The sequence below is a fragment of the Bacillus sp. FSL R9-9410 genome, from assembly GCF_038050385.1.
GTDB classification, from domain to species: domain Bacteria; phylum Bacillota; class Bacilli; order Bacillales; family Bacillaceae_G; genus Bacillus_A; species Bacillus_A cereus_U.
Genome location: NZ_JBBOTV010000003.1, coordinates 57,672 through 115,342, shown reverse-complemented (window position 1 = coordinate 115,342; position 57,671 = coordinate 57,672). Strand labels below are relative to the sequence as shown.

Sequence of the window (57,671 nt, the reverse complement as noted above, 5' to 3'; positions counted from 1 at the left end):
CTTCTGTTTTATAATCTGCACTGAAATCGTAATTGATATGTGTGTCCCCGACTTTGTTATATGCTACAATGCTTAATTGTACATTTTTTTCTTTATTCTGTAGTAAAATGCTTTTAACTACATTTACAGTAGGTGGCTCCACTTCTAGTATATCGAACATATAACCAAACTTGATTTCTAATTTCTCGACATCAATTTGTTGACGGAGTGACACTTCAGAAATGAAAGTCTGAAAGTCTTGTTGTTCAACTGCTTGTTTTAATGTTTCTTGCACCTCATTTTGTGTCATGTAACGACCGTTTGTAATATTATACATATTATCTTCCTCCTATGAACTAATTTGTGATTCTCTTATATAAGAGGGATTGGTAATTGAAAGTTCAAAAAGATAATTAAATTTTATTAGAAAATTAAAGTTTAAATCTATGCTAGTGAGGGGGCTTTTAAAATTAATAGTAATTGAGTTTGAAAAGTGAAAAGAATAAAAAACCCCCATGCTATTTATAGCGTGGGGTGGTTATTTTATAAAAACATGAGAAATAATTTCGACACTTTATTATTGCTTTTCTATAAAATCAAAAAAAGTGGGTGCGGACATCTCTTGTAAGAATGGAATCTTTTCGTAAATTTTTATTTTTAGTTCTTGCTCTAAATTTTCTCGTTCTTGTATAGAAGTATTTTGTAAACTTCTCTTTATTTTTGGCGAGAACATTATAATTATTTCTTCAAAATTGACTGTAGTCACATCCCTCATTGTTATCTCACTCCAATTTAAAATTCATTGCTTGCTTCAATTTTTTAATCGCGCTTTTGTGATTATATGAAATAGTTTGTTCGGATTCACCTAGTAATTGAGCAATTTCTCTATTTGTGTACGCTTCTATGTAAAACAGATTTAATATTTTAATCTGTTTTTCGGATAACTTTTTAAATTCGATATATAATTCTTCATTACTTAAATGCTCCCTTAAATCACCTTCTACTTCTATAATATTATTATATATTGTGTCTTCATTTTCTGATGTTAATACATCATACCTTGATGCTTGATTACCATGGTTATCTTCGATTGGAGTATCTAGGTTTAATATATTTCTGCTGTTATTAAGATTAATTTTTTTATCAAAATCGATAGAATAAAAATGTATTAGCTTACTTACATAATTAATAATTTTCACTCGTTTGTAATGTGATTTGAAAGCATTGTCTAAAAGTTGTCTATTTTTATCTGTAGGATTAATGATTGCGTTTTCAAATAGACCATAATATTCCGTTTCTTGTAAAAACATACGTACTATAGGTTCGTTCATCTTTTTTTTTATGTTTTTTTATATAGGACTTAACTTTCTCACTTGACATAAAATACCCTCCTTGTTATTGAAAGAGAAAATATAACCAGAAAAATCAAAAAAAAGAAAAAATTTACGAAAAGAACGAACGTAAGTTCTATTCAATATTATCATATTTTCAATTAGCGGAAAATCAGATAGTTTTCTTCTATATAATTCCATATTAGCATGTTGATAATTAATAAAAATCTAAATATTAAAAATTTAATATAGGTGAGCTATTAGTTTTTTTATAATAGAATTTGATTTTTGATTGCCTATTTTCTCTTTTAAAAATGAATACCAATTAAGGGGGATTATTATGAATAAGCAAATTACGTTATACGGGCATGATGGCTGCAGTTTTTGTATGAAAGCTAAAAAGTGGTTTAAAGAACATAGGATAGAGTATATTAATAAAAATATTATGGAAGACAAGGTAAGAGAAGAGTTTGAAGCTTATAATGCTGATGGAATCCCATTATTTATTATTAAAGACATCGAAAAACAGACAGAAGAAAAAATAATTGGTTTTACAGATACTAAGTTGATTAGTGCTCTAAGTAGATAATACTTTTGGCTAAAGGAAGTGAAAAAATAGTTTTTAAAAAAATTTGAATTGATCTTATCCTCGTCAAATAGACAGTAAAAAGAAGTCATTTATTAAGCAGCCTTAGTTCCAATTTCAACGGAATTAAAGCTGCTTTAAAATGGATTCTAAATTACCAGTATTAAACTTCAGTTTTATAAAATATTGTAATCATTTTCTGACATGAAGCTTGACGTTTGTCGAACGTTAAATATATGGCGATGATAGTTATTAAAAAGAGATTCTAGTTGTCAAATTAGTGTATTAGTAGTGGTTTTATTATAAAGATTTTTTAATTTCCTTTTTATAGATGCTCTTTATAACATAAGCCAATCCTTGGAGGGGGAGAAATGATTGTTATTAAAGAAAGTCCAGTAATTGTAAATGAGATTTCAAGTGAGACAAATGTTAAATCTTATGGAATTGATTTAATTAGAGCAAAAGAAGTTTGGAATCCTAGTAATAGGGGGGAAGGTATTGTAATTGCTGTTATAGATACCGGATGTGATGTAACACACCCTTATTTAAAGGATAACATTATTGGTGGATATAACTTTACCAAAGATGATTACGGTGATCCAAGTATTTTTGAGGATTATCGTGGTCATGGTACACATGTGTCGGGAATTATTGCAGCTAAAGAAAATGGGAGTACTATTGTAGGTGTTGCTCCAAAAAGTAAATTACTAATATTAAAGACGATTGATGGACATGGTAAGGGCAGTTATAGCAATGTAATAAAAGCAATAGAATATGCAATGAGTTGGAAAGGAACGAATGGTGAAAAAGTGGCGATTATTAACATGTCATTAGGTGGTATTGTACATCGAGAAGAACTATATCTGGTTATAAAAAAAGCTAGAGATATTGGAATATTGATTGTTGTAGCAGCTGGTAATGAAGGGGATGGGAATCCGGAATCTATAGAGATTTCTTATCCAGGATTTTACAAGGAAGTTATTCAAGTAGGGGCCGTAGATCGGTATAAAAAAATAACACCGTATTCAAATACAAATATAAACTTAGATTTTGTTGCTCCTGGAAGTGAAATAACTTCGACATTTTTTGGGGGGGGATTTGCAAAACTTACTGGTACATCTATGGCTGCTCCCTTTGTATCAGGAGCACTTGCGCTTGCCTTAAACATGATTTCTTCTCAAATGAATAACAAAATAGTTTCATCTCACTTGGCACACTTTTACTTAATAAAACATGCAGAAAAATTAGGCTTTTCATATCTTGAAGAAGGTAATGGTCTAATACAACTTTTATAGAATGGGGGATTAGCAACATGGAACCTACTCATTTGGAGCCTTGGTTTTCGGCTATTGGTAATTTTGGCTTCCCTGTAGTATTAGCTGTTTATTTGCTGATTAGATTTGAAAAAAAACTTGAAAGATTAACAGAAGCTATCGAGACATTAAAAGATGCAATTCGTTCAAAGTAATTTTGAGTTATTTTAATGGAATTAGAATTTTTTTAATAGGAGTGTGAGATATATTAATAGGAGGGACATACTTGATGGATATTGAAAAAGAACTCAAAAGATACAACGATTTAAAAAAAGATTTAATGATTGTTGCTAAATATATAGATTGTTGTCAAGCAGATGATATTTGTTTTTATCAGGATTTAGCAATGGTTTATACAAATAAACTACAAAGTTTTCATAATTTTATTGAAAAAGAGTACGGTATTAGCATTTACTGTAAACCCCAAAAGAGCTAATCAAGGAGTAACAAGTATTGAATTTATATAGAAATGAGTTGTATTTTGATAATTTAAATTAGGAGTTCTCTTTTATTTATTAAAAGAGAACGCGTGGCGGCATAGCCAAGTGGTAAGGCAAAGGTCTGCAAAACCTTTAGCATCGGTTCGAATCCGATTGTCGCCTTCAAATAGAGTGAAATATCCAATAGGATAGACGAAAAGTGCGGCTAGATTCTGAATACAACTCTTATTTAGAAAAAGAAAACTAGAAAACTAGAAAACTAGAAAACTAGAAAACTAGAAAACTAGAAAACTAGAAAACTAGAAAACTAGTTTTCTTTTTCAATATATTCAAAGAAACCAGGCGCTTCTTTAGTGGCTTCATCTTCAATTTTTTTCAGTTCTTCTTTTAATAGTTCCTCTATCGTTTTTTTACACTCATTATCATTATTAAACATATTCATCACCCTTTATTTTATGTAAAAATGAATGATCATTGTAAACCTGTAAGAATAGTTTTCAGTTTTATACTGAAAATATCTAAATTTATTTAAGGAAAATTAAAATTAGTTTTTAATATTCTAAATTGTATTTCACTTTTATAAATATGAAGGATACAAAAATTAATTCATTTATTATTTTTTCTCAGATGTGGGGATTAGAAGGATAAGCATCAGTTTTTATTAAATCAATTTATTTATAAGGAAGGAGTTGCAAATTATGAAGAAAGAAAACACTGAAATTAAAGAAATGGAACATCCAAATCCAGGTGGTGCGGACTTGTGTGGTTCAACTAGATACTGTACTACACGGGAGACTTGTTGTTTAAAAAGTAAGTATTGTCAAGCTTGTAAGAATATTGGATATCTAGGCTATGAATGTGTTACTGTTTGCTAACAAAAAATAAAATTATATTTAATTAGACTTTAATATAATCTTTACAGTCTTGTTATCCTTCGTAAATGCATGGATAAAATGTGTATTCTTCAAAAGGTTCAAAGGCTATTTGCTTTTGAATCTTTTTTATAACTTATGACAGTAATATTCAATTTTAATTCTAAAAATTCCTTTATATATAAGTATGTTATATTAAAATGAATATAGAAAGTAGATGTTTGTTTGCTTTTTTCTTTAATCTTTTTGTGAAATCTCTATTAATTATGGGAGAAATTTCAGATATTTTTACAGGAATTCCATGGATGTATGGAACAATACATTTAAGTGATAAAAGTAACGTATTTCACACTTATTTTAAAGAAATGGTGGATGAAGAAAGTACATTTGACTTTGAAAGTATATATACAGAATTCCTAAATGATGAAAACTGGTCTATATTTGATGAAAATGAGGGTAAGTTGATATTCCAGCTATACATATTGAAGATGAAACAATAGCATGACGTTGGAGAGGAATGTGATTTTAATTTTATACTGAGTTTGACTATCTAAAAACAACTATAAGTGTGGGAGTGCAATTTGTGGTAAGTATTAATAAAAATAGTAAGCGGATTAATTTGTACCCTTTGTAAAGGACATTTTGAAAAACAGTTAGGCAACATTAAGAAGATAATTTCTGTATCCTGATATGATCCCCTTATAGTAGACAGTTGAAAGAAAGTTCCTTTACTGTTTATTATGGAGGGGATTTTTTATGAGGAAAATCAGAAGAACTTTTTCAATCGATTTTAAAATGAAAGCTATTGAATTGTACTTACATAGAGGAATTGGAAGTGAATTAATTGGAAAGGAATTGGGGGTTATATATTAAGTTATAGAAATAGTGGCATATACAAGATGAAATAATCTAAAAAAGGGAAGAAATTTTTCTTCCCTTTTCATAATGCTATAGCTATTCTAGATTAATTAAATTAAAATCTTAACCACCATGATTTCCGTGTGCGTATTGAACAACATCAATAGCTTTCTGTGTTTCTGTAGGGGATTGGGCACCAAACATTAAAGTAAAAATAGTAATTACACCAACTAAACCGAAAAATGTTTTTTTCATTTCAATGCCTCCTTCTCAAAAGCTTTTTTTCCTGCTTGAGAACTCGAATAAAAATAATGACTTGCTTTAACATGGTTATTTTCTTTATAGAATGCAGTAGCAAGATTTTCTTCGTATTCCTTAATGTATTCAAAAAGTTCTTGCTCTTTAAAATATAATACGCCTTCTAGCACTGTTCTTTCAAGCGCCTCGGCAGGAAAATTTGCATTCATTGCTTCTAAGATTTTGAAGTGGTGAAGATACTCTTTATTATCAACCCCTTCGCATATGGAATACCCTTTTGCTATGAGATCTTTTGCAACGGAATGATTACCTTCCTTCATATGCTCTCTTGCCTCAATAAAAAGAGCCTTATAATTGTTAGGCATTTTTTGATTAACCTCTGAAAGATATCTAATAGCTAATGGCGAAAGATTTTGAGTAGCATACATTAATCCTAAATTTTGACGCACCATTAAAATGAATTGCTCTTCGTTTATCTTTTGGAACATATCCATAGCTTTCGTGAAATATTCTTCGGCTAGTTCCCATTCTCTCAAATGAGTGCAAGCTAAGCCTATAAGATTATCACAAAAAGCTACATTAATCTCATAGCCTGTATGTTGAGCGAAAATTTCTCTAGCCTCTGTAACTTTTTTATAAGATAGGAGTCCTTGATATATATCATAATGAAAAGCTCCGACTTTATAATAAAATTCAGCTTTTTCTAATTCATCAGGAATGTAGTCTAAAAGTGTTTCAGCTTTTTCATAACTTTCTTTTGCTATTTTATATTCACCAATAGTAGAGGCATGAATTCCTTTAAAAAAGTGATAATAATAGGCTAAGAAATTATCTGTAGGCATATCAAAAGCCTCAACTTTGTCAAAACTGCTTTTTGAAACACTTAAATTATCAATTACAAATTGATATCTAAAATCTAAAAGCGAGTAGTAAAGCAATAAGTTTTGATCTTCTTCAATGTTATGAATCTTAGAATCAATTATTTCTTTCAATCGATGAGCATTACCTATACGTCTTGAGCGGATTTCAATATACCACTCATTTAAAAGTTTTGTAATTTCTTTGTTCCCCTTTGCTAAAACATTCATTAGCTATTCCTCCATCCTATAGAAGTATCCTAATCCTATTTATTACCATCATAACAAAATAGCAGCATTATTTGAGTGATTTCGATTTATTTCTCAATAAAATTCAGAAAAAACAGTTATTTTACATCTATTTTCTTTATATTAACACTTTAATCTGTAATAATTCACGCAAACGTGATAAGGTTAATTTAATTAATTCACGTTTGCGTGAAAGGAGAGTGTTTAGAGATGAAAGCACAACGAATTTTTGAGGGTACTAGTGAAGATGGAGTATGGAATAAGGCTATATTTAAGGTGAAAGAAGGCATCTATTATTATGTATCTGAGAATAGTACGATTGAGGTAACTGGCCATGAATTTCTAGATGTAAGTACATTAGAAGAAGTACATCAGGGAGATGATCATAATTTGTTTGCTGTAAAAGGGGATGAAAGGGACATTTTAGAGCAGTTAGAGATGGACAGTTTTGATTATGAAAATGTCGAATGGGATACCCTTAATCTGTTGAATAATGAAATTCTAAGTAGTACGGATGCAATAGAAGAATGGGGAATTAATGCATCAACATTACGTAAAAGAATTAATGATTTTCCAAAAGGTTCAATTCGTAAAATTGGAACGACGTATGCTGTTACCCGATTTGGGATGCGCTGCGTCTTCGGTTCAAATAAACAATGAGTAAAATACTATAGGGGGTGAGGACATCAATGAAGAATCATATTAGGAGTTCTAAAGGACAATTACTGCAAACGAATAAGAAAATGGTCACACCTAAAGCAAAAACAGCGTGAAACCATATCAAATTGGCTGAGAGAGGCCTATATAGAGAAGATTAATGTTCATAACCGTAGATTGAAACCGAGAGAACATGAGGATGTTTTAGAAAGAGTAATGAGTAAAATCTATGATCGTGAAATTTGGATTCCGGATTACGAAGTCGAAAAGTATTACAAAGGAAAAATAAATAAATGGTATAACAAACACATTTCATTAAATCTAAAAAATGATAATGGAGGAATAATGTGAAATTATACTAGGGGGTGATTAAATCTTTTAAAAACTAAATTAGTTGTATAATAAAAGTAAGAATACGCCCATAGTCCCATTAGTTGAAACAATTGAAAAAATCCCAATGATTATTTTACAGTTTTTTCACCAAAACCATTAAAGAAACGAAAATAACATATAAAAAAAGAGGTGTTTTTATGGTATCAGTTACTCAGAGGATTTCTAAAATTAAACAGCCCAGAGGTGGATATGTTAAACCTAAAGATTTTAATGTTATAGAATTAAATGATGGTATTGTTTTGTATGAAGAAGAGAATATACATAGTGCTTTAACTGGACTTGCCGTTGATTATCTTACTCGTTTTACTATGGGAACTTCCTTAGAAAAAGCTTTTAAAATTTCTCTTATAGGTGCATCAAGGGTTAATGAGGACGATTATGCAGAAGAATTATTAAGCGGAATTAATGGTCTTGATGATAATTCGATAGAAAATGCGTGCAAATTGGTAGGATTTGATACTGCTCTTAGAGCTGGTATTGCAAGTTATAAGCCAGTACATACCATTCAGCCAGATTTAGCTACTATTTCTAATATAAGAAACATGGTAAAGCGTAGTATGACCTTTAACGATAATTTTGGACCGATTGTAAAAGATGGTTTCACTTTTGAAGGGGGGTATACCCAGCTTATATCAAGTGGAGATGGTGATTTTTTAACTGAAACGACTTTATGGGATTTTAAAGTTTCAAAGAAAGATCCGACTAATAAAAACACTTTACAGCTGCTTATATATTATTTAATGGGTGTTCATTCTATTCATTCTGAATTTGAACAAATTGAAAAGCTAGGGATATTTAATCCTCGACTAAATAAAGTTTATTTATTAGCGATAAGTGCGATATCTAATGAAATTATCAATGATGTTAAAACTACTGTTATAGGATATTGACGAATTATTCTTGAGAGATTGTAGATTCGAAATGAAGCTCTGTTGTTACTTGATTTGAGATGTGCTACGTCTTCGGTTCGAATAGACAATAAGTAGAAATACGATATATGGTAGGGAAAACAATGAAGAATTAGACCATAAGTTCTAACGGATATCTCATCAAAATAAGTCACAAATACTTTAATTTATTATAAATGTACTAGGGAATCAGAAACAAGGGTTACGTGACTTCTCTAATGACTTATAAATTAAAATTATATACAAGAAGTCACTATCTAAACGTCTTTTTAAGTTGTTATATTCAAGGTTGATTAATGCAAAAGATATATATTCACATAATACAAAAAAGATAAGAGGTATTTTTATGTTAATTTCTGAACTTCATGTAAGTAATTTTAGATCGTTTGGATATGAATCACAATTGATAGAAACTGAAAATTTAACAGCACTTATTGGTGCCAATAGTTCTGGTAAAACAAGTTTAATCATGGCCTTATTAAGATTATTTGGACAAAAAAATATAGATAGAACTTTAGTAAAAACAGATTTTCATATTCCAGAGAGCGCTGACGTATCTAAGATTAAGGAAATAGATCTTATGATAGAAGCGAAGATAATATTTCCAGAATTAAAATTACATTCACCTGCTGAGGTGAAAACTATTCCAGAATACATTAAGCATTTAACTATTGAAGAAACAGGTGTGGATCCTTATTTACGAATTAGATTAAGAGGTAAGTGGGTACAAGGTTCAACCCCCGAGGGTAATATCGAACAAGAACTTGTTTATGTAAAAACCCCCTATGGTCATGAAGAAAAAGAAGAAGATTTAACTAGAGTACCAATACACCACCAAAAATTAATTCAAATGATGTATATACCTGCAATGAGGGATCCAGCAAAGCAATTAAAAAATGCTTCCGGTACTTTATTATGGCGCATATTTGATGGTATTGACTGGCCAGTGAATTTAAATGAAGATATAAAATCTTTAACGTCTCCAATTGAAACGTTATTTAAAGAGATTCCAAGTATAAAAGGTATTCAGGGGATTTTAAATAATCAATGGAATAAATATCATAAAGATGAAAGATACTCCAACAGTCAATTCAAATTTAATGGTAATAGTTTAGATGAGTTTTTGAAAAATGTGGAAATCTTATTCAATCCTACTGTTGATGGGAACTCTGTTAAGGTTGATAGTTTAGGTGATGGTTTAAAATCTTTATTTTATATAACTTTAGTATCTACTTTACTTGAAATAGAAAATAAACAAGAAAAAGATGATAAGCCTTTATTAAACATCTTTGCGATTGAAGAACCCGAAAACCATATTTCACAGCATTTACTAGGAAGAATTGTTAGAAACTTAAAAGAAATATCTAATAAAGATAATGCACAAGTTATCTTATCATCACATAATTCATCTATAGTTGGAAAAATAGAGCCAGAATATATTAGACATTTACAAATACAGAACTCAGGATCGATTGTAAATAATATTAGCCTTCCTGAAAAAATTGATGACGCACATACTTATATTAAAGAGGCTGTAAAAGCATATCCAGATTTATATTTTTCGAAGTTAGTAATTTTAGGTGAAGGTGATAGTGAAGAAATAGTATTACCCAAACTATTACTTGCAGACAATATATATTTAGATGATTTCAATATTTCAATAGTTCCTTTAGGTGGTAGATATGTAAATCATATGTGGAAGCTTTTAAATGATTTATCAATACCACATATTACACTATTAGACTTAGATAGAGAAAGAGGTGGAGGCGATTGGGGCAGAATTAAATATGTGTTAAAACAGCTTAATGAAAATAATAGATGCTCAGAAGAACTTCGTTCAGTTAAAGCAATTAAAAAGGGGACAGAAGGAACAATACGTACTTATAGTATGAAAGAGATAGAAAAATTTCATACAAGGAATAGTGAGAAGGTAGAGTCACATAATACTTGGATAAAAAAACTAGAGAAAGAAGATATTTTCTTTTCATACCCTCTTGATCTTGATTTTTCTATGTTAATGAGTTTTGAACAAGAATATAAAAATACTATGATAAATGGACCGCAAATTCCAAAAGATATAAAATCACCGGAATATGAAGAGAAATTAGAAAAGTCTATACAAGCAACTTTAAAAAATGTAAAAGCTACTGCAGCAACATATTCTGATGAACAACAAAAATTAATGATTTGGTATAATTCTTTATTTTTGGTAGGTAGAGGAAAACCAAGTACACATATAGCGGCTCTAAAAGATATTGAGGATACTGAAATAATAAAAAGCGCTCCTAAAGAACTCTTAAGGCTTGTGCAACGTGTGAAAGAAAAAGTTGGGTTAATTGGAGATGGTGCAAATGAATGAAAAGGTATTGGAGCAAGATTGGAAAACTTCAAATGATGTAACACTTGAAGTTTCAGCTTTACTCGCTATAAGAGCTTCAAATCATGTAGCGATTGCCGCTGGACCAGGTGCTGGAAAAACAGAATTGCTAGCACATAAAGCCGGCTATCTTATTCAAACTGGGATTTGTCCAAATCCCAAAAAAATATTAGCTATTAGCTTTAAAACAGACGCTGCAAGAAATTTACAAGAACGTGTCGAATTAAGATACGGTAAAAATGTAGAAAACAGATTTGAATCAAAAACCTTTGATGCCTTTGCTAAGGGAATATTGGATCAATTTATATACGCATTACCTAAAGATTATCAACCCAAAAGAGATTACGAGATTATTTTAAACGAAAAATCATTAAACGATATAATAAAAGGATATATTACAAAATCTAATCCTTATCATCCTAATTGGCAATATGAATATCATCTTAATAAAGTGTTGGGAACCATGAAAGAAACGGAATTACCAATAGTGGTTTTTGAAAGTGATTTATATTCTTGGATAAACGAAAGACTGTGGATGGTTTTATTGAATGGTAAGGGGAATTTAACAAGTTCACTTACTTTTTCAATGATATCAATTTTAGTTGAGTATTTATTAAAAGAAAATCCATTAATAGTTAAGGCATTACAAGCGACATATAGCCATGTTTTTTTGGATGAATTTCAAGATACAACATATAATCAATATAGTCTTCTGAAAACAATTTTTTTGAACTCAGATACTGTTATTACTGCTGTTGGAGATAATAAACAACGTATTATGGGCTGGGCTGGGGCTTTACACAATGCATTTGGAATATTTAAATCTGATTTTAATGCAACTCAGCATACACTTTTCAATAATTTTAGATCTGCGCCTAATTTAGTTTCTATACAAAATATTTTTTCTAAATCTCTTAATGACACTTCCATAGAAGTCCTCCCAGTTGGAGAGTGGAACGAAAATGATGGGGTTTGTGAAATATGGAATTTTAAAAATCATAATACGGAAGCGATCCTATTAGCGTCTTATATAAATGAATGGATGAAAATAGAAAATTTAAATCCTAGAGATTTTTGTATCCTCGTTAAACAACAAGAACATATCTATGCAGCTGAAATAATGAAGGAACTTTCCAAAATTAATATAAAAAGTAGAATAGAAAAAGATTATCAAGACCTTTTATCTGAGGAATTAGTTCTGCTTATTATTAAGTTTTTAAAGTTAAGTTATGAAGAAAAATCTCCTGAATTATGGATGAATGTCATTGATGAAATCATAGATATGAAGTACAGAGACGTTGATCCAGAAAATATAAAATATCTAATTATAGAAAACGAATTGGTAAAAATGCTAGATGAGGTTAGAAAACTTTATTCAGATATTGATGTTACAAACTTCAATTCACAATTCACAGAAATATTACAAGAAATTGTAGTTTTTTTAGGTGAAGATAGTATCAAGGCAACTTATCCGAAATACAATCAAGCTAATTATTTTAATGAAGTAATACAAAAAATGATAGATAAACTAAAATATCAAAATCGTATTTCAATGAGGGAATTATTACAAGAGTTTTGTGGTGAATTTAGTATACCTATTATGACAATTCATAAAAGCAAAGGACTAGAGTATCACACTGTGATTTTTATTGGAGTTGAAGATGCTGCATTTTGGAGTTTTTCTACTCAAAAAGAAGCAGATAAAAATGCATTTTTTGTAGCATTATCTAGGGCGAGACAAAAAATGATATTTACCATAAGTAAAAAAAGAAACATTTTAAAGTTTGGTGAGGAGAAAAATATAATGCAAGAGACTGAAAATGTATCTGAGCTTATACAAACATTAATGGATGCAGGTGTCTCTTTAATTGAAGAAAGTGATTTGGAAAAAATATTATAATACATTTTTTTTAACATCATTTGTAGATTTGAAATAAAGTTATGATGTTTCTAATATAAACGTAAAATTAACTTGTGATAAAACAAAATGAAAAATACAAGAAAACCATCGTATTTTTCTTTACGATGGTTTTCTAAACGGATGAAAGCCCCAGTTAATTAAGGATGAAGAGGTTATTGTAACATACGTTTTGTATTACGTAAAATATGCGAGTTTGATTAATAAAATTGGATGAGTTGATACTATTCAAATCATTTTCTGTATTTTAAGACAAGGATTTGATGAGGGATTTTAAAGCAGAAAAAGTTGTTAATCGCTTTTGTCCCGATACCTTCTCCTTGTAAATATATTTCAAAGCGCCTAAATCATATAGCAGCAAAGATTTTAGCGTTACAATTGGGACATCACATATATTAGTAACCAACCTATGACCAACAACAGCTAACTTTTTTTGATAATCCGTTTTAGTAAGGTTTCATATTTTGTTATGTATTAATACAGAGTAGCGGGAGATAGAGGAGTGAGTAGGTTCTTGTCATTGTGATTTTAAGTAAGTTTAAAGGATTGGAAACTAACATATTAATCTTAATAATGCTACATTATGATTAAATGATAAATAAATGTAAGTAAGGAGAGGTTATATGATTAATATTAAAGAATATATACCATTCATAATTCCTATAGTGGCAGCTACAGTAGGCTATATATTTGGACAAAGAACAACTAAGGTCAATCGCTTTTACACTCAAAATGAAAATAATTTAAAAACTGTAATTGAACCATTATTTTTAAGCATTAAAGTTATAATGAGAGAAACTAGTGGATTTAAAAGAGAGAAGTTACTCGATGACCTATTTGAATTGCATATTCTGGAAGGAAAAGGTTTGTATCAAATTGGAAATAAAGACCTAATAGATAAGTTTTTCTATGTCGAGGAATTATATAATGACTTTAAAAAGGATAAGAGCGTAGAAAAATGGAAAGAATTTTGGATTGCATTAAGCTGTTATTATAAGTCTATTAAGAAAGAATATTGGTCAAACTTTTACACTTTATATAGGAACTATCGATGGTATTTACATAGCTTAAATAAAAATATATTTGTGAGGATTTTTTTTGAGACGATTAGATTTTTAAAAGATACTGTTAATTTCTTAACATCATTATCAGCTGGATTTCTTGCGTTCAGTTTATACGATAAATTGTTAAAGGTGATCTTAGATAAAGGGATTATGCCAGGTGGTTCTATTGTATTGAGTATTCAACTGTTGGTATTTTGTATAGCGATGTATGGATTTGTTACTATATTTGATGCGTGTAGTCCGAATTCTTCACAGCAGAAAAGCTATATAGATAAATTAACAAAAAAGTACACCAAGGAAAATAAAAATTATGAAAAAAAGATTACGATACCTAAAATGTACGAATGAATATATGAATTGATATAATTGAAGATTTATTAATTTCCTATATGCTTAAAATGAAAAAAATTTATAGAAACATATTAACTGGACCTATTTAATGATATATATTATTTTCAAAAATACAGTAGGTATATACTTGCTGTATTTTTATTATGAATTATAGGAATTAAACCACTATATTTTGATTGATAGTAATTAAAATACAAGTAGGGGAGAATATGTACATGGAAAACAATAATATTTGAAAAAGAATTGGGTCCGCACTTAATTTTACATTAAATCCGTGTTTAATTGATACTTCTATTTGGACATATATCCTTTTATGCTAATATTCAGTACACTTTATTGTATAATGATATAAATATGCCAACTTGATTTTATAATGAAGTTAGTTGCGTCATTATATATTTATTTTAAATTATTATATTGGAGATGGTGAACTGACGAAAGTTTATACTAGAAATAGTAAATAAGACTAGCTACCTCAGAAACTCGAAGGCCAGGACCTAAAATGAGGTTTATGATGGCTATATCTGGTTCTGGTGCAAAAATAAAACAAAAGAGAATAAAGCACATATATTCCTAACGGAATCGTATCTTATGTTGCAAGTCCAAACAATTGATGGATGAATTTTTTTTATTTTGGACAGACTGGTTCCGTAAAGCAATCTGTTCTTTTTTAATCATATGCATGGCTTCTACTCCAGAAAGAATGGATGTAGCTGTGTCAAAAGATTTAAGACCTAGCATAGAACGGATTCGCTTCTTTATAAAGCGATGATCTTGTTCTACTATGTTATTCAAGTACTTTTGTTGTCTAAGTCGTATACCGTTAGGTATACTTTTTTCTTTTTTCAACTGTTCAATTGCTATAGGATAAGCTGGATTCTTATCGACTGTTATCACACGTGGCTTTGAAACATGAAAAGACCGCAAAGCTTTCTTGAAAAAGCGCTTTGCAGCCTTATGATCTCTTGTTTTGCTTAGGCAAAAATCGATTGTGTTTCCGTTCGAATCAACAGCACGATACAGGTACATCCATTGACCTTTTACTTTGATATATGTTTCATCGACTCTCCAAGAGTCATTTATTTGTTTGAGGTAACGTCGGATCCGTTTGTCCAATTCAGGACCATACTGATGAACCCAACGCATAATCGTTGTATGAGAAATGGATAAACCCCGTTCCGCCATCATTTCCACCAAATCACGAAAACTTAGGTTGTACCGTAGGTACCATCTTACCGTTAATAAGATAATATCAGGCTGATAGTGCTTCCATTTGAACCAATTTTTCTTTTCCATACCGATCACACACCTTTTTAGAGTAATAGTATCAGTATGTCCAAATTTTAGAGATTACTTATAATTACCTTGAAGTTTTTGCACCAGAACCCAACTTTCCATGGTTACCCCTCCTTTCTAGTAAACTACTACAGTATATGAATTGAATATGAATATGTAATAGTTAAATTGATGGATTTAATAGAATTGATAGATTTACCTTGTTCTAACAAAATAAACTCAACACAAACCAAATATTGTAAAAATGATTCAGAAAACATCTAATGGGTTCTGGTGCAAAGATTGCATTTATTTGAAAGAGGTATATAGATTCCTAATGAAATCTATTCTTATGCAGCCATTCCGAATAGTTGATGAATAAACTTCATTTCATTTTGGACAGACTTTTCCCGTAAAATAAGTTGGCCTTTTTTAATGATATGCATGGCTTCTACTCCAGAAAGAATGGATGTAGCTGTGGAGAAAGATTTAAGATCTAGCATAGAACGGATTCGCTTCTTTATAAAGCGATGATCTTGTTCTACAATGTTATTAAGGTATTTTACCTGCCTTATTTGGATGCCCACAGGCATCTTTTTCTCTTTCTTCAATTCTTCAGTCGCTATAGGGTAGGCTGGGTTTTTGTCTACTGTAATCACACGGGGCTTTGAAACATGAAAAGACTGCAAAGCTTTCTTGAAAAAACGCTTTGCAGCCCTATGATCTCTTGTTTTGCTTAAAGGAAAATCAATTGTATTTCCTTTTGAATCAACAGCACGATATAGGTACATCCATTGACCTTTGACTTTCACATACGTCTCATCGACTCGCCAAGAATCATTGGTTGACTTAAGATGACGTCGTACGCGCTTATCTAATTCGGGACCATATTGATGAACCCATTGCATGATAGTTGTATGAGCAAGGGATAGCCCGCGTTCTTCCATCATTTCGACTAAATCACGAAAACTGAGGTTGTACCGTAGATACCATCTCACGGTTAATAAAATAATATCCGGTTGATAATGTTTCCATTTAAATAGATTTTGCTTTTCCATACCAATCACATCCTTTTTTAGAGTACTAGTATCAGTATGTCCAAGTTTAGGAGGTTGCTTACAAGCGTTTTGGAGTGTTTGCACCAGAAATGTTTTTCATATAAAAGTCATATCTGTTCCGCCTTTCACGCCTCGTAATATTTTTATCCTATACAATGAAACTCTCTTTTTCCTTACCCATTCCTTACAAATTTCTTACGTTCAAAATAGATTCTATTTATTAATATTATTTAAAATCTGCGATACGATTTAATCTTAATTTAGTTGTTTTATAGAAATATTTCTGGTTTTTAGAAAATAATAATCGGAATATTCATTATTTTCTATATTATTTTTAGAAAATAATCCCATTAATAGGAGTGTTATGATTTAATTGTTAGTCAATATCTCACTTTTAGAGCGTTAGTGTCTTTGAGAAAGTCTAAGCAAGCTATTGATTTCATTACCATCACAAACGAACTGCAAAAAAAGAATAGGATTGAAGAGGCGGGAGAAGTCTCGTATCCCACTCAATTAGTTTCTATCGTCCCTATTTAGTAAACTTAAGGAGCTCGTTTTTATGAAAACTACCGAATCAAAAAGTCTATGGGGAAATACAATTTATTTACAAGTTTTCTCTGCGTATTCACTGCTTATGCTCGGAGTATTTATTGACATGTTAGCCATTATGACCATTGTTAGTTTTGAATGGGAAGTAGACCCCACCATGATTGGATTAATTCCCGTTGCGTATGCACTTCCTGGGATTATATTTAGTTCATGGGCAGGCGTGATTGCTGATCGCTTTAGAAAAATTCCAATTATGATGTTTTGTAATCTAATGGTTGGTTTATTAACAATTGTTCTTTTATTTGTCCAAAATATTCATTGGCTTTTGTTAGCATTAATGGTTCGTTCCATTTTCACCGTTTTTTACTATCCTGCACAGCAAACACTAACACGACAGATTGTTTCTCCTGATCTGCTTACCAAAGCGGTAAGTATCAATGGGATAGTTGAGCAAGGAACCAAGATACTGGGCCCACTTATAGGAGGAATGTTACTGAGCTGGTTTCAGCCAGAGTTTTGTTTGATTATAAGGGCAATATGCTGTTTACTAGCTGCTTTGGTTCTGTTGCCCACAATAAGGTTACAGGAATCTCTGTCAAGAGAACATATAGAAAAGAAACAGCAAAGTACTTGGACTGCTTGGTTACAAGGTTGGGGTTATGTATTATCCAATCGGATGATATTATCAACCATGATTTTCTTTACAATAGCTATGGCAGTATTACAATTAGTAGACTCGCAGTTCCCTACTTTATTTAAGAGCTTGTTCCCAAATGATAAGAGTAAAATGGGATACATCATTTCTATTATTGGTCTTGGGGGAATAATTGGCGCATTCTTAACTCAGAAATTAAAACATTTTCAATATGGTTGGGTAATATGTGGAGGCATTGCTTTAATGGGAATTGGCTTTGGGGGTATTAGTCTGATAACTCTGATAAGTCCTGGTTCATCCCTCATTTTTGCCTATCTGATTAGTTTTATAGCTGGTATTGGAAGTGGACTTATGTTTGTATCCAATCAAGTTATTCTACAAATAGAATCTCATCAAGAACAGGTCGGAAGAGTATTTGGAATTCAAAGCAGTTTAGCAAATGCAGTCCTCATTATTTCTCCTGCTATGAGCGGTCCACTGGTTCACTTTTTCGGAGTAATTGAACTCTATTTTTATGTGGGTATTGGGCTCATCATCATTGGAGTAATTGGGATTTCACTACAGAAATATTTATGGGTTACAGATAAACAAGAACCTATAAGAGTAAATAATTTTTGAAGGGAAGATTTTTTATGGCCAATGAGGAATGTTATCCGTTAAGTCATCCACAGAGGAGAATATGGTATACAGAAGTTATTCATTCCGGTAAAGGGATATGTAATTTAAGATTTTTGTTTAAACTTCATAGAAAAATGGATTATTCAAAATTAAACCGAGTTGTGAATCGTGTTATTAGTGAAAATGATGGCCTTTGCATCAGATTAAAAGAAAATGGGCATCAGGAACCTGAACAATATTTTGTTAAACATGAAGAACAAGAATTTGAGTTTTTCGATTTCAGTTCCGTGGAAGATCCAGATTTGCTGGAGAAATGGATCGAGCAGAAAACACAAGAAACGTTTACATTATTTAATTCTGATTTATACTATTTTGCTTTAATAAAATTAAACGATAATGAATGTGCAGTCTTTGGGAATGTTCATCACATTATCATGGATGGTTTATCAATCCAAATTTTTACTAGTCAGATTGCTAAATATTATTATGAGATTCATAGCGAGACTGATGAAGGCGTACTTAGAAATTCATATGTTAAATTTCTGATCAATGAACAAGCATACTTGAATGGTAGTCGCTTTCAAAAAGATCAAAAATTCTGGTTAGAGGAATTCAAAACACTTCCATCTGTGACGGGGTTGAAGTCCTATAATGCGTATCAAGTTAGTACGAGAGCATCACGCGAGACGTTTATATTATCAGAGTATTTGAAGAGACAGATAGAAGAATTTTCTGAAGATTATAAAATTGGTGTATATACTCTTTTTGTTGCTGCGTTTTCGTTGTCGATGTATCGGTGGACCTCGTCGCTTGATATTGCATTAGGAATGGCTTATGGCAATCGTATGACTAAAATGGAGCGGGAATTAATTGGAATGATGGTGAGTACGGTTCCTCTAAGAATGGATATCGACCCTGAAGAAGAAGTACTTTCATTTATTGGTCGAGTGTCCAGAAAACAAAGTAAATCATTACGACATCAGAAATTTCCATTTGATTTGTTATTAAATCAGATTAATAAAGAGAACAACAGCAATGTTAGACTTTTCGGAACTACGATTGATTATAGAGATCGTGATGAAAGTGGTGACTCACTTTGGATTCCAAATGGTGAAGAAATGCAAGATTTTGCAGTACATATTGAGAATTTGACTGATATAGACTCTTTACAAGTGCATATTGACTATCGTAAAGAGTTATTTTCTAAAGAAGAGATAAACCGATTTTTTAAAACCATGTTAGCAATAATAGAAAATACATTTAAAAACCCAAAGCAAAAGGTTTCTGAGATTGAAATTCTTTCAGAAGAAGATAAAAGAAAAAGTTTAGTAGAGTTCAATGAACCGAAGCTTGACTTTCCATATCTAGCAACCATTCATGAATTGTTTGAACAGCAAGCGATGATCTATCCAAATGCTATTGCAGTTATGTATGAAAAGGAGAGGGTAACCTATAGAGAGCTAAATGAACGTACAAATCAGTTAGCTCATTATCTACAGAAAAAAGGAATAGGGCCCGATTCTTTGGTGGGTCTTTGTGTTGAACGTTCTCTGGAAATGATTGTAGGTATTTTGGGGATTTTGAAGGCTGGTGGAGCTTATGTTCCACTTGATCCAACATACCCAGAGCAGCGACTTCAGTATATTTTAGAGGATGCTAGCATTCAATTAGTTGTAACGCAAGAAAATTTAAAAGGATTGAAATGGTTACCAGAAAATACAAAATCGATTTGTCTTGATCGTAATCGAGATGAAATAGAGCAAGAAAGTAAGACTTTACCGATTTCTAATGTAAGTCCTCAACACCTAGCTTACGTAATCTACACTTCGGGATCAACAGGGAATCCGAAGGGCGTCATGGTAGAGCATCACAATGTAATTCGTTTATTTAAATCAACGGAATGTTGGTATCAGTTTAATGAAAAAGATACTTGGACGCTTTTTCATTCTTATGCATTTGATTTCTCAGTATGGGAAATTTGGGGAGCATTATTGTATGGCGGAAAACTGGTTGTTGTTCCTTACTGGATTAGCCGATCGCCTAAGGATTTCTATCAACTATTGGTAGAGGAAGAAGTCACAGTTCTAAATCAGACGCCTTCCGCATTTCGACAATTAATACAGGTGTGTGAACAAGAAGATGAGAATAAAAACTTGCATCTACGTTATGTAATATTTGGTGGGGAAGCGTTAGATCCTAGTAAATTGTTACCGTGGTTTCAAAGATATGGAGATAAGGACCCACAGTTAATTAATATGTATGGAATTACAGAAACTACCGTTCATGTTACTTATTCTCCAATTACTCAAGATGAGGTCCGGCACTCTTCACGAAGTAATATCGGAAAACGGCTTCCAGATTTAGAAGTGTATGTGCTAGATGCCCGTCAACAGCCTGTGCCTATTGGTGTAGCTGGTGAACTATATATTGGTGGAGCAGGACTTGCACGTGGGTATTTAAATAGACAGGAATTAACTGCAGAGCGCTTCATTCCTCATCCATTTAATAGTGAACCGGAAGCAAGGTTATATCGGACAGGAGACTTAGCGAGATTCTTGCCAGATGGGAATCTGGATTATCGTGGACGAATTGATCACCAGGTGAAAATCCGTGGCTTCCGAATTGAGATAGGGGAAATTGAATCTACTTTAAACGTACATGCATCTATAAAAGAAGCTGTTGTGATTGTTCGAGAAGATCAGCCGGGTGATAAACGATTGGTGGCATATGTTGTAGGGAATGGGGATGTAGGTGCGTGGAGAGAGTATCTTAAAGCAAAACTACCGAGCTATATGGTCCCTTCAGGATTTGTAATGATGGAAGCTATTCCACTAACTGCTAACGGTAAAGTTGATCGTGAGGCCTTACCTATGCCGGAGGAAAAGCAGATTAACAGTGAAGCTGTTGCCCCTCGGAATAGTAACGAAAAGATACTGGCTACCATCTGGAAGCAAGTATTAGGTGTTAAAAATGTGGGAATCTATGATAATTTCTTTGAAATTGGTGGCGACTCAATTCTCAGTATTCAAATCATATCTCAAGCAAGTCAAGTGGGATTAAAACTTACTCCAAAGCAAATGTTTGAATGCCCAACCATTGCCGAGTTGGCACAAGTGGCTATAGAAACTCAGGGAGTACAAGCGGAGCAGGGAATTGTGACAGGAGAAGTGCCCCTTACTCCAATTCAGTACTGGTTCTTCGAGCAAGAACATTCACGTCCGGAGCATTGGAATCAATCGATGCTTTTAAGAGTAAAAGAGAGATTGGACGTGAAGTTACTAGAAGGAGCGATCTTATACTTACTAAAACATCATGATGCTTTACGTTTCCGGTACGAACAGTTACCAAATGGAACGTGGAGGCAGAGAAATGAAGGGACTGATGAGCATTCTGTACTTCATGTGGTAAAACGGAACAAAGCTAATGAACAAGCGTGGAATAAAGTAATACAAGAAGAGATGAACATTACTCAAACTAGTTTCAATTTAGTTACAGGTCCGTTAATGAGAGTAGTTTACTTTGAGGACACCTTGTCTGGAAATGATCGAATATTCTGGGCGATTCATCATTTAGTAGTAGATGGAGTATCGTGGAGAATTCTATTGGAAGATTTACAGGCGGTATATAACCAGATGAAACAAGGTCAAGGAGTTCGCTTACCTGCGAAAAGTACATCTTTTAAAGAGTGGTCGGAACGACTGCAGGCATACAGTGATTCGGGTATTTCAAAAGAAGTACAAGATTATTGGAATGAACGGGTAGAAAAAGAAACGATGAAAATTCCAATGGACTATCCAATGCAAGAAACAACAGAAGAATCGATTGATCAAGTGACGAGGACTTTAGGAGTAGAAGAAACACATGCATTGTTACAAGAAGTTCCAGTGACTCATAAGACAAGGATTAATGAGGTACTATTGGCGGCATTAGGACAAGCTATCGTCGATTTTACAAATCAGCAAACGGTTTCTATTCATCTAGAAGGACACGGGAGAGAAGAGATGATTGAAGGTATGGATCTATCACGGACAGTGGGCTGGTTCACGAGTATTTATCCTGTTCATCTGAATTTTCAAGGAACTAAAACACCTATTGAAGGATTAAAGGCTGTAAAAGATCAATTGCGTCAAATTCCGAATCGTGGAGTTGATTATGGTATTTTACGTTACTTGAAAAAAGAATTACTTCCGTTTTATCAGCAAAAGCCTTCAATAAGCTTTAACTATTTGGGCCAATTTGATCAAGTTTTTTCAAAGGAATCTTTGTTTATGCAAGAGACAGGGTTTACATTTTTAGATCATGCTCCAGATTCCAAGCCATCGCATCTAATTGAGGTTATCGGTATGGTAAAAGATGAGAAGTTACATTTTGTTTGGATATATAGTAGAGAACAATTTTCTAGATTAACAATTCAAGCGATAGCAGATGGTATGTTGAGGCATCTTCGTCAACTTATAAATAAACCAACAACAGAGTCAGCTTTTACAGTATCAGATTTTGCTGATGCTGAGGATCTTACGGAAGAAAGCTTGAGCAAAGTATTACTTAAATTAACAAAGAAGAGGGTGTAAAGATGGGAGACGTTATAGATATATATGGATTATCACCTTTGCAAAAAGGAATACTGTTTCATACTTTATACGATCAAGATGATGAACATTCTTTTTCCTACATTGTACAAGTAGGCTTCTTGCTCGGTGGGCAATTGGATGTTGCTACTTTTGAAAAGGCTTGGGAATATGTTATTCATCGACATGAGGTTTTACGTTCAGTATTTGTGTGGGAGGAAGTAGAAAAACCTCTGCAAGCAGTTTACCAACGTCTTCCTTTTACTATTCATCAAGAGGATTGGAGTGCCCATTCATATGAGGAGAGGGAGAAGAAATTACACCAGTTTTTGACTGCAGATCGTAGAAAAGGATTTTTATTGGATGAAGCACCATTGATGAGAGTCACTGCGATTAAAGAAGCAGAAGAGGAAACGAGAATCATTTGGACACATCATCATATTTTGCTAGATGGGTGGAGTTTGTCATTGGTCTTTAGTGAAGTGATGGAAGTTTATCTCAAGATGATAAAGGGAGAATTGTTGAATCTTCCTAAATCTCTTCCTTACAAAAAATATATCCAGTGGATAAATAAGCAAGATCAAAGTAAAGCAGAGGAATTTTGGAAAGAAGAATTAAAGGGATTTTATGCACCTACACCATTAGAGATGGAAAGAAAGGATCAAGGAGAGGATAAGGGCTATGGAGAGTGTACTTATCAAATATCTGAGGAACTTACTAAGAATTTACAAGAGTGGGTACGAAATAGTCGATTAACATTGAATACATTAGTACAAGGCGCATGGGCTTACTTGATGAGTAGGTATAGCGGTGAAAGTGACATCGTGTTTGGCGTAACTAGCTCTGGACGTCCTACTGATTTGATAGGAGCAGAGAATATGGTGGGTCTATTTATTAACACATTACCTACTAGAATTCGATTAACGGATGATACATCAGTAGTAGATTGGCTTCGTAAAATACAGATGAAAGAAATGGAACGAAGACAATATGAGTATAATTCGTTGGTTGATATTCAAGGGTGGAGTGAGGTTCCGCGGAATAGTTCCCTATTTCATACCTTGTATGTATTTGAAAATTATCCAATTCAAGGTGAGAGAAATGATGATTTAAGATTACTAGAGGTTCAAAGCGTAGAACAAACAAATTATCCTTTAACACTCATTGTAATGCCTGGTAAGGAAATTACTTTAAAGTTGATGTATGACCGAAGCTATTTCAATGAAGAAACAATAAATCGTATTCAGGGTCACTTATTGCAAACATTAATTCAGATGACGAAGAGCCTAGATTCAAAGCTCTCCGAAATTACTCATTTAACAATGGAAGAGCAGACACAGTTACTAGAGGAATGGAATAATACTAAAGTAAAATATTCAGCTGAAGGCATGATTCATACGATATTTGAGGAGCAAGTTAAGAAAACGCCAGAAGCAATCGCGGCTATTTACGAAAATGAACAAATTACCTATAAAGAGTTAGATGAACGCGCTAATCAGCTAGCTCATTATTTACAAAAGCGTGGTGTAGGTCCAGAGTCTCTAGTTGGGGTATATATGGAACGCTCATTACAAATGATGATAGCGTTATTAGGGATTCTAAAATCAGGAGGAGCGTATGTTCCACTTGACCCTACTTATCCAGAGAGTCGGCTTCGTTATATATTAGAGGATGCTGGAATTGAAGTACTAGTGACGGGGGGGAATTCTAAAAATTTATATATATCTGAACAGATTGAAACGATTTATATGAATCAAGATTATACTGCAATTGAAGAAGAAGAATCAACCCCATGTATAAGTGGAGTAACAGGAAGAGGTTTAGCGTATGTTATGTATACTTCAGGATCTACAGGGAATCCAAAGGGAGTGATGATTGAGCATCATTCAGTGATTAATTATCTTGAATGGATGCAACATCAATATCCACTTTCTGAAAAGGATGTTATCTTGCAGAAAACACCATTTTCATTTGATGTATCTGTTTGGGAGTTATTTTGGGGTATTAGCGTAGGCGCTTGTGTATCTTTCTTACCTCCAGGTGGAGAGAAAGATCCTACCATTATAGCTGAAGTGATAGAAAAACATCAGGTTACTATTACTCAATTTGTTCCTTCGATGTTATCTGTTTTCATAGATCATTTCACTCATATTGAGTTAAAAATAAAATGTTCGTCCGTGCGTCATGTATTTTCTGGTGGGGAAGAGCTAAGTTCAGGATTGGTTAGACGGTTTCAACAGCAATGGAATCAGAGCGGGCAAGTAAAATTAACCAACTTTTATGGACCAACTGAAGCAACTATTTACGTAAATGCATTTGACATTCAACCTAATCAAGAATTTGTTTCTATTGGGCAGCCGATACAGAACACGCAATTATATGTATTAGACCAAAATCAACGCTTGCAATCAATAGGGATAGAGGGTGAGTTATATATTGGTGGTGCCGGTTTAGCTCGTGGATACTTAAATCGTCCGAATCTCACTGCCGAAAAATTCGTTTCGCATCCATTTCGATTGGGAGAACAACTATATCGAACAGGAGATTCAGTAAGATATCTAACTGATGGGAATTTAGAATTTATAGGGAGAATGGACCATCAAGTTAAGATGCGTGGCTTTCGGATTGAGCTTGGAGAAATTGAAGCGACTTTAGAAAAGTATTCGTTTATTAAAGAGGCTGTCGTATTAGTTAGGGAAGATCGCCCGGGTGATCAGCGATTGGTTGCATATGTAATAAGCGACGGAAATACTCAAAAGTGGCGAGAGTATCTACAAAATCAATTGCCGAATCATATGATTCCAGCGCATCTTGTAGAGTTAGAACAGTTTCCGCTTACTCCGAATGGAAAAATTGATCGAAAAGCTTTGCCAGCACCTGATGAGCAACCTATGGGAGATTTTAATGTTTTACCTCGGACGCCTTCGGAAGAGCTTATTGCCTCTGTTTGGAGTCAAGTGTTAGGAATAGAAAATATCGGTATTCAGGATTCCTTCTTTGAACGGGGTGGACACTCACTGCTCGCTACTCAAATCGTCTCTCGATTACAAGAATTGTTCCAGATTAAAATCCCACTACGTGAACTGTTCAAGCACGATACAGTGGAATCATTAGCGAAACGAGTAGATCAGTTGCGCAAAGAAGATAAAAAGCGAGAGGTTCCACCCCTTGTACCTATGAAGCGGGAAGAATCTATTCCACTTTCCTATGCACAGAAACGCCTATGGTTTATTGACCAATTAATGCCAAATAATGCGATGTACAATATTCATGCAGCGTGTCGCTTAACAGGAAAGTGGTCAATTGAAGCATTGGAGGCCGGATGGAATCAGTTGTTGGAACGTCATGAATCATTAAGGACGATAATTCTAGAACAAGAGGGTGAACCTTTTCAACAGGTTCAATCTCATGTATTCAGACATATCCCTCAAACAGATCTAACAGACCTTTCTTTGGAAGATAGGAAAAGGGAAATGAAACGGCTCATTCAAAACGAAGCGGAGGAAACATTTCATTTTGGGCAAGGTCCTCTGATTCGAACACGAATATTGAAAGTGGACAGGGAAGAATGGGTTCTCCTTTGTACGATGCATCATATTATTTCAGATGGGTGGTCAATGGGAATCTTACTTGAAGAATGGATGGCTTTTTATGAAGGAGCACTAAGCGAAAAACCGCCGGAATTAAAGGAGTTATCTATTCAATATGCAGACTTTGTCATGTGGCAGAAGGAATGGCAAAAAGAAGAGAATTTGGATCAGCACCTCCAATATTGGAAGGAAGAATTGTCTGGGGAGCTACCGGTTTTACAATTACCGATGGATCGTCCTCGACCTGCGGTTCAAACCCACCGTGGTGCGAGTCAGTCCTTAATGGTGGCGAATTCCCTACAGGAAAAGCTCAAAGGTTTAAGTCTGCAAGAAGGATCCACTTTATTTATGACATTGATGGCAGCGTATCAAAGCTTCCTTTCTCGTTATTCAGGACAAGACGACATCTTGGTTGGGAGCCCAATTGCAAATCGAAATGTTAAAGAGGTTGAAGGATTAATAGGTTTCTTTGCAAATACGTTGGTTTATCGAGCTGATTTCAGTGGAAATCCGACGTTCCAAGAACTTTTGTCGCAGATACGAAAAAAAGCACTAAAAGCATACGAGTATCAGGACATTCCATTTGAGAAAGTGGTAGAATCCGTAAAACCGGAACGGAATACAAGTCATTCACCGATATTTCAAACCATGTTTACTTTACAGAATACGAAACAAGAGTTTCCTCAGCTATCTGAAAGACACATGGAACTCATGGAAAGTCATACTTCTGTGGCAAAATTTGATTTGAGTTTATTTGCTTCTGAGACGGAAGAAGGATTATCGCTAACCTTTGAATATAATACTGATTTGTTTAATGATACAACCATTGAACGTATGGCAAGTCATTTTGAACATTGGTTATATCAAATTGTATCTCATCCAAAAGAGTTATTATCGGAAATGAATATGTTATCGAAAGTGGAATATAAGCAACTACTAGAGGAATGGAATGAAACAGGTGTTGTAGATATACGAGAAAGCACAATTCATACATTATTTGAAGAACAAGTGGAAAAAACACCAGAAGCAATTGCAGTAGTGTGCGAAGATGAAGAACTAACATATCGAGAGTTGGACGAACGCTCGAATCAACTGGCACATTATCTACAGAAGCATGGTGTAGGATGCGAATCAATGGTTGGGATTTGCGTTACACGTTCATCCGAGATGATTGTCGGCCTCTTAGGAATCATGAAGGCAGGAGGAGCATATGTCCCAATTGATCCAGCGTATCCGGAAAGTCGACTGCAATATATTTTAGAGGATGCTCATATAAAGGTATTGGTGACACAGGAAAAGTTACAGCAAAAAATGGTTTTACCTAAATCCGTTGACGTGATTTCTATTGATTGTGATCGAGCAGAAATAGAACAAGAAGTAACTACGGTGTGTACGAGTGAAGTGACGAGCAATAACTTAGCCTATATCATCTATACTTCAGGTTCCACAGGAAATCCAAAGGGAGTAATGATTGAGCACAGGAATACAGTAACAATGATTCATTGGGCGCATCACACATATTCCCGAAAGGATTTAGCAGGAGTGTTGGCTTCAACTTCGCTATCCTTTGATTTATCCGTTTTTGAATTGTTTGTTCCCTTGACGATGGGTGGTAAGGTGATTGTCGCTGAAAATGCTCTACATCTAGACAAGTTGTCTACCAAGGGTGTGACTTTGGTCAATACTGTGCCATCGGCAGCGAAGGAACTGGTTCGAGCAAAAACCATCCCTTCTTCGGTAAAGGTGATGAATTTGGCTGGAGAACCATTGTCATATTCACTTGTTCAAGACTTATACGAGAGAAGTACGATTGAGAAGGTGTACAACCTATATGGACCGTCCGAAGATACTACGTATTCCACATATATGGAATTAGAAAAGGGTGCCATGTATAGGGTACCACCAATTGGTAAACCAGTCTTCAATACAGAAGTATATGTACTGAGCGCGGAACAAAAAATGGTTCCAATTGGTGTAGTTGGTGAGCTTTACATTAGTGGATCAGGATTAGCACGTGGATACTTAAATCGCCCTGACTTAACAAAAGAGCGTTTTATACCGCATCCGTTTAAAGAAGGAGAGCGAGTATACCGGACTGGAGATCTAGTAAGATATCTGCCGGATGGGAATTTGGAGTATATTGGCCGAATCGATCATCAGGTAAAAATTCGTGGGTTCCGGATTGAACTAGGAGAAATTGAAGCGACATTACAAAAGCATACATTAGTTAACGAAGTCATTGTGATGGTGCGGGAAGATTATCCTGGTAATCCATGTTTGGTTGCCTATGTTGTGGGAGATGGGGATGCTCATAAGTGGCGTGATTATCTCAAGGTCCAGTTGCCAAATTACATGGTTCCAGCCTATTTTGTCGGATTGAACGCATTTCCACTCACCCCAAATGGGAAAATTGATAGGAAGGCCTTACCATCACCAGAGAGACAGGAGAGAGCGAGTGGTTATATTTCTCCTCGTACACCTACGGAAAAAACAATCGTTTCAATATGGCATCAAGTTTTAGGTGTGGAAAATATTGGAACCAAAGATTCGTTTTTTGAAATAGGTGGCCATTCATTACTTGCTACACAAGCTGTCTCCGATCTTAAAGAGGCTTTTGGAATTGAGTTACCATTGCATGAGTTATTTACGTTTCATACGGTGCAGGAATTGGCAGAACGAATTAATCAATTGCTCTATAGCGAAAATAAAGAAATGCAGAATGATAGTAAGGAGAATGTAAGTCTTCAAGACTATATTCAAAAAGAAGCAGAAGTGAGTAATGATGAAGAATTACTTGAACTTCTTAAGCAATTGGAAGAGTTATCAGAGGAAGAAGCACAAGGGATATTCGAGAGTAATTTGGCTGAGGAAGGGGTAAAAAAATGAGAAGTGATTTACTTGCAAAACTGAGTTCACTTTCTCCTGAGAAGAGAGCTTGGCTTCAGGAGCAAATGCAAAAAAAGGAGAATAAAGAAGCACTTCCGTTGTCTTATGCACAACAACGTTTGTGGTTTATGGATAGATTTAATCCAAACAGTTCATTATATAATATTCCAACAGTATGGCGTCTAAAAGGAAATTGGATTCCTAAAGCATTAGAAAAGGGATTCAATCGACTCATTGAACGTCATGAATCATTACGTACCGTTTTTAAGGAAGTAGGAGAGCAACCTGTACAACATATTATCGAATTCCTTCCTAGTACATTACCTGTAAGGGATTACTCTCACCTTCCTCTAGAAGTAAAAGAAAAAGAGGTAGATAGTTTAATTGTGAGAGAAGCGCAAGAACCATTTGATTTAATGAATGGCCCTTTAATTCGTAATCAGCTTGTTCAATTAGGAAAGGATGAATGGTTATTACTGTGTACGATGCATCATATTATTTCTGATGCTTGGTCCATCGGTATATTCATGAATGAATTACTTGCTTTCTATGAAGAAGAAACGGGCGGGAGTCCTGCTAAATTAAGTTCACTATCCATTCAATATGCAGACTTTGCGAAGTGGCAAAAGGAGTGGTTGCAAGGTGATGTGCTAAATCGTCAACTCGCGTATTGGCAAGAAGAATTGTCTGGGGAGCTTCCTATGTTACAACTGCCAGTGGACCGACCTCGACCGGTTACGCAAACTTACACTGGGGATACGCATCACGTGATTTTTCCTTATAAATTACTCAGTCAATTGAAGGATATAAGTCGACAAGAAGGGTCTACCTTATTTATGACTTTAATGGCTGCATACCAGAGCTTTCTTGCCCGTTATACGGGGCAAAAAGATATTCTCGTCGGAAGCCCGATTGCAAATCGGAATCATAAGGGAGTAGAAGGATTAATCGGTTTCTTTGTTAATACGTTAGTTTATCGAGCGGATTTGAGTGGAACCCCTACCTTTCGGGAGATTTTGTTCCAAACAAAGAAAAAAGCGTTAAAAGCGTACGAATATCAAGATATACCGTTTGAAAAAGTGGTAGAAGCCGTGCAACCTGAGAGAAGTATGAGTCATTCTCCTATCTTTCAGACCATGTTTACACTACAGAATATAAAACAAGAACGACTAGAACTGCCTGGCAGAAGTATCGAAATGGTAGAAAGTAATATGTCTATTGCAAAATTTGATTTAAGTTTAACTGCCTACGAAGTGGAAGAGGGTCTATTTGTCTCTTTTGAATACAACACGGATTTATTTGATAGTAGTACCATTTCACGTATGGCAGATCATTTTGAGAACTGGTTAAATGAAATCGCGTATCATCCAGATGAATCATATACAAAGCTGTCAATGTTATCGGACACAGAGCAGAAACAGCTCCTAGAAGAATGGAATGATACTGAAGTAGTTTATGGTCATGAGTGTATGATTCATGAGCTATTTGAGCAGCAAGTTGCACGTACACCTGATGCAGTGGCGGTAGTTTATGAAGGTGGAAAGCTAACGTATCAAGAACTCAATGAAAAATCGAACCAATTGGCACATTATCTACAAAAACGGGGTATAGGACCTGAATCATTGGTCGGTATATGTGTTGAACGTTCTCCTGATATGATTATTGGTCTCTTTGGGATTTTGAAAGCAGGTGGGGCTTATGTCCCACTGGACCCAAGTTATCCCGAAAACCGCTTGAGATACATTTTAGAGAATTCACAAATTCAAGTGCTGTTAACAAAAGAGGCACTACAGGACTGGTTACCTAAAGATATTCAAGCAATTTGTTTAGACCGGGATCAAGTAATGATTTCTAAAGAGAGTAATTTGGCTCCGGTGAGTGGAGTAACAGCACATAACTTAGCGTATATCATATACACTTCGGGTTCGACGGGAAATCCGAAGGGAGTAATGATTGAACATCATTCGGTTATCAACCGCCTACAGTGGATGCAGAAAAAATATCCATTATCTGAGGAGGATACAATCCTACAAAAGACACCGTTTTCGTTTGATGTTTCTGTCTGGGAATTATTTTGGTGGTCATTTGTAGGAGCACGTGTTTGTTTACTTCTACCCGGAGGTGAGAAAGATCCTGGGGTGATTGAGGAGTATATCGAACGATATCGTGTGACCACCATGCACTTTGTTCCGTCGATGTTATCTACTTTCTTAGATTACATGGAACAATATAACTCGAAAAGGAATGTTTCGTCTTTAAGTCAGGTTTTTACTAGTGGAGAAGCATTAAACACTGAACAAGTTCGCAGGTTTAAGGGGGTATTTTACGATGTTCAGCAAACAAAGTTAATTAACTTGTATGGCCCTACCGAAGCGACTGTGGATGTGACTTATTATGATTGTGATTTAGAAAAAGAACCAATGACTATTCCAATTGGGCGTCCAATTGATAATACAGAGTTGTATGTGTTGGATCAACATCAACAGGTGGTACCGATTGGTGTGGCGGGGGAACTTTACCTTGGTGGAGTAGGCTTGGCACGTGGCTACTTCAATCGACCAGAGTTAACTACTGAACGTTTTATTCCGCATCCTTTTAAGGAAGGGGAACGATTATATCGAACGGGTGACCTGGTGAGATATATGAGTGATCGTAACTTGGAGTATATCGGAAGAATAGATAACCAAGTGAAAATCAGAGGATTCCGAATTGAACTGGGAGAGATCGAAGCATCTTTACATGATTACCCATCTGTAAAAGAGGCTGTCGTGTTGGTGAAGGAAGGTCGTCCAGGAGATAAGCAGTTAGTAGCTTATGTAGTGGGTGAAGGGGATAATGGAGAGTGGCGTGAATATCTCAAGAAGCAACTGCCGCATTATATGGTTCCGGCATACTTTTTCCAAGTTGAAGCGATGCCACTCACTCCAAATGGTAAGGTTAATCGGAAAGCCTTACTGGAATTGGAAGCACAGTTCATAAGTGAAGATATTAGTTCATCACGAACACCAGTAGAGGAGCTCATCGTTTCCGTATGGAGTCAAGTGTTAGGTATAAGAAATATTAGTGTCCAAGATTCGTTTTTTGAAATCGGTGGTCACTCGCTGCTAGCTACCCAAGTAGTTTCACGCTTACAAGAAATCTTTCAAATCGAATTATCGGTACGTGAACTATTTGAGTATGCAACAGTGGAGTCAATGGCAAAGCGATTAGATCAATTACGTAAAGGAGATAGAAAACGAGAGATTCCTCCGCTAATGCCGATGGAACGAGGAACAATTATTCCGCTCTCTTATGCCCAGCAGCGCTTATGGTTTATCGATCAATTTACGCCTAATAGTGCACTTTACAATATGCCAATTGTATGCCGCCTTACAGGAAATTGGCTACCTGAGGCATTGGAAACGGGATGGAATCAGTTAATAGAGCGTCATGAATCATTGCGGACGGTCTTTCATGAAGTTAACGGACACCCCGTGCAGCAAATTGAACCGTATGCTTTTCAATCAATTCCGAAAATGGATTTAACTATGCTTTCTCCAGAAGACCGAGAAGAAGAAGTTAAACGTTTGATTCAACAAGAAACAGAAGTGCCATTTGATTTAGGAGAGGGCCCACTAATCAGGACAAGTATTTTGCAAGTGGGTGAGGAAGAATGGATTCTCCTTTGTACATTACATCATATCATTTCAGATGGATGGTCAATGGGAGTCCTACTTGAAGAGTGGATGGCATTCTATGAGAAAGCCACAGATGGAAAGGTAGCAGAACTTGAACCATTACCGGTTCAATATGCCGACTTTGCTCAGTGGCAAAAAGGATGGTTGAAGGAGGAAGTGCTTGATCAACAACTTCAATATTGGAGGGAAGAATTGTCTGGGGAGCTTCCTGTACTCCAACTTCCTATGGATCGCCCGCGTCCCGCAATACAAACTCATCATGGGTCGACATATACTCTGGTTCTGCCAAGCACGCTACACGACAAATTGAACGAATTTAGTCGTCAAGAAGGGGCCACACTCTTCATGACCCTGTTAGCTGCATATCAAAGTTTTCTATCACGTTATACGGGACAAGAAGATATTCTGGTCGGAAGTCCAATTGCTAATCGAAATTACAGAGAAATTGAAGGACTAATTGGATTCTTCGTCAATACGCTGGTTTATCGAGCTAATCTGAGTGGTAGACCAACATTTCAGGATGTTCTGTCTCAGATTCGTCAAAAGGCATTGAAGGCCTATGAATATCAAGATATCCCTTTTGAAAAAATTGTAGAAGTTGTACAACCAGAGCGGAGTACAAGTCATTCGCCAATCTTCCAGACTATGTTCATTTTGCAAAATATGAAACAAGAGTTCCCGGTGTTATCTGGTAGAAGTATTGAAATGATAGAAAGCCATAGTCCAATCGCAAAGTTTGATTTAAGTGTGATGGCAGCTGAGACGGAAGAGGGATTACTTTTTACTTTTGAATACAATAAGGATTTATTCAATGCTACAACTATTGAACGGATGGCAGGGCACTTTGAGAAATGGTTACACGAAGTTTCTCATCACCCGAAAAATCCGTTGCATAGTTTGAGCATGCTATCGGAACCTGAGCGTACTTTGTTATTAGAAACATGGAATGACACTGTAATGGAAATGTCCCCACAAGGTCTTATTTGCGACAGATTTGAGGAACAAGTAGCTAGGAGTCCTGAAGCGATTGCGGTGGTTGATCAAACAAAAGAGTGGACTTACGATGAACTGGATGCACAAGCAAATCAGTTGGCAAATGTTTTACAGCGAAAAGGAGTCGCTCCAGAATCAGTCGTGGGAGTTTATCTTCCGAGGTCGGCTGAGCTCATGGTAAGTTTACTAGGCATATTAAAAGCTGGTGGAGCTTATGTCGTTTTAGATCCGTTGTATCCAAAATCAAGGTTAGAATACATGATTGAAGATGCAGGAATTCAATTTGTAGTGACGGCAGAAGGACAAGAAGGCCTTTTCGAACAGGTCGAAATGGTGAGGTTAGAAGAATTAACAGTGGAAAGTGTAATCGCACCTACACGGCAGATAAATCCAGAGAACTTAGCTTATATCGTCTATACCTCTGGTTCTACAGGAAAGCCAAAGGGTGTCATGGTTGAATATCGCTCATTAATGAATATGGTCTCTTGGCATCAAGAAGTTTATCGTATTACAGCAGAGGATCGTGCGACTCAGATTGCGGGGATTGCTTTTGATTCGGCTGTCCAGGAGATTTGGCCGTATCTAACTGCTGGTGCAGCACTCTACTTGTCAACAGAGGAACTGAGAATTAATCCAGGAGCACTAAGAGACTGGCTCATTGATTCGCGAATAACAGCTAGTTTTGCACCTACGCCTATTCTGGAAAGACTCTTGAAATTACCTTGGCCAGAGAAGACGGATCTTCGTTTTATCATTACGGGCGGGGATCAATTAACGCAGTATCCATCTAACGATATTCCTTTTACGGTAATCAATCAGTATGGTCCATCGGAAAATACCGTTGTTACCACGGATTGTTATGTACCTGTAGGAGTGACAACAGGTACGCCATCTATTGGTCGACCGATTGCGAATACAGAAGTTTATGTGTTAGATTCTCATCTTCAGCTAGTACCAATTGGTGTGATTGGAGATCTTTATATTGGAGGAAAGAGTCTTGCTCGTGGATATGCTAATCGTCGGGATCTCACAAAGGAAAAATTTATTCCACATCCATTCAAGTCAGGAGAACGTCTCTATTACACCGGAGACAAAGCAAGTTATCTTTCTGATGGTGCTCTTCAGTTCCATGGTCGAATAGATGACCAAGTAAAAATTCGTGGTTTCCGGATTGAATTGGGAGAAATTGAAGCAATTTTGCAGGCGCATTCTTCTGTGAAAGAAGCTGTTGTATTGGTACGAGAGGATAATCCAGGTGACAAGCGATTAGTAGCTTATGTAGTTGGTGAAGGAAACGTTCATGAATGGCGAGAGCATCTACAAACACATTTACCAAATTACATGGTTCCAACAAACTTTGTTGAGGTGGCATTTTTACCACTTACACCGAATGGGAAACTTGATTTGAAGGCATTGCCTATACCTGGTGAACCATCGACTGAAAATACTGTATACCCACGAACTCCGCTGGAAGAGCTTATCGCTTCAATATGGAGTCAAGTGCTAGAGATAGGAAATATTGGTGTTCAGGATTCTTTCTTCGAACTTGGTGGTCATTCTCTACTTGCTACTCAAGTGGTTTCACGCTTACAAGAAGTCTTTCAAATAAAACTACCGGTGCGTGAACTGTTCGAGTATTCAACGGTGGAGGCACTGGCGAAGCGATTAGATCAGTTACGTAAGGGAGGCAAAAAACGAGAAATTCCGCCATTGATGCCGATGGAACGAGGAAATGCCATTCCACTTTCTTATGCTCAACAGCGCTTATGGTTTATCGATCAATTTACACCTAATAGTGCACTTTATAATATGCCGATGGTATGCCGTCTTACAGGAAATTGGTTACTAGAAGCATTGGAGTTGGGATGGAATCAGTTGATAGAGCGTCATGAATCATTGCGGACAGTATTTCATGAAGTGGACGGTCATCCTGTGCAGAAGATTCAACCGTATACTTTCCGTTCCCTTCCACAAATTGATTTAACTAAGATTTCTCCAGAAGAGAGAGAAAGAGAAGTGGAGCAATGGATTCAAACTGAAGTCGAATCCCCATTTGACTTAGAGCAAGGGCCATTGTTTCGTGGACAAATCGTGAAAATTTCAGAAGAAGAATGGGTTCTTCTGTGTAATATGCATCATATTATTTCGGATGGATGGTCGATGGAAATCTTACTCCAAGAATGGATGGTATTTTATGAGGAGGCGATTGGCGAAAAACCAGCAGAGCTCGCACCATTACCAGTTCAATATGCGGATTTTGCTCAATGGCAAAGGGATTGGTTAAAAGAGGAAGTACTAAATCAACAGCTTGCATATTGGAAGGAAGAACTGTCTGGTGAGTTACCAGTCTTAATGTTGCCGATGGATCGTCCTCGTCCTCCGGTGCAAACCCACCATGGATTAACTCATAATGTGTTGTTGTCACGCTCATTACTGGATAAATTAAACGAACTTAGTCGTCAAGAAGGGGCAACGCTTTTCATGACCTTATTGGCATCTTATCAAAGTTTCCTTGCCCGTTATACAGGACAATCAGATATTCTTGTTGGAAGCCCAATTGCGAATCGAAATTATCGAGAGATTGAAGGATTGATTGGTTTCTTTGTCAATACGTTAGTCTATCGGGCTGATTTAAGTGGCGCACCGACATTCCAAGAGTTGTTGTCTCAGGTACGTACAAAAGCATTGAAGGCGTATGAATACCAAGATGTTCCGTTTGAAAAGATTGTAGAAGTCATACAACCCGAGCGAAGTACAAGTCATTCTCCGATCTTCCAAACCATGTTTACCTTACAAAACACGAAACGAGAGCTTCCAGAGCTTCATGGAAGAAGTTTAGAACCGATGGAAAGTCATGCTTCGATCGCCAAGTTTGATTTGAGTTTAAGCGCCGCAGAGGTGGAAGAGGGTTTATTCCTTTGTTTTGACTATAAGACTGATTTATTTGACATTGTAACGATCAGACGTATGGCTGAGCATTTTGAAAACTGGTTGAATGAAATCGTGGAACATCCTGATAAATCATTGATGAAGTTGAAGATGCTATCGGAATTGGAGAAGCAATTGCTGGAAGAGTGGAATAATAATGCTGTAGCGTATCCACGTGAGAGTGTGATCCATACACTTTTTGAAGATCAAGTGGGTCGTACACCTGACACGGTAGCGGTGGTGGATGAAAATCAGCAGTTGACGTATCGAGAGCTGAATGAGAAAGCAAACCAATTGGCCCATTATCTTCAGAAATGTGGGATTGGGAACGAGTCATTGGTTGGTCTCTGCTTCCAGCGTTCAGTTGAGATGATTGTCGGTCTCATGGGGATCTTGAAAGCTGGGGCAGCCTATGTCCCATTGGATCCATCGTATCCAGAAAGTCGCCTACGATATATTCTGGAGGACACAGAGATTCAAGTATTGGTCACGAACGAAGCATTAAAAGGTTGGATACCTGAAGAAATCAAAGCAGTTTGTTTGGATCGGGATAAAGCGATGGTCTCGCGAGAAAGCACCCTTTCACCAATATGTGAAGTGACAGGAGAAAACTTGGCGTATGTAATCTATACTTCGGGATCAACAGGGAATCCGAAGGGAGTTATGGTAGAGCATCACAATGTGATTCGTTTATTTAAATCAACGGAATGTTGGTATCAGTTTGATGAAAAAGATACTTGGACGCTTTTCCATTCTTATGCGTTTGACTTCTCGGTATGGGAGATTTGGGGGGCATTACTCCATGGCGGAAGATTGATTGTTGTTCCTTACTGGATTAGTCGATCGCCCAAGGATTTCTATCAACTGTTAGTAAAGGAGAAGGTTACGGTTCTTAATCAGACACCATCCGCATTTCGACAATTGATACAAGTGTGTGAACAAGAAGATGAGAAGAAAGACTTGTATCTGCGCTATGTCATATTTGGTGGGGAAGCACTCGATCCTACCAGCTTGTTACCATGGTTTCAAAGGTATGGAGAGCAGGAACCACAGTTAATTAATATGTATGGAATTACAGAAACTACCGTTCATGTTACTTATTATCCAATTACTCAAGATGATGTGCAGTATGCTTCAAGAAATAATATCGGAAAACGGATTCCAGATTTAGAAGCGTATGTACTAGACGCTTGTCAACAACCTGTGCCTATTGGTGTAGCTGGCGAACTATATATTGGTGGAGCAGGACTCGCACGTGGGTATTTAAACAGACCCGAATTGACTGCAGAACGTTTCATTCCTCATCCATTCAGTAGTGACCCAGGATCGCGATTATATCGGACAGGAGACTTAGCGAGATACTTACCGGATGGAAATCTGGATTATCTTGGGCGGATAGATCACCAGGTGAAAATCCGTGGTTTCCGAATTGAGCTCGGAGAAATTGAATCTGCTTTAAACGCATATGCATCCATAAAAGAGGCTGTCGTAATTGTTCGAGAAGATCAGCCGGGTGATAAACGGTTGGTGGCATATGTCGTGGGTGATGGGAATGTAGGTGAGTGGAGAGATTATCTCAAGGCGGAACTACCAAGCCATATGGTTCCTTCAGGATTTGTGATGATGGAAGTCATTCCACTAACTGCTAATGGTAAAGTTGATCGTGAGGCCTTACCTGTACCAGAGGAGAGGAAAATCGAAAGTGAATGTGTTGCCACGCGGAATGATAACGAAGAAACACTGGCTACCATTTGGAAGCAAGTATTAGGGATTAAAAAGGTGGGAATCCATGATAACTTCTTTGAAATTGGTGGAGACTCGATTCTCAGCATTCAGATTGTCTCTCGTGCGAAGCAAGCAGGTTTGCAATTGACACCAAAGCAAATGTTTGAACACCAAACGATTGCCGAGTTGGCGCAAGTAGTCAAAGAAGAACGGGGTGTACAAGCAGATCAGGGTGTTGTAACTGGAGAACTGATCCTTACACCAATCCAGCAATGGTTTTTAGCACAAGATCATCCTAACCCACACCATTGGAATCAATCCATGTTTTTTAGAACAAAAGAGCGATTGGATATAGTATTACTGGAGAAAGCTGTGCGTACCCTTCTAATCCATCATGATGCCTTGCGTTTAAGATATGAACGTTTACCGGATGGAGCTTGGAAACAGCGGAACGAAGGGATCGAAGAACAATCGACGCTGATCGTTATTTCATTAGACGAAGTGCCGCAAGCAGAATGGCATCAAGTGATTCAAACGGAGATTGACACTGCACAAGCAAGCTTGCACTTACACGCAGGACCGCTAATGAGAATGGTGTATTTTGATGAAGGTGAGAAAAGAGCCGGCCGATTATTCTGGGTGATTCATCACTTAGCAGTGGATGGTGTTTCGTGGCGGATTTTACTGGAGGATCTGCAAACGGCGTATAATCAAGCGAGCCAGGATCAGATGATCCAATTACCTACAAAGAGTACATCCTTTAAAGCGTGGTCGGAGAAATTGCATCATTACGCTGAAGCTGGGATTGTGCAAGAAGTGCGTGATTACTGGGAGCAGCAATCCGAACAAAAAGTGGCTATGCTACCAGTGGATACCACCTTCGAAGTTCCAGCAAATACAAGAACCGAGGAGATTACGGTGGTGCTGGATGAGAAAGAGACCCGTGCGGTATTGCAAGAGATTTCAAGCACTCATCGTGTCCAAATCAATGAAGTACTATTGACAGCATTGGCACAGGCTATGGCAGCATGGACAGGTCATCCGGCGCTGACCGTGGATTTGGAGGGGCATGGTCGGGAAGAGATTATCGAAGACGTTGACCTATCGAGAACCGTGGGGTGGTTTACAAGTATTTATCCTGTTCACTTAAATATTACCGGTGCCGACACGCCAATTGCAGCATTAAAAGCAGTTAAAGAACAAGTACGTAAAATTCCTAATAAGGGTGTTGACTATGGGATTTTGCGGTACCTGAACGAAACAATGTATGAGCAGTGGGGGTCTCAACATACACCGTCTATTAGTTTTAACTATCTTGGACAATTTGACCAAATGTTTTCTGACGATGCAATGCTTATTCCGGAGAACGGATTTAAGCGCTTAGATCATGCTTCTGGTTCCAAGCGATCGCATTTAATCGATATAATTGGAATGGTAACGGATGGGAAACTTCAGTTCACTTGGGTATACAATTTGGGACAATTCGCGAAATCAACGATTCAAAGTATTGCAGAGAATATGCTCCATCAACTGAGTAGATTGGTTCAATCTTCATCAGATGGAGAATCTGCACTGACCGTTTCGGATTTTGCGATGGCTAATCTTAACCAAGTAGGTTTGACAAAAGTACTAACCAAGATGAATCGTGGAAAGAACTATCCAATTACTGATTTATATCCATTATCGCCTTTGCAAGAAGGTATGATTTTCCATACATTGCATGACCAAGGGGATGAACATGTAGCGCCGTATATAGTGCAATTAAGTTTTATGATTAAAGGGAAAATGGATATTCCTACTTTCGAGCAGGCGTGGAAATCCGTAATTCAGCGGCATGAAATTTTCCGCTCAGCTTTCGTTTGGGATGAAGTTGAAGAGCCTTTACAAGTGGTGTATGAGAGTATTCCATTTAAGGTGAATGTAGAAGATTGGCGTACGCTGACTGCTGAAGAAAAAGAGGAGAAAAGAAAAGCCTTTTTGGCATTGGATCGAAAACAAGCCTTTCTTTTTGATGAAGCGCCATTGATGCGGGTGACTGTCATTCAAGAAGGTGAGGAAGAATATCGAATTGTTTGGACACATCACCATATTCTGTTGGATGGATGGAGCCTACCACTGGTCTTTAACGAATTGCTTACAGTGTACCAGAAGAGAATGAATGGAGAAGCCGTGCATTTACCTAAGTCATCGCCATACAAGAAATATATTCAATGGTTAAGAGAGCAGAATCAGGAGCAGGCGGAGCAATTCTGGAGAGAGAAACTTAAAGGTTTTACAGCTCCAACCCCGTTGGGATTAGAAAGTAAAGAGAAAGAACAAGGTTACACAGAGAAGGTAACTTATTTATCAAAAGAGCAAACCCAAGCGTTACAAAACTGGGCGAAGCGAAATAGGCTCACTTTGAATACGGTAATTCAAGGTGCGTGGGCGTATCTCATGAGCCGGTATAGTGGAGAAGATGACATTGTCTATGGTGTAACTAGCTCAGGACGCCCTACGGAGATTATTGATGTTGAAAACATTGTAGGTCCTTTTATTACCACATCACCGACGCGAATTCAGTTAATAGATGATATAAAAGTAATGGATTGGTTGCAGAAGATACAAGAGGAAGAGATAGAAAGAAGACAATATGAATATGCTTCTTTGACAGAGATTCAAGGGTGGAGTGAAGTTCCTAGAGGAACCCCGCTGTTCCATAGCTTGTATGTGTTTGAAAACTACCCAGTGAAAGAGGATTCCTCAGGAAATCTAGAAATTGGTGAGTTGGAAGGAGTAGAGCAAACTCATTATCCATTAGGATTGACAGTTGTTCCAGAAAGCCAGTTGTTGTTAAAGTTGAAGTATGATCGTAACAAGTTTAATGGTCTCACTGTTGAACGGATGCTGGGGCATTTAAGCCAGGTGTTAAAGCAAATGATCGAGAACGTTGATCAAACTCTGTCGGAGCTGGTGTATGTTACGGAAATAGAACAGAAACAACTACTGGAAGAATGGAATGATAATGCAGCAGCGTATCCACGTGAGAGTGTGATCCACAAACTGTTTGAAGATCAAGTGGATCGTACACCTGATGCGGTGGCAGTGGTGGATGAAAATCAGCAGTTGACGTATCGAGAGCTGAATGAGAAAGCAAACCAATTGGCCCATTATCTTCAGAAATGTGGGATTGGGACGGAGTCATTGGTCGGACTTTGTTTCCAACGTTCAGTTGAGATGATTGTCGGTCTCATGGGGATCTTGAAAGCTGGAGCAGCCTATGTTCCGTTGGATCCATCGTATCCAGAAAGTCACCTACGATATATTCTGGAGGACACAGGAATTCAAATATTGGTTACGAACGAAGTATCACAAGGTTGGATACCTGAAGAAGTTGAAACAGTTTGTTTGGACCGAGATCAAGCAATGATTTCGCAAGAAAACACCCTTTCACCAATATGTAAAGTGACAGGAGAAAACTTGGCGTATGTTATCTACACTTCAGGTTCGACCGGGAATCCAAAAGGGGTTATGGTGCAGCATCATTCGGTATTAAATCTATCCTATGGTTTACAGAAAGAGGTTTTTTCACATCGGACACGTGTTAACATGCGCGTTGGTCTAAATGCCTCAATCGCCTTTGATTCATCCGTTAAACAATTACAAATGCTTTTGTATGGTTCTAGTTTATATATTATTTCAAAAGAAGTTCGCAGTGATCCTCAACAGTTTGTATCTTATATTCGGGAGAATAAGTTGGAAATGTTCGATATAACACCTTCACTACTCCAATTACTCATAGATGAGGGGTTGTTAGAAACAAACGATAGTGTTCATGTTCCAAGCAAGGTACTGGTCGGTGGAGAAGCGATTATGCCATCACTGTGGGAACAACTAGTAGAAAATGACCATATCCATTTTTATAATGTATATGGTCCTACGGAATGTACGGTTGATGCGACATGCTATCGTATCAAAAAAGATAGTAAGAGAGTAACTATTGGGCGTCCGTTGCCAAACGTTCAAGCCTATGTATTGGATGAGAATTTGTTACCTGTTCCAGTTGGTGTAACGGGTGAACTTTATATCGGTGGAGCAGGCCTAGCGAGAGGATATTTGAATCGTCCAGAGTTAACGTCAGAACGTTTTATTCCTCATCCATTTAATGAAGGGGAACGGTTATACCGGACGGGAGATCTAGTCCGCTATTTAGCTGATGGCCATTTGGATTATTTGGGAAGAATCGATAATCAAGTGAAAATTCGAGGATTCCGGATTGAGCTTGGAGAGATTGAAGCGAATTTAGAAAGTCATCCATCGGTGAAAGAGGCGGTAGTCTTGATAAGAGAGGACCAACCAGGAGATCAGAGATTGGTTGCCTATGTGGTGGGTGAAGGAAGTATGCATGAATGGCGTGAGCATCTCAAGAGACAAGTGCCGAATTATATGATTCCTGCACACTTTATTGAGGTAGATGCGATTCCGCTTACAACAAATGGGAAGGTTGATCGAAAGGCACTGAAAAGCTTAACGATTCAAAGAGAAAGTACCTTTTCTACACCAATCATCCCACGGGATGAAATCGAGTATCAGCTGATTACAATTTGGCAGGATTTGCTACAGTTAGAAGATATCCATGTAAACGATGATTTCTTCAATATAGGAGGTCACTCTCTCCTTGTAATCAAATTGATTTCAAAGGTCAGAGAGAAATTTGGAAAAGAGATTAAGGTGCCCGCACTGATTAAGAACCCGACAGTGGAAGGAATCGCTTGTCTCATCCGTGAGAATCATCGTATGGAAGAATCATTATCGGTTCTGGTTCCATTACAAGAATCAGAGAAAAGACCTTTCTTCTGTGTTCATCCGTTTATGGGTAATGTACTCTGTTACATTCAGCTAGCAAGGTTACTCAAGGATCACTGCTCATTTTATGGTCTACAGAATCCTCTCGTAGAGAAAGAAGGAATGAACGGGTTGATTTTATCGGAAGTAGTTCAACTTTACATCGAGGAAATGAAGCGGGCTCAGCCAGAGGGGCCGTATCGTCTGGGAGGATGGTCTCTGGGCGGTGCCATCGCCTATGAAATCGCAACTATGCTACGGAACCAGGGAGAAGAAGTTGAGGTGTTGGTACTATTGGATACCAAGGTGCCTTCAGAACGGGATAACAAGACAGAGGATGAAATGCTATCTTATATATTGGAGCATTTCATCCATATAGAGTTAGTGGAGCAGGAAGAAGAGCTTGTTCATCAACAGGACATGCTTGTTGAGCAATTAATTGTGGAAGGAGTGCTCCCGCCTGATGCAAATCTTACGAATTTGAAGCAAATTATCAATGCTCACAGGAAATGTCTGAATTTAATGGCAGAGCATGATTTAACACCATATTTTGGGGAAGTCATTTACTTTAGTGCTGAGGAAGGTAAAGAATTGTTTACGGATTGGAAGCCTTTATTAAAAGGAAGAGTGAATATGTATTCGGTCCCTGGATCACACGAAGAAATAGTAGTTTCCCCCGCAGTTGAAAAGTTAGCTAAGTATCTACTAAATGAATTAGAAGGAATAAAAGAGACGCCCCTTTCGCTATTGGAAAAGTAGAGAGCACAAAAGAGGCAACTTTATAAACGAACATTGTTATTATTAAAGTTGTTATTTGTGAGTAGTAGTGTAAATGAAGAGAACAGTCCAATAACTGCACATCAAGTGTAGGAGATTATGTATATATCAAGAGCATTACTTTTTAAGGGGCTAATGAAAAATTGCTTGATAGGGACATAGAAACATATATGAGTTGTTCATAGTATGCTGTAAATTCTCTGAAGTTTTTGTACCAGAAGCGAATGCTTTGATGATATTGCTGAGAAAAGGTGTATATTTTCATTGATATGTAAATATGCACCTTTTCTATTATATTTGCACTTGAATAAATGCAAGTTAGAAAATGAAATTGAATTTCTATAACGTATACATAGGAAGCCATCCTTTTAAAAAGGAAGTGATTTATCATACAAATTCATGCTGTGAAAATACCAAAGAATATTGAAAATCATTTGTTTAATCAATTTAGTAACTTGATTTCAAATGAGAAGAGAGAACGAATAAAGCGTTTATTAAATTTATGTGATATTAATAGGACTTTGATAGGAGATTTATTAATCCGTTCCCTAATTTGCCAAAAATATAAAATTAATAATGAAGAAATTAAATTTATATATAATGAGTACGGAAAACCTTTTGTTCAAAATTTTTCTGACTTTCACTTTAATATTTCGCATTCAGGAGAATGGGTGGTCTGTGCCACTGCTAATTCTAATGTAGGTATTGATATTGAAAGAGTTTCAGACATAGAGGCTCTTAAATTAGCAAATGAATTTTTTTCAGAGGAAGAATTTTATGATTTATCTAATATGAATTCTGATGAACAAATCAATTATTTTTTTGATTTATGGACATTAAAAGAAAGCTATATAAAAACGATTGGTAAAGGACTTTATATCCCGTTAAATTCATTCACTGTAAAAAAAGAGTCACGAACCTTAATTTTATACAAGAATATAACCCAAAACTTTTACTTTAGACAATATAATATTGAGCCAAATTATAAGATATCTGCTTGTGCAACACGTGATGAATTACCGAATGGGATAATAATTAAAGACATTTATACAATTGGCCAAAATATAAACAAATTTTAAAGTAAGGAGAAAATCTATGAAAAAGATTAAACTTTTTTGCTTTCCACATGCTGGGGGCTCTGCATTTAGTTACTCAAAATGGAAAAATCACTTTAATCCACATATTGAAGTAATCCCAATAGAGTTAGCTGGTAGAGGATATAGAATTGAAGAAAGCCTGTACCAGAGTATGGAAGAGGCTGTAAATGATGTCTACAATAGTATAGTTAAGCAACTAGATAATTCGCCCTATATTTTATATGGGCATAGCATGGGAAGTTTGATTGTCTATGAATTAGCTAGAAAAATACAGGATTCTAATAATGTATTGCCTGAATTTCTTGTTTTGTCCGGTAGAAATCATCCTAATAGTAAGATGAAAAATATTCGACATAACCTACCCGATGAACAATTCAAAAATGAAGTTATTGCTATGGGTGGTACATCGTCAAAGGTGTTTCAATCAGAAGAATTATTGGAAATGTTTCTCCCTATTCTAAGAGCTGATTTTAAAATCGTGGAGACATATATACATGACTACAACATGAAAGCATGTGATGTTGATTTTCTGATTTTAAATGGAAAAGACGATGAATTTACTACATATGAAGAGGTGAAAAAATGGGAGCAATACACAAATAAAATGTGTACATTTCATTCCTTTGAAGGTCAGCATTTCTTTCTACATGAAACTATAGAAGAAATAGTAAGCATAATTACAAGAAAGTTAGATTCTCAAAAATCTTCAATTTATGTTGAATAGAGCTGTAGGAATTTTCGCAATCTCTCAATAACAGATTTTGATGACATTCCAAATAACTTATGTACCTAGCTTCATTTTAGGCGAACTTCACCAGGGGGTGAAGTTTTTTTGTATATGTTGGTTTGGAATAAAATTTAATTAAAATCGTGCTACAAATGTTGGTTTTACAATAGAAGAAACCCATCCATGTTGAAAAAAGATTAATTAAAATGGGTGAGTATAATTTTGTGAAGAGGTTATTTTTTATAAAAAAGTTTCTGGTGCAAAAATAAAACAAAAGAGAATAAAGCATATATATTCCTAACGGAATCGTATCTTATGTTGCAAGTCCAAACAATTGATGGATGAATTCTTTTTGATTTTGGACAGACTGGTTCCATAAGGCAATCTGTTCTTTTTTAATCATATGCATGGCTTCTACTCCAGAAAGAATGGATATAGCTGTGGCAAAAGATTTGAGCCCTAGAATAGAACGGATTCGCTTCTTTATAAAACGATGATCTTGTTCTACTATGTTATTCAAGTACTTTTGTTGTCTAAGTTGCATACCATCAGATATGCTTTTTTCTTTTTTCAACTGTTCAATTGCTATAGGATAAGCCAGGTTCTTATCGACTGTTATAACACGTGGCTTTGAAACATGAAAAGACCGCAAAGCTTTCTTGAAAAAGTGCTTTGCAGCCTTCTGGTCTCTTGTTTTGTTTAGGAAAAAATCAATTGTGTTTCCTTTCGAATCAACAGCACGATACAGATACATCCATTGACCTTTTACTTTGATATAGGTTTCATCGACTCTCCAAGAGTCATTTGTTTGAGGTGACGACGGATTCGTTTGTCCAATTCAGGACCATACTGATGAACCCAACGCATAATCGTTGTATGAAAAATAAATAAAAGAACCCGTTAGTCATAAACGGATTCTTTCCACAAGGTTCACAAGGAATACAAGGTAACTGGTCCAGAGAAACCTATGAAATTCCATGTGATATTACTATATGTAAAGTGGATAAAACGGTTAATGGAAATTAAACAAAATTCTTATTTAACAACAAATAAAAAGAGCACATTTTTATATGCACTCTTAGTAAGATAGGTGAATTTTTTATATTGTATTTGTTACTTGGAGTTATTGAGCCTGTCACTATAAAAATAAAGAGCGCTTTTTAAGGCGCCCTATGACCAAGACTCATATCGAAAAGCCTACCAGGATTAATGTATGTGCAGTTTTTTAATAAAATCCTTATTTTGTATTGAAATAAAAAAACATGCACAAAAATTGTGCATGTCTATATAAAAAACTATGTCTTGTCTATGTATATATATGCTTGTTTTATGAAAATGGTGAGTACCTTTGAAGAAGCAAAGAGCACTTTAAAAGGTACTCAATGGCTAATTCTGAAATGATTATGAGTATTATATGTATGCTTCTAAAATATGTGTAGTTTTTATATAAAATCTTTCTTTAAAGGGAAAGAGCGCTTTTTAAGGCGCTCTATGACCAAGAGTTATATATAAAGGTGACTGTGATTAGTGTATGTATGCTTTTAATATATATGCAGTTTTTAAACAAAATCGTTATTTAGTAATAGATAAAAAGAGCACATTCTTGTGCTCTTAGTTAACGATCAATGTAATTTATTTTAGTGTTTCTTTTTCATCTGAGGTATCAAATTTATCGATTAATTTAAAGATAGCCTCTAGAAGAACTGTAGATAAAATAGCAAAAATCAATACAGCATGAGGTGTTAATTTCACCGTTGTAAAGTTAAGGTTTGTTATCCAAAAATATCCAACATACATCGTCAGGAAGGTGCTAACAATTGAAATTGTAAAGCCTAAGAAACCTAATTCTTTTAGCCTTTCCTCGGATAATTTGAACACTCGTAGTACTAAAGAGAAGATGATTCCTACTATGAAAAAACCAATACATAATGTGAATAGTGACATTATACTTGGATATTCAACGTCATCAGGCATCCATTGTTGTTTTGATTGTTCATAAATCCTCCAAAAAATAATCTAAAGATCAATATTCTAGAGGATTTTAACACAAAAGTGTTAGTAAGGCTATAACTAAAAATAAGGCTGATTTTAAACAAAAATGCTATTTGTGCGACACGTTTCCTCATAAGTGTGCAAACACGAAATAGGAGGGTTATCAATTTGATAACAACAACTGATTGACTGAAAGTAGGAATGAAAGCCGTCAGGTTGAGCTGAAACTACTTATCTGATACTCCTACATGCAAGGCGTGATAGTAGTCACAAATTGTATGAAGCTAGGTGAAGTCGGCTGAACAAAACCTAAGTGAGAAATCATAGGGTAATGGATAGGTCGGGATGCTACAAAATATCTATGGTGAGAATGTCCAAATGGACTGGCGAACTTGCGAATGTACGGGTCTAAACGTTTAATACATCAGAAATGTGTATGTCGTCAACGACGGCGTTATCTACCGAGAAGTAAGATTAAATAGTATGAAATTCGGAACATCTAACGATGAGGATGTAAAGATAACAGGCTTAAAGTAAGCACCTAAGGATATATGTATAGATAAGTCAATCGGAACGTGGTAAGCAAGAAACTGTCACAAACGCCTACTAGCAGACAGGTGTATATAAGGTTCTAACGAACCGAAATTTCTTTATTCTTGTGAAGGTGGGGACACAGTACCGATGAAGCATGCAATGAATGTGGAGGGATAGTCCCTAGTCTTGTTCGTTGAAAACTAAATCAATTAGATGTAACTCACAGGATCGAGTAAGATGATGTGACCTTTCGTAAGAAAGGGGAATTAATACGTTGGTGAGTACAACATTGTTTGTAATTTAGTTGCTTTAGTATAAAAGGATAAGATGGGACGCTGTATGCGATGAAAGTCGCACGTGCAGTGTTAAGCGGGGGAAAAGATGGAGATAACTTCAAAGTCTTACCTATCGCAACGATAAGTAAACGCTAAAAAAGAGCACTATAGATAAGTGCTCTTTTCGAGAGTGAGTATAAATTCCTATCATTCTATACTAGTATATGCTCTACAGTATGTAGTTGCTACAAAAATGGATGTCAGTTTTTATTTAAGAATAGAGGCTTCCTGTAATAAAGCCTCTATAAAAAGGACAACTGAAGTTACGTTATAGTGAATTCAATTGTAATAGGAGTACCTCCATCTAGAACAGCTCCTCCTACAATAGTAGCAGCAGTAGTAGTAACTCCAGTAATAGTATCGCCTGTTTGGATTACGCCGTTAATATATAGCGTTAAAAATGCATAAGAAGCAGGGAATGTTGTTACAGCTCCAGCATCATCAGTGAAGTCAGTGTTAGCAAAAGTTAAATCAGCTCCAGCAACAGTTCCTGTTGCTGCCGTACTTACAAATCGTCTTCCAGCGATAAACGGTTTAACGATAGCCAATTATATTCACCTCTTTTCAGAACTTACTTGGACAAGTTTTTAGAAAGCTTGGTCCTGCATTTTATTATATGTCTTGCTTCTTTAAAGAGAAACGGCTTGTACACTGGTAAAAAAAAATCATTTTGTAGAAAAGGGGAATGGATATGGATATAAAAACGCAATTAGAAAATATAGTTTGGCACATTAATACAAATAGAGAAGTTTTGGGTGATGCTAGAACATTAGATGATGTAAAAAGAATAGTGGAAAAATCAGAGGGATGAAATTTTAATAAAATCCTTATTTGAAAGTTAAAGAGCGCCTTAGGAGAAAGGCGCTCCGTGACTAACAATGAGATGTATATGACTATTGTATGTATGTTTTTAGTGTAGGTGCAAGTTTAAACAAAATCTTTATTTGAATAAAAAGAGCGCTTTTTAAGGCGCTCTATGACCAAGATTTATATATAAAGGTGACTATGATTAGTGTATGTATGCTTTTAATATATGTGCAGTTTTTAAACAAAATCGTTATTTTATCTTAAATAAAAAAGAGCACACATATAAGCGTGCTCTCAAATAAGAAAGGTAGAATGCTATGAATGGAAAGCTTCCATACAATAACATATGCTTGTCCGGTTTAAATGTGAGAAGTTTTTAATAAAAACGCAATTTTAGTAGGAGAAGACTTCTTTAAAAAGGACCTGTAGTGAGGGCAGGACCTTTTTTTGGAAAAAAGTTAATAGTAAAGTTTACGTTGATGCTACTTATATAATACAAAATACAATTCATTAAATCTATATGTTGAATGTTGAAAAAGAATTGTATGTGTTTAATAAAAACTTCAATTTATCGTAGAAACACTTATCAAAACCAATGTATATATTTAATGAACAAGAAGCCCCTTCAAATTATTAATTGAGGAAGCTTCCAAAAGTGAAATATTAACTGTTTTTGAGAATAGCTTTATTTAAAATTAATCTAATTTTTCAATTACAATCGAAGCATTTACATTTGTTTGTGTCCCACCTGCTAAAGTCTGCAAAGTAACCGCAGCAGCGGAAGTATGATTATTAAGGGTAATAATATCACCTGCAGCTAAAGCGAGGATTGTTTGGCCGTTGTTTGGTTGAGTCCCTGCACCTGATCCATAAACTGCGCTGGTAACCGGAGCACCATTTAAAAAAAGTGTGAATTGATTAGGCTCAACTCCTGATACAGAAAAAGAAATTTTATAATCTCCTGCATTAAGAACCATTAATTGAGAAGTTCCCAGCGTATGAGTAAAACCAGATGTCATTCTACCATGTGAATTAAAAAGAATAGGTGCTTCTAAGGCAACAACTTGAGCTGCTGTATTGAAAACATAAGCATAATGAGATAACCCAGATACTGTAAGTCCGGTAGGCCCAGTAGGCCCAGTAGGCCCCGGAGGTCCACCAGAAGGCCCAGTTGCTCCAGTTATTCCGGTAGGCCCAGTAGGCCCCGGAGGTCCACCAGAAGGCCCAGTTGCTCCAGTTATTCCGGTAGGTCCAGAAGGTCCCGGAGGTCCACCAGAAGGCCCAGTTGCTCCAGTTATTCCGGTAGGCCCAGTAGGCCCCGGAGGTCCACCAGAAGGTCCGGTTGCTCCTGTAAGTCCGGTAGGTCCAGTAGGCCCCGGAGGTCCACCAGAAGGTCCGGTTGCTCCGGTTATGCCGGTTGGCCCAGAAGGTCCCGGAGGTCCCGGAGGTCCACCAGAAGGTCCGGTTGCTCCTGTAAGTCCGGTAGGTCCAGTAGGCCCCGGAGGTCCACCAGAAGGCCCAGTTGCTCCAGTTATTCCGGTAGGCCCAGTAGGCCCCGGAGGTCCACCAGAAGGCCCAGTTGCTCCAGTTATTCCGGTAGGCCCAGTAGGCCCCGGAGGTCCACCAGAAGGTCCGGTTGCTCCTGTAAGTCCGGTAGGTCCAGTAGGCCCCGGAGGTCCACCAGAAGGCCCGGTTGCTCCGGTTATGCCGGTAGGCCCAGTAGGCCCCGGAGGTCCACCAGAAGGCCCAGTTGCTCCAGTAGGTCCCGGAGGTCCACCAGAAGGTCCTGTCGCTCCGGTTATCCCGGTAGGTCCTATCGCTCCAGTTATTCCAGTAGGCCCTATTTGAGGTAAAGGAAAGGCACATGGAAAGGGTATGTGACAATTCTTTTTAAATTTACTCATTTTTACACCTCCCTTATAAATTAACTACCAATTTATATTTATACTTTAACAACTTATGAGTAAACAGAAACACGGGTGTAAGGAAAAAACCTATAATAATTACATAAAAGGTTTTAAGAGCAAGCCTTTATTTCACATTCCATACCAAAAAGAGCACTATATATAAGTGCTCTTCGGACCAAAACTCTTAATGTAAAAGAGTACGTGATATCATATGTAATTTTTTCATGGGGCGTGAAGTATTTGAACGAAAACGCTATTTTAATTTCAAACAAAAGAGCAGCTAGCAAAAGCTAACTGCTCAGTCTTGAAGGAAGTCTCGATCAGTACGGTTACACATAAGAGATTTCCGGCTGTTTAACAGCCTATCTACAGTATTAACGGAATATTGAGTTTTATTCAGGGGGGAGAGGGGAAAATTATCTTGTTACTACTTGATCTTGATCTGCAACATCAGAATCAAATGTGTTTGTTGCGCTAACACCGTTAAAGGTATTAACAATAAAAGCGGCATTAGTTGCACCTGAACCATTGTAAGATTTTTGATTATCTTTTGGGGAAACATTATAAAAATCACCTAAATTAAAAGAACCGTTACTGTTTTGAACGACAAGGTTTCCAAGAATAGATGGCAAAGTTTTCACCTGCTTTCTTAGGAAGAATTTAAATTAGTATATGGTGTAGGTGTCTAGAGGTTCATTTGGAATTAAGATTTCGAAGTTATTGCGCGTGAAGATTTTAATAAAATAATCCTTTTAATAGAAAGAGTGGTTAGAAGAATGGCTAGTTTAAAGAAGCGAAAAATAAGAAAATATATTGCTCGACGTGCGAAATCCTTTGAAAAATATAGAGTTAAAAATGCTTGGAGAAACATTTTTGTACAAGCTGGCATTTTAAAGTGAAAAGAAACTGAATATAGTCCGGTTAGAAAACTAGAGGACACCAATTTTTAGAGCAGCGATAAAGCTGTTTTAAGAAATGGTGTCCTTTTTATTTTGAATAGGGAGATGGGGAAATGAAGGTGCTAAGAGATCAATTGCGTGAGTGGAATAAGCAATCAAAACAAGCGAAAAAGAAAAACAAGAAAAAACAAAAAGAGAAATTAAGCACTCGTGAAATTGAAGATTTAATGGGGATTCGTGGACCACGTTATGAACGTAGATGTGGAGCTTTAAGACAAAAGTAATTAAAAAATAAAAAGGAGTGGTCTTACATGACTAAACAATTATCTTTCCTACCAAAAATCGATAGAACGGCAACACAAGAGGAATTAGAAGGCGTGTTGGAAAGTGTACGTATACATAGGCAATTCGGGATGATGCGTAAAGAAATGAAAGTCACTCCTTCTTATGAAATGCGTGAACACGGTCCTACACATGCAGTTGGTAAGCCATTAGAAGATGTTGCTATAGCGAATATTCAACAAAGTAAACGAGAAGAATGGCTTGAAAGAATGTCATTACGTATTGATCAATTTCTAAATCGATTAGGAAACGGACGTGCAGGAATTATCCAAAGGGATATTATTTATAAACGTTATTTAGAAGAAGAGGATGTATGTGATTATATGGTTTATAACGAAATGGGAATGTCAGAGCGTACTTATCGACGTTGGAAGTCTAAAGCATTTTATAAGCTCGCTTTTGCACTTGGATTAGAAGTTTACGAGATAGAAGAGACTGGAGGTAATGAATAATGAATTTTGTTCAGCCAATACGTGATCCAGAAGAAATACAGCAGCTAAAAGAGTATTTCAAGGAGAAGAGTGTACGAAATTATATTTTATTCATTATGGGAATCAATACAGGCCTGAGAATCTCTGACATTTTAAAATTGAAGGTAGGAGATGTCAAAGGGAGTCATATCTCTATGAGGGAAAAGAAAACAGGAAAACAAAAACGTATTCAAATTACTGCAGCATTAAAAAGAGAACTTAAATGGTTTATAGAAGAAAGAGAAGATCATGAGTATTTGTTGCAAAGTAGACAAGGGAAGAATCGTCCTATCGGTCGTAGCATGGCATATAAGATATTAAGTATAGCCGCAGCAGAGTTTGGATTAGATGAAATAGGAACACATACGCTAAGAAAGACGTACGGGTATCATATGTACATGCAAACGAAAAACATAGCATTACTCATGGAGATATTCAATCACTCGTCTGAGAAGGTCACGTTACGTTATATAGGGGTAAACCAAGATGCAATGGATAAAGCAATGACTAGGTTTAAAATCTAATCAATGCTTTTTCTTTTTTAAATCTATACAGTTACTCATAAATTCCGTACTGTGTAACTCAAAAGGGAAAGTTTAATTAAGTCAATGATAGCAAGGGATTTCAGAATCAGGTCAGTTACACACAATATAAGATATGGGTAAGTCAATTAAATGTAAAATTGTTATTTGTTCTATAAAGAATAAAGGAGGAAAAATAAAAGATTATAAGTTTTTTAGAAAAGTGTTTTTCAACAAAAAAATGTAGGAATTACAACATTAATGTATAAAGAGGTAAAATATGAAAAATAAAGGAGTGATTGGATTGGATTTTAACGGAATTATGGGGAATCTTATTGCAAGTGCGATTTATACTTTGTTGGGGATTATTGTGATTTGGATTTTTCGAACACCAAATAAAAAAATGAAGTAGCTGCCACCACTATAAATAATTCAATTAAACATATTCAAATTATTAATCTTCCACCAAAAATTATGGAAGCAAGAAAAGTAAATAGTGACATACCAAGAGAATGGTTAATTATCCATATAATAGCTTCTCTTATTTTAATTTATTTATCTTTAGTTTACAGAAATGAGATAATAGATTTTGGGTATATAACATTCTCTTTTGGTCTTATCATTTCGATATTAATAATTTACGGGGTACATAAAGTAGCAATATTGCAAGAGTTACCTACGAAAGATAAGGTGGGGCTGTTCTTTCCGATTGTTTATTGGTGTATGTTTCTTATAGTTAATATGAGTTTGAGTTCTCCAATAATAAGCAATTCTAATATTAATAATGCGGAGCAGTTTATTAAAAATGGAGGATGGAATGGATTGTTAGGAAGATTCCTAAATGTTTCAAGTACTTATCATCAGGAGTTTATAACAATCATGTTTAAGTTTTTTGGGATTGGATTACTTTATATAAGTTTGATTTGGATTATTAGATTCCAGTTGTTCTTTGTATTAAATTGGATTGTCAATGTAAAGAATAAAGGGGTTGCAAATAGCTTTATTATGTGGATGTATAGAAGGTTGTTCGTTTATAAATTTACTAATTATATTATTGCGACTACATGCATGTTATTAATTGCTTTTATATTAATAAACGGATTTTTATATTTGGTAGTACCAGACTTAAATAAAATCACATAAGCGGTGTTTCAAGGAATTTAATTGTGGCAGAGTCGTGACCGCTTTTTGGCAGGAAACGTGCCGGTTGTTTTGGGATTAGCGTGTTATATTTGTATTGTGAGTAGTGGCGGAAAACACAACTCATAAAGATTCCTTTATATTTTGTCTAAACGATTCATAATGATGGCACATAAAATCCGTAACCAGCAGATGGTAGTGATTGAATGATACCGTTATTAGGGAGAGCTTTTGCTCTTCTTCCGGCTACTTAATAATGTTGGTGCAGATTAGTGCAGCATCATTAGGTAGCTGGAAGAAGGATAAAACTTCATTTACCGTAGTTAAAGTGCAAATTAATACTTAATGAAAAAAGCATCCATTCGGGTGCTTTTATTTTGGAGGAGGATGAATAATGGATTTAACATTAGATGGATTAGAGCGGTGTTTTAATGAGGCTGTAAATTAAGGTGCAGAGTATGTAGCTCCAGGTATTCGTATTGTTGGATTTGTATATGGCTATTCGTTCTCAGGGATTCAACATGAGTTAGGATTATTAGCGGAATAATGATTAAACCAATAGCAATTATCGTAGGCGCTGCCGTGATCTGGGTGGCGTCTTGTTTGTTGTTAAGGGATGATAAGTGGTGAAATAGACTTGCAATTTGAAGATTAAATACGAATATTATTATTCTAAAATGCAAAATATAGACTAGTAAACAAGCTGTTTTTGTTTTTTAGCATAGAATATGATGAATCCTAGAGTTGAGAGGAGGTAATCATATTTATGGGATGTAATTGTAATTTCAGACATTGCAGAGATTGTAATAGATTTTGGGATGATTTAATGTTTTGTAGACGCAGACATAGAGATTGTGATGACCGTCGTTGTAGACGTGACCGTGACTGCGATTGTGATGAGTGCCGTCGCAGACGTAATCATGATCGTGACTGTGATCGCGATTGGTAAAGTACTTTAAATGAGTGCGCTTCTTCACAGCGCTCTTTTTTTGTTTATGGGTTTTCTAAATTAATACTTATTAAATATGAAGAATGTAGTTGCAATTCGATTTAAGGTCTAACAAAACAAACGAACACAACGAACGAAAATAAACAAGGCTCAGATGAGGCCCTGCTAGGTGGAGATATAGAACTAGTAATCCAATAGCGCTAATTAATTTTGGGAAGATGCAAAGTTTTAATTTAAATCCGTTTGGTGTTTTGATTTTTAGTTTCATAATTTTTCGCCCTCTCGTTTTTTGCCTTACAATTCTATATACAAGTTGAAGAAGCATTCTCCACAAACGGATAAAAATAATGGTAGTTAACAAAACAAACTCAACACAAACTAAATATTGTAAAAGTGGTTCAGAAACCATCTAATGTAACACATCATATATTTTGTTACATTAGGTTTTTAACAGAAAACGTTGATTTAACAACGTTTCTATCTATTTATAAAAATAACTACCATATTTTATGTAACATAATGTATATGAAGTTACATCTAATGTAACATAACGTATGGAGGGGTAAGGAATGAAGTTTGTGCAACCAATTCGAGATAAGAAAAAATTAGAAGAAGTGAAAGAAGTTTTGCGTCGTCAATCTTATCGTGATTTATTTTTATTTGAAATGGGAATTAATACAGGTCTTAGAATAAGCGACTTATTGAAGTTGCATGTGAATGACGTGAAAGAAAGAACTCACATTGTGATCAAAGAACAAAAGACGGGTAAAGATAAACGTTTCATTATTAATACTGCTTTACGTGAAAAAATAAACGAGTATGTAAATGGAATGGGCGAAATAGACTGCTTGTTTGCTTCTAAAAAGACGGGTAAACCAATTACAAGAATTCAAGCTTATCGAATCATGAATGCTGCTGCTGAAAAAGTAGGACTTGATGAAATTGGAACGCATACTCTTAGAAAGACTTTTGGCTATCATTATTACCAAAAGACAAAAGATGTAGTAATGCTACAAACGATCTTTAATCATTCTGCTCCATCGATTACATTACGTTATATAGGAATCCAACAGGATGAGATTGATAAATCATTGGAAGATTTCAGTTTATAAACTAAGAAACATTTAAAGTAGCGAATCCGCTGCTTTTTTATTTTTTTAAAAAAGAACCTGCAAACCTGCAGATTCTCCTGACAATGATTTATATAAGTAAGATTCGAAAATGAATTCAAGAGTGTTTGTTAATTCAATCTGTTCTATAATCATTGTTTCTAATTTTCTTTTTTATATCTAAAAATCCTATAAGCATAATTGTTATCAATACTAATTTAGTCCAATGAAATTCTTGATGGAACATTAGTCCATAGAAAAATTCACAAGCGTATATTAGCCCAATGATGAGGAATATCCAGATCATA

General features: G+C 35.8%; 35 protein-coding genes, 1 tRNA gene and 6 pseudogenes (2 of these 42 cut by a window edge). 29 read left to right on the top strand and 13 right to left on the bottom strand.

The genetic code is table 11. The annotated features are described in order from the left end of the window. Nucleotides 1-316, bottom strand: the 5' end (the start) of a protein-coding gene (locus MKX77_RS27280; RefSeq protein WP_341308325.1) for a hypothetical protein. Its footprint begins 428 nt before the window's first position; the window shows 316 of its 744 coding nt (coding positions 1-316); its start codon is at nucleotides 314-316; its stop codon lies off the left edge, out of view. Between the two features lie 445 nt (nucleotides 317-761). Next, a complete protein-coding gene (locus MKX77_RS27275; RefSeq protein ID WP_341308324.1) occupies nucleotides 762-1,310 on the bottom strand; it encodes a sigma-70 family RNA polymerase sigma factor in 549 nt (182 codons plus the stop codon). A 340-nt stretch (nucleotides 1,311-1,650) separates the two neighbouring features. On the opposite strand from MKX77_RS27275, the gene MKX77_RS27270 reads away from it, so the two are divergent. From MKX77_RS27270 to MKX77_RS27250, 5 genes are all read left to right on the top strand, one after another. Beyond that, nucleotides 1,651-1,899: a glutaredoxin family protein gene (locus MKX77_RS27270; protein ID WP_341308323.1), complete on the top strand. Its 249-nt coding sequence runs from the start codon at nucleotides 1,651-1,653 to the stop codon at nucleotides 1,897-1,899. A 368-nt stretch (nucleotides 1,900-2,267) separates the two neighbouring features. Continuing rightward, complete coding sequence (locus MKX77_RS27265) at nucleotides 2,268-3,191, top strand: S8 family peptidase (RefSeq protein ID WP_341308322.1); 924 nt, start codon at nucleotides 2,268-2,270, stop codon at nucleotides 3,189-3,191. A 17-nt stretch (nucleotides 3,192-3,208) separates the two neighbouring features. Further along, entirely contained in the window at nucleotides 3,209-3,364 is a 156-nt protein-coding gene (locus MKX77_RS27260; RefSeq protein WP_341308321.1) for a YvrJ family protein, read from the top strand. A gap of 74 nt (nucleotides 3,365-3,438) precedes the next feature. Further along, entirely contained in the window at nucleotides 3,439-3,645 is a 207-nt protein-coding gene (locus MKX77_RS27255) for a hypothetical protein (protein ID WP_341308320.1), read from the top strand. Nucleotides 3,646-3,740: 95 nt separating this feature from the next. After that, nucleotides 3,741-3,811, top strand: a tRNA-Cys gene (locus tag MKX77_RS27250). 145 nt (nucleotides 3,812-3,956) lie between these two features. Here MKX77_RS27250 and MKX77_RS27245 read toward each other — a convergent pair. Continuing rightward, entirely contained in the window at nucleotides 3,957-4,085 is a 129-nt protein-coding gene (locus tag MKX77_RS27245) for a hypothetical protein (protein ID WP_341308319.1), read from the bottom strand. Between the two features lie 262 nt (nucleotides 4,086-4,347). On the opposite strand from MKX77_RS27245, the gene MKX77_RS27240 reads away from it, so the two are divergent. From MKX77_RS27240 to MKX77_RS27230, 3 genes and pseudogenes are all read left to right on the top strand, one after another. Continuing rightward, nucleotides 4,348-4,524 (top strand): hypothetical protein, encoded by a 177-nt coding sequence (locus tag MKX77_RS27240; protein ID WP_341308318.1) that lies wholly within the window; start codon nucleotides 4,348-4,350, stop codon nucleotides 4,522-4,524. Nucleotides 4,525-4,787: 263 nt separating this feature from the next. Then, nucleotides 4,788-5,026, top strand: a pseudogene (locus MKX77_RS27235) (hypothetical protein). Nucleotides 5,027-5,277: 251 nt separating this feature from the next. Next, nucleotides 5,278-5,391, top strand: a pseudogene (locus MKX77_RS27230) (helix-turn-helix domain-containing protein); the annotation flags it as partial. A 111-nt stretch (nucleotides 5,392-5,502) separates the two neighbouring features. Here MKX77_RS27230 and MKX77_RS27225 read toward each other — a convergent pair. Together MKX77_RS27225 and MKX77_RS27220 are read right to left on the bottom strand one after the other, a co-directional pair. Beyond that, entirely contained in the window at nucleotides 5,503-5,634 is a 132-nt protein-coding gene (locus MKX77_RS27225) for a Phr family secreted Rap phosphatase inhibitor (protein ID WP_157404937.1), read from the bottom strand. Next, nucleotides 5,631-6,725 (bottom strand): Rap family tetratricopeptide repeat protein, encoded by a 1,095-nt coding sequence (locus tag MKX77_RS27220; RefSeq protein ID WP_341308317.1) that lies wholly within the window; start codon nucleotides 6,723-6,725, stop codon nucleotides 5,631-5,633. The genes MKX77_RS27225 and MKX77_RS27220 overlap by 4 nt, the downstream gene beginning before the upstream one ends. Nucleotides 6,726-6,953: 228 nt before the next feature. Between MKX77_RS27220 and MKX77_RS27215 the strand changes: the two genes are divergently transcribed. The 6 genes and pseudogenes from MKX77_RS27215 to MKX77_RS27190 all read left to right on the top strand — a co-directional run bounded on the left by MKX77_RS27215 (nucleotide 6,954) and on the right by MKX77_RS27190 (nucleotide 14,408). After that, the gene (locus tag MKX77_RS27215; protein WP_341308316.1) at nucleotides 6,954-7,403 is read left to right on the top strand and encodes a helix-turn-helix domain-containing protein; all 450 of its coding nucleotides are present in this window, start codon (nucleotides 6,954-6,956) and stop codon (nucleotides 7,401-7,403) included. 29 nt (nucleotides 7,404-7,432) lie between these two features. Then, a pseudogene (locus MKX77_RS27210) lies at nucleotides 7,433-7,751 on the top strand (transposase). Nucleotides 7,752-7,930: 179 nt separating this feature from the next. Beyond that, nucleotides 7,931-8,683 (top strand): hypothetical protein, encoded by a 753-nt coding sequence (locus MKX77_RS27205; protein ID WP_341308315.1) that lies wholly within the window; start codon nucleotides 7,931-7,933, stop codon nucleotides 8,681-8,683. A 364-nt stretch (nucleotides 8,684-9,047) separates the two neighbouring features. Next, the gene (locus MKX77_RS27200) at nucleotides 9,048-11,060 is read left to right on the top strand and encodes an ATP-dependent nuclease (protein ID WP_341308314.1); all 2,013 of its coding nucleotides are present in this window, start codon (nucleotides 9,048-9,050) and stop codon (nucleotides 11,058-11,060) included. After that, a complete protein-coding gene (locus MKX77_RS27195) occupies nucleotides 11,053-12,978 on the top strand; it encodes an ATP-dependent helicase (RefSeq protein WP_341308313.1) in 1,926 nt (641 codons plus the stop codon). Before MKX77_RS27200 ends, MKX77_RS27195 begins: the two co-directional genes overlap by 8 nt. 641 nt (nucleotides 12,979-13,619) lie before the next feature. Next, nucleotides 13,620-14,408, top strand: a complete 789-nt coding sequence (locus tag MKX77_RS27190) for a hypothetical protein (RefSeq protein ID WP_341308312.1) — start codon at nucleotides 13,620-13,622, stop codon at nucleotides 14,406-14,408. A 592-nt stretch (nucleotides 14,409-15,000) separates the two neighbouring features. Here MKX77_RS27190 and MKX77_RS27185 read toward each other — a convergent pair. Then, a pseudogene (locus MKX77_RS27185) lies at nucleotides 15,001-15,707 on the bottom strand (IS6 family transposase). A 329-nt stretch (nucleotides 15,708-16,036) separates the two neighbouring features. Beyond that, nucleotides 16,037-16,744 carry an IS6 family transposase gene (locus tag MKX77_RS27180; RefSeq protein WP_341308311.1) on the bottom strand — a complete coding sequence of 236 codons (708 nt, stop codon included), beginning with the start codon at nucleotides 16,742-16,744 and terminating at the stop codon, nucleotides 16,037-16,039. A gap of 405 nt (nucleotides 16,745-17,149) precedes the next feature. On the opposite strand from MKX77_RS27180, the gene MKX77_RS30760 reads away from it, so the two are divergent. The 7 genes from MKX77_RS30760 to MKX77_RS27150 all read left to right on the top strand — a co-directional run bounded on the left by MKX77_RS30760 (nucleotide 17,150) and on the right by MKX77_RS27150 (nucleotide 46,355). Beyond that, nucleotides 17,150-17,281, top strand: coding sequence for a DnaB-like helicase N-terminal domain-containing protein (locus MKX77_RS30760; RefSeq protein ID WP_002035044.1), 132 nt, complete (start codon nucleotides 17,150-17,152; stop codon nucleotides 17,279-17,281). A 22-nt stretch (nucleotides 17,282-17,303) separates the two neighbouring features. Then, on the top strand, nucleotides 17,304-18,566 hold the full coding sequence (locus tag MKX77_RS27175; protein ID WP_341308310.1) for an MFS transporter: 1,263 nt from the start codon (nucleotides 17,304-17,306) through the stop codon (nucleotides 18,564-18,566). A gap of 14 nt (nucleotides 18,567-18,580) precedes the next feature. Further along, entirely contained in the window at nucleotides 18,581-23,137 is a 4,557-nt protein-coding gene (locus MKX77_RS27170; RefSeq protein ID WP_341308309.1) for an amino acid adenylation domain-containing protein, read from the top strand. A gap of 2 nt (nucleotides 23,138-23,139) precedes the next feature. Further along, nucleotides 23,140-29,610: an amino acid adenylation domain-containing protein gene (locus tag MKX77_RS27165; RefSeq protein ID WP_341308308.1), complete on the top strand. Its 6,471-nt coding sequence runs from the start codon at nucleotides 23,140-23,142 to the stop codon at nucleotides 29,608-29,610. Next, the gene (locus tag MKX77_RS27160; protein ID WP_341308307.1) at nucleotides 29,607-44,516 is read left to right on the top strand and encodes a non-ribosomal peptide synthetase; all 14,910 of its coding nucleotides are present in this window, start codon (nucleotides 29,607-29,609) and stop codon (nucleotides 44,514-44,516) included. Before MKX77_RS27165 ends, MKX77_RS27160 begins: the two co-directional genes overlap by 4 nt. Before the next feature lie 422 nt (nucleotides 44,517-44,938). Next, nucleotides 44,939-45,613 carry a 4'-phosphopantetheinyl transferase family protein gene (locus tag MKX77_RS27155; protein ID WP_445819124.1) on the top strand — a complete coding sequence of 225 codons (675 nt, stop codon included), beginning with the start codon at nucleotides 44,939-44,941 and terminating at the stop codon, nucleotides 45,611-45,613. A 16-nt stretch (nucleotides 45,614-45,629) separates the two neighbouring features. Then, entirely contained in the window at nucleotides 45,630-46,355 is a 726-nt protein-coding gene (locus MKX77_RS27150; protein ID WP_341308306.1) for a thioesterase II family protein, read from the top strand. Between the two features lie 316 nt (nucleotides 46,356-46,671). On the opposite strand, the pseudogene MKX77_RS27145 reads toward MKX77_RS27150, so the two are convergent. From MKX77_RS27145 to MKX77_RS27125, 5 genes and pseudogenes are all read right to left on the bottom strand, one after another. Continuing rightward, nucleotides 46,672-47,249 (bottom strand): annotated as a pseudogene (locus MKX77_RS27145) (IS6 family transposase); the annotation flags it as partial. Nucleotides 47,250-47,990: 741 nt separating this feature from the next. Next, nucleotides 47,991-48,341 (bottom strand): annotated as a pseudogene (locus MKX77_RS27140) (epimerase); the annotation flags it as partial. 1,141 nt (nucleotides 48,342-49,482) lie between these two features. Beyond that, a complete protein-coding gene (locus MKX77_RS27135; protein WP_341308305.1) occupies nucleotides 49,483-49,767 on the bottom strand; it encodes a DUF4183 domain-containing protein in 285 nt (94 codons plus the stop codon). Nucleotides 49,768-50,721: 954 nt separating this feature from the next. Next, complete coding sequence (locus MKX77_RS27130) at nucleotides 50,722-51,930, bottom strand: BclA C-terminal domain-containing protein (RefSeq protein ID WP_341308304.1); 1,209 nt, start codon at nucleotides 51,928-51,930, stop codon at nucleotides 50,722-50,724. Nucleotides 51,931-52,349: 419 nt separating this feature from the next. Next, on the bottom strand, nucleotides 52,350-52,565 hold the full coding sequence (locus MKX77_RS27125; protein ID WP_341308303.1) for a spore germination protein: 216 nt from the start codon (nucleotides 52,563-52,565) through the stop codon (nucleotides 52,350-52,352). A 144-nt stretch (nucleotides 52,566-52,709) separates the two neighbouring features. On the opposite strand from MKX77_RS27125, the gene MKX77_RS27120 reads away from it, so the two are divergent. The 8 genes from MKX77_RS27120 to MKX77_RS27085 all read left to right on the top strand — a co-directional run bounded on the left by MKX77_RS27120 (nucleotide 52,710) and on the right by MKX77_RS27085 (nucleotide 57,366). Continuing rightward, on the top strand, nucleotides 52,710-52,832 hold the full coding sequence (locus MKX77_RS27120; RefSeq protein WP_341308302.1) for a DUF3983 domain-containing protein: 123 nt from the start codon (nucleotides 52,710-52,712) through the stop codon (nucleotides 52,830-52,832). A gap of 113 nt (nucleotides 52,833-52,945) precedes the next feature. Continuing rightward, nucleotides 52,946-53,116 (top strand): hypothetical protein, encoded by a 171-nt coding sequence (locus MKX77_RS27115; RefSeq protein WP_341308301.1) that lies wholly within the window; start codon nucleotides 52,946-52,948, stop codon nucleotides 53,114-53,116. 27 nt (nucleotides 53,117-53,143) lie between these two features. Beyond that, a complete protein-coding gene (locus MKX77_RS27110; protein WP_341308300.1) occupies nucleotides 53,144-53,626 on the top strand; it encodes an ArpU family phage packaging/lysis transcriptional regulator in 483 nt (160 codons plus the stop codon). Beyond that, nucleotides 53,626-54,168 carry a site-specific integrase gene (locus MKX77_RS27105; protein WP_327928022.1) on the top strand — a complete coding sequence of 181 codons (543 nt, stop codon included), beginning with the start codon at nucleotides 53,626-53,628 and terminating at the stop codon, nucleotides 54,166-54,168. The genes MKX77_RS27110 and MKX77_RS27105 overlap by 1 nt, the downstream gene beginning before the upstream one ends. A 277-nt stretch (nucleotides 54,169-54,445) precedes the next feature. Beyond that, nucleotides 54,446-54,577: a hypothetical protein gene (locus MKX77_RS27100; RefSeq protein WP_341308299.1), complete on the top strand. Its 132-nt coding sequence runs from the start codon at nucleotides 54,446-54,448 to the stop codon at nucleotides 54,575-54,577. A 467-nt stretch (nucleotides 54,578-55,044) separates the two neighbouring features. Then, nucleotides 55,045-55,308, top strand: coding sequence for a hypothetical protein (locus MKX77_RS27095; protein ID WP_341308298.1), 264 nt, complete (start codon nucleotides 55,045-55,047; stop codon nucleotides 55,306-55,308). Between the two features lie 763 nt (nucleotides 55,309-56,071). Then, complete coding sequence (locus MKX77_RS27090) at nucleotides 56,072-56,254, top strand: hypothetical protein (RefSeq protein ID WP_341308297.1); 183 nt, start codon at nucleotides 56,072-56,074, stop codon at nucleotides 56,252-56,254. 569 nt (nucleotides 56,255-56,823) lie between these two features. After that, on the top strand, nucleotides 56,824-57,366 hold the full coding sequence (locus MKX77_RS27085) for a site-specific integrase (RefSeq protein WP_341308296.1): 543 nt from the start codon (nucleotides 56,824-56,826) through the stop codon (nucleotides 57,364-57,366). Nucleotides 57,367-57,499: 133 nt separating this feature from the next. On the opposite strand, the gene MKX77_RS27080 is transcribed toward MKX77_RS27085, so the two are convergent. Next, nucleotides 57,500-57,671, bottom strand: the 3' portion of a protein-coding gene (locus MKX77_RS27080) for a hypothetical protein (protein WP_227495985.1). It continues 50 nt past the right edge of the window; only the last 172 of its 222 coding nucleotides appear in the window; the start codon falls outside the window, past its right edge; the stop codon is at nucleotides 57,500-57,502.

Coding starts and splice junctions, on each gene's coding strand:
- MKX77_RS27255 (WP_341308320.1), top strand. CDS start 3,439: ATGGATATTGAAAAAGAACTCAAAAGATACAACGATTTAAAAAAAGAT.
- MKX77_RS27105 (WP_327928022.1), top strand. CDS start 53,626: ATGAATTTTGTTCAGCCAATACGTGATCCAGAAGAAATACAGCAGCTA.
- MKX77_RS27240 (WP_341308318.1), top strand. CDS start 4,348: ATGAAGAAAGAAAACACTGAAATTAAAGAAATGGAACATCCAAATCCA.
- MKX77_RS27215 (WP_341308316.1), top strand. CDS start 6,954: ATGAAAGCACAACGAATTTTTGAGGGTACTAGTGAAGATGGAGTATGG.
- MKX77_RS27245 (WP_341308319.1), bottom strand. CDS start 4,085: ATGTTTAATAATGATAATGAGTGTAAAAAAACGATAGAGGAACTATTA.
- MKX77_RS27110 (WP_341308300.1), top strand. CDS start 53,144: ATGACTAAACAATTATCTTTCCTACCAAAAATCGATAGAACGGCAACA.
- MKX77_RS27170 (WP_341308309.1), top strand. CDS start 18,581: ATGGCCAATGAGGAATGTTATCCGTTAAGTCATCCACAGAGGAGAATA.
- MKX77_RS27260 (WP_341308321.1), top strand. CDS start 3,209: ATGGAACCTACTCATTTGGAGCCTTGGTTTTCGGCTATTGGTAATTTT.
- MKX77_RS27095 (WP_341308298.1), top strand. CDS start 55,045: ATGTTTAAGTTTTTTGGGATTGGATTACTTTATATAAGTTTGATTTGG.
- MKX77_RS27190 (WP_341308312.1), top strand. CDS start 13,620: ATGATTAATATTAAAGAATATATACCATTCATAATTCCTATAGTGGCA.
- MKX77_RS27115 (WP_341308301.1), top strand. CDS start 52,946: ATGAAGGTGCTAAGAGATCAATTGCGTGAGTGGAATAAGCAATCAAAA.
- MKX77_RS27220 (WP_341308317.1), bottom strand. CDS start 6,725: ATGAATGTTTTAGCAAAGGGGAACAAAGAAATTACAAAACTTTTAAAT.
- MKX77_RS27175 (WP_341308310.1), top strand. CDS start 17,304: ATGAAAACTACCGAATCAAAAAGTCTATGGGGAAATACAATTTATTTA.
- MKX77_RS27265 (WP_341308322.1), top strand. CDS start 2,268: ATGATTGTTATTAAAGAAAGTCCAGTAATTGTAAATGAGATTTCAAGT.
- MKX77_RS27205 (WP_341308315.1), top strand. CDS start 7,931: ATGGTATCAGTTACTCAGAGGATTTCTAAAATTAAACAGCCCAGAGGT.
- MKX77_RS27100 (WP_341308299.1), top strand. CDS start 54,446: ATGAAAAATAAAGGAGTGATTGGATTGGATTTTAACGGAATTATGGGG.
- MKX77_RS27150 (WP_341308306.1), top strand. CDS start 45,630: ATGAAAAAGATTAAACTTTTTTGCTTTCCACATGCTGGGGGCTCTGCA.
- MKX77_RS27090 (WP_341308297.1), top strand. CDS start 56,072: ATGGGATGTAATTGTAATTTCAGACATTGCAGAGATTGTAATAGATTT.
- MKX77_RS27180 (WP_341308311.1), bottom strand. CDS start 16,744: ATGGAAAAGCAAAATCTATTTAAATGGAAACATTATCAACCGGATATT.
- MKX77_RS27275 (WP_341308324.1), bottom strand. CDS start 1,310: ATGAACGAACCTATAGTACGTATGTTTTTACAAGAAACGGAATATTAT.
- MKX77_RS27195 (WP_341308313.1), top strand. CDS start 11,053: ATGAATGAAAAGGTATTGGAGCAAGATTGGAAAACTTCAAATGATGTA.
- MKX77_RS27120 (WP_341308302.1), top strand. CDS start 52,710: ATGGCTAGTTTAAAGAAGCGAAAAATAAGAAAATATATTGCTCGACGT.
- MKX77_RS27225 (WP_157404937.1), bottom strand. CDS start 5,634: ATGAAAAAAACATTTTTCGGTTTAGTTGGTGTAATTACTATTTTTACT.
- MKX77_RS27160 (WP_341308307.1), top strand. CDS start 29,607: ATGAGAAGTGATTTACTTGCAAAACTGAGTTCACTTTCTCCTGAGAAG.
- MKX77_RS27200 (WP_341308314.1), top strand. CDS start 9,048: ATGTTAATTTCTGAACTTCATGTAAGTAATTTTAGATCGTTTGGATAT.
- MKX77_RS27130 (WP_341308304.1), bottom strand. CDS start 51,930: ATGAGTAAATTTAAAAAGAATTGTCACATACCCTTTCCATGTGCCTTT.
- MKX77_RS27165 (WP_341308308.1), top strand. CDS start 23,140: ATGGGAGACGTTATAGATATATATGGATTATCACCTTTGCAAAAAGGA.
- MKX77_RS27085 (WP_341308296.1), top strand. CDS start 56,824: ATGAAGTTTGTGCAACCAATTCGAGATAAGAAAAAATTAGAAGAAGTG.
- MKX77_RS27270 (WP_341308323.1), top strand. CDS start 1,651: ATGAATAAGCAAATTACGTTATACGGGCATGATGGCTGCAGTTTTTGT.